The organism is Rhodocista pekingensis (assembly GCF_042665545.1).
Taxonomy (GTDB): Bacteria; Pseudomonadota; Alphaproteobacteria; order Azospirillales; family Azospirillaceae; genus Rhodocista; species Rhodocista pekingensis.
The window spans coordinates 55,558-109,752 of record NZ_JBHTCM010000009.1 but is presented as its reverse complement, the minus strand read 5'-3'; the positions used below and the strand labels follow the sequence as shown (position 1 = coordinate 109,752).

Here is a 54,195-nt window from a genome sequence, read left to right as displayed (position 1 = left end):
CACTGCATCCCAGATCGAGACATTCTCCACCACCGTCTTGACGCACGGTCCGTCGCGGCCAAACAGCTTGATGCCACTGGCCCCGCCGACGATGCGCAGATTGCGGATGGCCGCATAACCATCCACCACCTCGACCGCGTTCCAGCCGGTCTGGCTGTAGACCGGGGCCGCCCCGTCGAATGGATCGGGACGGGCCTGGAGGACGGAGCCTTCCCCCACCCCCATCAAGGTCTGGCCGTAGCCCAGCACAACCGGGCGGGACACGCGATAGATCCCCGGCACCAACAGCACCGTGGGCGCGGCGGCCAGTGCGGTGTCGATGGCGTCGGAGCAGTCGGAAACACCATCGGGGATGCCGCCGTAGCTCTGCGGCACGGCGATCTCCCGGCCGCGCAGATAGTCGCGCAGGCGCTGCTTGTCCACCGGCTGGCCGGGGATCAGCACGTCGTCGATGGCGGCGGGCATGGTCAGAGTTCCGCGCTGGCGAGCAGCCGCCCGCCGAGGCTGGTCAGCACCACCGGCGTGCCGCTGGTGAGGCCGGCGAAGGTGCCAAGATCGAAGCGTCCCCCGTCGGCGGTCCGCTCGTGGATGGTGCCGATCCCACCGGAGGCTTGCGTGAAGTTGGCGGTGACCATGTCGGTGATGGTGAGGGGGGTCGTTGCCTGATATTCGGGCGTCGCCCGCAGCCCCGGATGGCTCACCGAGAGCTGGATGTTGTTACCGGAATTGGCCCGGCCGACGGCGGTGGCGATCGGCCGAAGCTGGCGGTGGACCAGGGCCGTTTCCAGGGCGATGGGGCGCAGGTCGAAATCCGTCGCCGCACTGCCCGCCTCCAACTGGACGGCACCCAGGTAGAACCATCGGCCGGACACCGCCCCGCAGGCGGCGGTGATGGTGATTTGCAGCCCTGTTTCACAGGCTCCCATGTCGGGCACGGCCAGCACGAGGTTCGTGTTGCTGTCATGGGGGACGCTGATGGTGGTGTTGGCGATGGTGCTGACGCTGGTGAAGCTATCCGGGCTGCCGGCACGGGACAGTGTCAGGGTCCAGACGATGGTCTGCCCGCAATCATGATAGGCGCGCGCCGACAGCACCGCCGGGCTGTGACGTAACCACAAGGCATCCGCCGCCTCCAGACGCAGGCGCCAATGGATGGCGCCACCGCTGCCGAGGGTAGCGCCCTGGACCAGGCAGGCGGCACCGGATGGCGACAGGCTGAACACGCCGGTGGCGCGCTTCACCGTGCCGGCACTGGGGCTGCCATCGGCACGGACCTGCCAGAGGTCAACCTCCCCCGGTTGCCAGGTGGCCGCCAACGCCGCTGCCGGGCGATGGGAAACGCGGGCACAGCCATTGACCACCAGATTGCGCTGGGCGGCCAATGCGCCAGCCCCACTGCCCGCCGACAGCCGGGGATCGTCGGCGCGCACCAGCTTTGTGGGATTGCTCTCCCCTGGATCGGCCACTGGCAGGTCGGCCAGGGCGTGGGTGTGGGTGGTCGGTGCCTTGCCGTCCAGCGCCGTGGACAGTCCCGTCACATCGTCAAGACTGTGGCTGTGGTCAGCCGGCGCCTTGCCGTCCAGGGCGGCGCGAACGCCGGGCAGGATGAAGCGGGCATCGCGCATGGGGCTACATGGGTTTCAGCCAGGAGGGATCGTGGGCGTAAACGTCGGCGGCATCCTCGGCCAGCGCCAGATCGACGCCCATCTCTTCGGTCAGCCGCCAGGTCTCCACCCGGAACGGCGTACCGGCGAGCCCGAGACGCCCCAAGGACACCGCCACCGGATAGCCTGCCGCCAGCCGCAGGCCGGCCAGATTGGCGGGCCAGTCCAAGCTCTTCTGGCGGCGGTTCTGGCGCAGCGCGATGCGGGCGATGCGCTGCGCCATGGTGTGCGAGGTGGTGAAGGGCAGATCGAGGGCCAGCGCCGCCTCGCCATCATCGGCGGTGATGGAGGCGGCGTCCGCCACCGGCGGATAGTCAGTCGGCTGCCAGTTTTGCGCCGGGCTGGTGAAGGCCCCGCGCACGATATTGACCAGATCGCGCCGTGAGCGCCAGGGCCGATAGGATACCGGCGCCCGCAGCTCGTTCTCCCCCAGGATGACGGTCGGCGGCTGCCACGCCCCCACCGCCAGCCGCCACTTCCCACCGGTGAAGCTCAACCGCCCGGCACAACTGGTCAGCAGGGATTCCAGATTGTCCAGCGGTCGCCCGGCCAGATCGAGCACGCCGTTGCAGGTGTATCGTGGTTCACTGCCGGTCAGGGTGGCGACCTGTTCGTCGCAGATATTGGCCTGGGCGATCCAGCCGGTGACCTCGATCTCGTCCGGGCCGGCGGCCAGCCCCCAGGGCGCCATCAGATAATCGAGGATGCATAGCGCGGCGTTAGCCGACCAGCGAGTGGCACCGTCGCGCGGATCCCAGAGTTTCCGGCCCCGCACCAGCCGGCTGAGATTGGGAATGCCGCTGGCAAACGCCTCCTGGTCGTAACGCAGACGCAGATGGGTATAGGCACGCCCGCGCAGCCGATGGTTATGGGTCCAGCGCCCGCCCGCTTCCGCCACCAGCACCCCATCGGCCCCCTGATCCGGATGGCCAGCATGGCTCCAGACATGGACCTTGCCGGCCAAGGGAGCGGCAGTGGCCGCCCCATTACCGTCCAGTGCAATGGCGGTGTCACCGAACCAGACCGTACCCAGGTTCTCCACCTCGTGCGCCGCATGGACGACGACCAGATGCAGAATGTCGAGCTTACTGCCGCCATCAGTGCGGGTGTGGGCAAAGACCAGCGGGCCACCCGTGCGGACCTCGCCATAGACGATGCGATGGCTGGTCACCGGCTGCACCAGCATCTGGGTGCGGCCAGCAGCATCCAGCATGGTCTGGCTGGGTTTCGGGGTGCCGATGACGCGGTTGCCGAGATAGGAGACGCCAACCGTGACCGTGGCCCCGACCAGGGCCCCGATCAGCCCGCCGCCCACAGCGGCAGCCGCCGCCGAACCGGCCACCGCGGCACCGACCGCAATGATGGCCGGGGGCATCAGCCGATCCTCCACCCGGACAGCGCATGGGTGCGGTCCCGGGCGGCCAGACCGCGCTGCGCCGGCAGCACCAGGGCAGCACCCAGGCAGACGGCGAGTGCGTGGCGGTCCTCCTCCAGCCGTACCAGGGCGACGTCCCCCCTGCCGAGGAATGCCGGGGGAACTCCGGGCCAGCCGTGACGGCGGGCGATGTCGGCAGCCATTGCTTCCAGACCTCCCCTCCGCGCCAACAGGCGGGTGGCTGTTCGGGCGTCAGCGTAGGCGCCGCGCCATGATGCAGCGGGGTCGATGCCGGTGACGGCGGACACGGCATCGGCAGCGAACAGGCAGCAGTCGAACAGCCCCCAGGTGAAGGTGTTGTGCCGCGCGTCCTCCACCAGCCGGTCAAGCCGTTCCGGCCAGTCGCGCAAGCGGGTCATGTCGCGGGTGCCCCCCAGCGGATTTCCAGTTCCTGAAGCTCGGGCACGAAGTCGAAGCCCAAATCGCCTGGATAGTCTGACTGCTGGTCCTGGCTGGTGTAGCGGCGCAGCCGGGGGCGTTCCAGATCACGCAGGCGGTTTTCCGCGGCCAGGGCAATGGTGGCGATGCGGCCACCATCGGTGACCTCCACCATGTCCATCCGCCCATCGAACAACAGCACCGGTGCCTCGATGAAGCCACCCCAATCTTCCGCCATGAAAGCCAGCCACAGCCGGGCCCGGCGGCCCTGGACGCTGACGCCAACCACCTCGTTCAGCAGACCGGAGGGCACGCCGGACAGTTGGAAGCGCGCACCCGTCGCCCGCACCTCCGTGGTTTCCTCAATCGGCCCGACCGCGCCGAAGCTGCCAACACCAACCCAGCTCTGCCCCTCCCAGACCAGATCGCCCACACCTGACCAGGCGCGCACGGCACCGCCGGCAAAGTCGAACAGGGCCAGAAGCACCGGCCGGACCACCGGCTGCGCCGTCTCCGCCGCCAAGGCGGCGCTGAGGCGTTGGGTCACGCCAGATCCTCCACAAGGTTCAAATTCCAACGGGTCCGGGCCGGCGGGCGGGTGCGTCCCCGGCCCGCCTCGTCGTCCGCCAGCCGCATCTGCAAGGTCAGCCCATCGGTCGCCAGGGGCGCGCGGCCGATGGGGCTGCGCAGAGGGGGACGGATGGTGACGATCATCCGGCCGTCAATGTCGGTGCGCCCGGTCTGGACCAGCAGATGCACAGTGCCGGGTGGGACGGAGACGGCATCGCCCGGTCTCAACACCCCTTCTGTCCATGGCGCGAAACCGGCCACGGCCAGCCGTGCCGCGACGCCGCCGGTGATGTGGGGTTGGCCGGTTCCCTCGATGAAGCCGGCACCATCGTCGAAGTCGGTGCCATCACTGAAGCGGGTGATACCGATGGCGGCGGCATACTCGTCCATCGACCGCAGCGAACCGGTGGCCCCGTCATGCAGCCAGAGCGGCACACGGAACGAGGCGACGGGGCCGCGACAGGCGGCCAGCCACGCCCCGAAACGGGCGGCATCAGCGCCAAACAGATCCACCGTCACCTCCGCCACCCAGCGGGAACCTTCCCGCTCCAGAACCAGGGTCTGGCGGGTCAGTGGTGAGGCGCTCTGCACCGTCACCGGCTGGAACCAGAAGGCCACAGCAACGGGATGAATGTCGGCTGGCCAGTCCGGCATCATGCCAGCACCTCGAACAGTTCCAGCGACCATTCGCTACGCCGCGGCGGGCGGGTCGGGTTGCGCCCGGCATCGTCAGAGGACAGGCGCATCCGCACCCGGCAGGCCGTGGTGACTAGCGGACCGATCGCCACCGGTTCGCGCAGACGCGGTTCCACCGGCACCAGGGCGTTGCCATCCAGGCCAGCAGTGACGGTGCCGGTGACCAGATGGGCGCGACCGGGTGAGGTCTGGATCAGGTCGCCGGGCAGCAGCACGCCAGTTGCCCCGGGGGCAAAGCCGGTCACGGTCAGGCTGCGTCCGCTGCCGCCCGCCAATTGCGGCGTTCCTGTCAGGGTCCCACGCGCAGCCAGGGTCCGCCAGTCGGGCACCAGCACGGTGCCGGCGGGACCGCGCAGAGATGCGATCAGGGCATCGACCTGCCGAGCCACCGGATCGCCACGCTGGAAGGTCAGGCGACTGACCCAACGGGCACCATCACGCTCCAGCACCTGGTTCTGCCCGGTATAGGGGCTGGCCCAAACGGTGCTGAGCGTCTGGATGTAGAATTCCTGGCTGGCTGGCCGCAGATCCAGGGGCCAGACAAGATCGCTCACCCCAGACGCCCTCCGCGGCGGCTCCATTCATCGGCCACCTGCGACCGGGCAACGCTGGCGGCCGCCTTGACCACGCCCGGCAGGCGGACGGCCAGTGCCTGATCCAATGCCGCCTCAACCCGCGCTGTCACTGTTTCGGGATCATCGGCACCCCGGGCATCGACCTGGATCATATAGACCGGCCCGCCAGTCCCGGCTTCGCTGCGGGTGCCGCCCGCCACCATGGCGGCGGACTGCGCCCGGTTCAGCACGATTTCGCCGCGTTGCAGGATGGCGGGGATTTCGTCCGCTGCCAGCCAGGGCATGGTGCCGCTATGCAGACGTGGGGCTGCCAGGAACGCCGCCGGCGACACCACCCGCGCCGGTGCGGCACCACCCGCCATGCCGCCACCATGGAAGATCCCGGCCAGGGCGCTGGATGCCGCCTGGGCCAGAGGGGCGGTGATGGACATGCGGATCATCATCCGGGCGAAATCGGCCGCGATCGCATTCAGCAGGTCGGCAATGCTCAGCTTCTGGCGTGTGACCAGATCAACCAGGGCGTCTTCCAGCCGGCCAAAGGCGCTGCTGATCACATCTTCAACCTGGGCGGCGGCATTGCTGGCCGCATCGGCGTAGTCTTCTAGGCCCCGGATGGCACCGTCCTGCCAGCGACGGCTGGCGGCCAGCAGCCGGTCGGCAGCCTGCTCCTCGGCCAGCGCCCGTGTTTCGGAGGTGATAGCGCCGGCAGCCTGCAACTCGTTCAATTTGGCGATGGCGGCGGCATATTCCTGCGTCGGAGACAGCAGCCGTTCGGTCAGCCACGCCCCCTGTTCAAGCAGGCGGTTACGCTTCTGCGTCTCTGGATCGGCCTGTGCCGCCCGTTCCAGAGCTTTGCTGTACGTCTCCCAGGTGATGGCGCCCGCCTCCAGCAGGGCCTGGAGCCGCGCCAGTTCCGCCTGATAGCGTTCGGTCGGGTCGAGCAGGCTGTCGGTCAGCCGCGCTCCTTCCTCCATCAGCCGGTTACGCTCCGCCGTCGCGGCGGCAGCATCGTAATTGGCGCCGACTTCCGCACGGATCGCCTCCCGCTGCGCGTCGGTCAAGGCGATACCGCCGCGCCGTGCGGTTTCTTCGGCGTGCAGCAATTCGGTCTGGATGGCCCGCTCACGCGCCGACAGGGCGACCGCATCCCGTTCCCGCGCCAGGGCGGCAATCTGGCCGTCGATGGCATCCATCGCCGCCTGCCGCCGCTTGGTTTCCGCGTCCTGCTCACGGGCCGCCCGGTCGCGCTCGGGCTGTTCGATCTGGGTGATGCGCCGCCGCGCCAGTTCCTCGGCCTTGGCCAGGGCGCTGTTGACAGCATCGGCATTGCTGCCGTCGGGGCTGCGCAGGGCTTCCAGAGCCTGCCGGGTGCGGTCGAGTTCAGCATTGACGCGGGCGAGGCGCTCGGCCGGATCATTGGCCAGTTGGCCCAGCCCGTCGTCGAGCTTGCGACGCCACTCGGCAATGATCTCAGCCCGGCGTTCAGCCTCGGCGCGGGCGCGGCCTTCGTCGGCCTGTCGCTGGTCGGCATCGGCTTTGTCGGCCTGCTGGCGGGCCTCGGTGATCAGCGAGTCCAGTTCTGCTTCCAGGCGGGCGACATCGGCGCGGGCGTCGGCCAACCGGCGCTGGCCGAACCGGCCGTTGGAGGCATCGACGATAGCCTGAATCTCCGCCGCCCGATCCTGCGCTTCCACCAACTGGCGGTTCAGGGCGACGATGCGCTGGTCGATGGGCCTGCCCTGGAGGATGTTGGCCCAACCATTGGCGGCCCTGGCCAGCAGGTCCAGCACCGCCTCGGCTGGCCCGGCAACGGCTGGGGTCTTGCCGACCTCCTCCAGCATCTTGCCCCAGGCATCGGACAGGCGATTGGCGGCCCCGGTGACACCACCGGCCTCGGCCTTGGCTGCACCACCCACCTGTTGTTCCAGCGCATCCAGGATGATCCGTTGCGCACCGGCCACCTGACCGGTCTCCACAAGGCTGCGGATCACCTCCGCCTGACTGCCGGTGAAGCTGACGCCGACCCGCCGCAACGCACTCAACCCTTCCACAGGGTCTTCCAGCGCCTTGCCAAGCTGCATGGCCGCCGACGACAGGTCGCCGCCGAACACCGCCGCCATGTCGCCGGCCAGGGTCAAGGCGCGGGTGAAGCTTTCGCCGGCCACGGAACGGAAGGTGGCCAGCACGGATGCCGCATCCTGCACCGCCTCCGCGCTGGCAAGCGTGGCTTCCTCCTGCCCATCGGCAAACGCGGCGATCTGTTCGCCCGTCAGGCCGGCGGAATAGCCGGTGGCTTTCAGCACCGCCTCCAGACGGCGCAGCGACTGTTCGGCCTCGCCCGCAGCCTTCAGCCCCTCGGTGATGCCGATGGAGAGCACGCCCATGGCCGCCGCTGCCGCCAGCCCCACCGGCCCCAGGGCGGCCAGCGCCGCACCGGCCGGTCCCAGCCGCCCGGCCATGGCTTCCGCCTCACCCCGAACTTCACCGGCGGCGGCATCGACCGCCTGAAGCGCCCGCGACGCCGGCTGGGATGCCTGCTCAATACGCTGAAGGGCACGTTCGCCGGTGGTGCCAACCTCGCGCAGCTCCGCCCGCACCCGGTCGCCGCCGATGGCGGCAAGGCGCACGGCTATGGTACGGTCGGTCATGGTTGGACAGAGGCAGAATTGATCTTGTCGGGTACGGATTCATTCCGTACATATGGGGTCAGCATGGGGGGCCGCATCATGGCACGGACAATCTCTGAAACAGGGCGGATCGAGTTGCGGGTGGACCCGGCGGAAAAGGCGATGCTGGCGCGCGCCGCTGCCCTTGAGCATACCGACGTGACCGGTTTCATCCTGCGCAGCGCCCTTCCGGCCGCCCGTGAGGCGATTGACCGTGCCGAGCGGTTGCGGTTGAGCGAGCGCGACAGCCTGCGGGTTCTTGACCTGTTGGACAATCCGCCGCCGCCCAACGCCCGTCTGCTCGAGGCAGCGCGGGCACTGGCGCGCAACGACAAGTGACGGTTTTACCAATTTGGCATGAGGAGGCGATCGCCCGGCATCATGACCGGGCCGGCTTCGATTGCGGCACCCCGGTGCTGAACGACTATCTGCGCCGCTTCGCCCGCCAGAACCATGAAAGCGGCGGGGCCAAGTGCTTTGTCGCCGTCAGCGCCGATGCACCCTCCCGCATCCTTGGATTCTACACGGTGAGCCCGGCTTCGATCGAGTTCGCCCGTGTCACGGACGATGTACGCCGGGGACTTGGGCGTTATGACATCGGTGTCTTCCGCCTCGGTCGTTTGGCTGTTGACCGCGACCTCGCCGGACGTGGTCTGGGCAGACAGTTGCTGTTGGCGGCGGGCCGGCGATGCCTCGCCGTCTCCCAGCAGGTCGGCGGTGTGGCCCTGCTCATCGATGCCAAGGATGAGCGCGCCGCCGCATGGTATGAAACTTTCGGGGCGTTGCGGCTGCTCGACACACCGCTGTCCCTGGTCTTGTCGCTCGCCACCATTCAGGCCGTGTTGAAAGATCAGCTTCCGTCCTGACCCGTTTCGGGGACGGTCCTGACATGGAAGGTGCCTGGAGACGTGGGCTGGCCTTGATCGGGTGGCGATCATTGGCATATTATGCCAATAGTGTGTTCATTCCGGAGGCGGACCATGCCGACCCGCAATGTGGTTCTCACCGACCATCAGGCCGAATTGATCGAACGGCTCGTATTGTCCGGTCGCTACCAGAACGCCAGCGAAGTCCTCCGCGAGGGACTGCGGCTGGTCGAAGACCGGGAAGCGGAGGATCGCGCCCGGCTGGACGCCCTGCGTGAAGCGGCCCGCTTGGGGATTGCCGACATCGAGGAGGGCCGGTTCCGGTCCTTCACCTCGGCCGACGCCCTGGGGAGGCATCTGACCGGATTGGCCGAAAGCGTACTCGGCGATGAGGCGGGTGTTCGGGACCGGTCATGACGTCCGACAGCACGATCTGGACGGTTCGCCTGTCGGCAGCGGCAGAGCGGGATTTTCAGAAGATCCTGCGCTGGACGGCAGACAGGTTCGGCCGCCCGCAGGCGAGTACCTACGCAAGAGTCCTGAGTGCGGCTCTCGAAGCATTGGTTACGGGTCCAACGATCATCGGGGTCAGACGTCGGGATGAGATTGGGCCGGGCCTCCTGACGCTGCATGTGGCGCGGAAGGGCAACAAGGGACGGCACTTCATCCTGTTCCGCATCACGCCGAACACAGATGAACGGACCATCGACGTCCTGCGCCTGCTGCACGAATCGATGGATATCAGCCGACATCTTCCCGCGACCGAAGATCAGATGGGTGAGCCGTAACGCTTGTCAGGCGTCCTGCTTCCGTTCGGCGTTCGCCGCGTCCACCAGGGCTGCCTCCATCGCCGGCAACAGGATGGCCACGGCTGCAACTGGCATCTCGAGCGCTGTCGCGATCTCCAGCACGGCGGCATGATCGAAGCCGAGCACCACCCCGCTCGGTGCGATCCGAAGCTGCCCGGCGCAGGCCAGCGCGAGATCCCAGACCTGCCAACCCTCGACCGTCTGCGGGGCGTGCTCATCATAGGGGCAACGCTGCCCATGTGGCCCCGGCCGCCCCTCGGCACAGGGCAGGTCGGCAGCCGCACAGTTCGCGCAGTATTGTGGCCCGCCGCCGAAGTGCCACCCGGCGCGGGCCTTCAGACGTTTTTTTCCTGTTCCAGCAGCGCCACCGGCCCCAGATAGCGCAGGCTGAAGGCGTCGGCCACCGGGTGTAGGTCGAGCAGGGCGTCGATGCCGGTCGGGGTCGGCTCGACCGGGGTTCCGTCGGCATCGCCCACCCCTTCCCAGCCAAGGATGGCCAGCCGCCCCATCGCCTTCAGGAAGGTGGCGGTGCGCCTCCCCTGTACGAGGTCCGGCGGATCGTCGGTCATGTCCGCATCACGCACGGCCTGGCGGGCGGCCAGCACCAACGCCGTAGTGCAGGGACGCAGGTGCAGACGCACTCCTATCCCGAGGTCGAGCCAGAACGGCTCACGGGCCAAGTCGAGGCGGATCATGGTGGGCACTCCGGTCAGTAGCTGGCAATGTCGTTCTTCAGGGTGACGGTGACGAAAGCCCCATTGTCGGGCTTGGCAGCCTGCCAGTCGAAGCGGGCCTCGATGCCGGCGGGGCCGGAAATCGGGATGCGCGGCTTGGGCAGGTAGACCGATGGCAGGGAGATGGTCAGGGACCGGTCGGCATCGATCACCCAGGCGAACTCCAGCGCCATGGCGGTGCCGTCGGTGGCGGCGTCCAACAGCACCATGTCGGCGAAGCGCGCGGCGAGGTTGCCGGTGCAGGCGGCGACGCCCAGGTCGGCGCCTTCGATCTTGCCGTCGTCGCGGATGACGCGGACCGGGTCGAGATTGTTGGCATAGGTGAGTTCCGCGGCGGTGATGTTGCCGAGCGCCGCCCCGTCTTTGCGGATGCGCCCCTGGAACTGGTGGAACCGCTGCAAACCCTGTGTGGTGGGCGTGCCGCCGGACGAGGTGGCGGCATCCGTCTCCCCCTGTGCGATCAGGGCCAGGGTGGCATTGGCCTTGCCCGATGGCGCCCAACCCAGGTTCAGGCTGTTGACCAGACAACCAAGGTTCAGGAAATAGCGCGGTACCTGCGGGTGGCCGACTTCCAGCGCTAGGCTGGGCAGCGTATCGGCCCCGGATGTGTAGACATGGCTGTAAGGGCCGGTGCCGGTGGTGACCGGCGGCCCGAACAGCCCCTTCAACCAGAAACCGATGCTGCGCAGGTCCACCGGGACGGTGATCTGGCCCTCCGCGGTGATGACATCACGCGATGGCGGGGCCGGGTCACGCCCCAACCCCAGCACGTCGGAGGCCTCCAGCGGCTGCTGGCTGCCGATGTCGCAACTGACAAAGGGCAGCATGTGGAAATTGCCGCCGGGCGCGGTGCCATAGGCGGCTTCGAACGCACCCAGCAACTGCGCGTGGGCACCGGTGGCACGGGCCATGGTCGGGTTCTCCGGGATCAGGTCAGCGGATCGGGCGTGGTGTAGGTGAGCGTCACCGGCACGCGCGCGACCTTGATGGCGGCCCCGCCGGCAACAGCAATGTCCTCGGTTTCCGGTGCGCCCCAGGTTAGCCATTCGACCGAGCCGCCCAGCGTGCGGTCGGCCGCCAGTGACGCCGCCAGCACCCGCAACAGATCGTCCAGGGCGCGGGCCCGTCCGGGGCCGGAGCGGCCCAGCGGCGGGTCGGCAGCCTGGACCAATACCTCGATCTCGGCGGTGTGGTCATAATGGTGGAGCAGCGGTGACAGGGTTATGTCCGGCACGCCCGGCTCACCATCGCGCAGGATCAGCAGGCCGCCGGGTGGGATGCGCTCGGGCACCGCAATCTCCCGCCCCGCCACGGCGTCCGGTACGGCGACAAGCCGCGCCAGCAGGGCGGACAAGGCCGCTTCCCGGATGCTTGGCATGGGTCAGAGTTCCTTCCAATGACGCAGGATCAGACTGGGCAACCGGCCCTGCCAGGCTCGGGCAGCCCCAGCCACGTCCAGACGCTTTTTCACACGCACCTGCGGCACCAGGATGAAGACCGGCACCGTGGTGCGCCCGGCCAGCCGGGTGAAACCGGCATCACCCCGCCGCCCCCGGTTGGCTGTCGCCAGCCCGCGTTTGCTGATGCGGGCATTGTCTGCCACCAGCAAGGACGGGCCGCGGCGGCGATAGATCAGCCGCAGGATCAGGCCGGTGCGCCGTTCCCAGCCGCCCGGCGTGATCTTCTGGCCGCCATCGCCATAGCGACCGGCGGCCTGGGTTGGGATGGCCAGGAACAGGCCATGGCGGGAGCGGATCACCGCGCCCTCCTCGTAAAGCCCGACAATGTCGGGGGCTTTGCTCCAGACCAAACCGGCGGCGCGGATGCTGCGACCGCCCTTGGGATAGATTTCACTGCGCCAGGTTCTGGCCAGCCGCTGGCCGAGACCGGCCCCGGTGATCTGGCCGCGCAGTTCGGTCTTCAACCCGCCGCTGGCCTCCCGCAACCCGGCGGTGACGGCGCGCTCCGCCGCTGCGAGGTCGGCCGCCAGCATCTCAGCAAGACGGCCTTCGATCGCAGCGGCAAGGCGCATGGACGGTTACGCCAGCTTCACCGGCCGTTCCAGGCTGATTTCCAGCCGCGTCGGCGTCAGTGCCCGACCGATATAGACGACATTGCCGGTGGTGGGCGGCGTGGCGGTCAGCACGCCGGCGGTGCCGCTCAGATAATAGGTGGTGCCCGGCGTCAGGGTGGCGCTGCCGGCGGCATCGGTCCAGTCGGTCACCTCGATGACGCCATCGGTCAGCACAGTGACATAGGCGTCGAGCGCGGCGCTGGTCAGGGCCAGACCGATCACCTCGGCCTTCGTATCATCGTCGGCATCGGCCAACATGCATTGGAAGCCGGCATTGCTGTAGACGGCCATGCCGGCAGCGGTGATGGCCTCCTTGGCCTGGAGTTCGATGGCATCGACCTCCTGCACCCTGGCATCCAGCGTGCCGTTGAGCGGCAGTTGCTGGATGCGGCCATTGATCAGGACGAGCGGGCGGTAGGACGGCATGGGGCGTGATCCTCAAAGCTGGATGGGGGTGCCGGGCTGGACATGCAGCACCGTCGGCGCCACGGCAAAGCCGACGGGAACCACCCACCATCCGGGCGCGGATGGCGGCATATCGGTCAGGCCGCCCGCGATCCGGGCGGAGAGGAAATAGTCGGTGCCGGGCACCAGGGCGGGCGCCCCGCTCTCCAGCAGGGCAGACCAGTCGGCGCGCTCCACCGGCCGTTCGGTGGCCCAACGGGCAGGCTCCCCCGCTGGTGCGCCGATCAGCACCACCCCCGCAGGATCGGCGGTGGCAGCGGCATCGGCGCAGCAGGGCACCAGCCGACCGGCAGCGTTGACATGGACGATCTGCCCCACCGCCAGCGCCACCTGGGCGGCGGTCACATAGGTGCCGGTCCACACGCCGGGCGGGGCGTTGGGGCCGAGCACCGTTTCCACCGCCCCGCCGGATATTGTCGGCGGATCGAATTGCGGGTAGCTGGTCGGTGCCGGGATCTGCACCGTCTCCAGGGTCCAGACCATCCGCGCGGGGTCGCGGCGCACCGGGGCGCCCTGGACTTCGAACAGGTCGTCCCCGACCAGCAGCCGGTCGCCAGCCCAGGGGCGGATACCGGCGGCGGTCAGGTCCGCGGCGCGCAGCTCGAACACGGCCCCATCGGAGACCAGATCGCCACCACCAAAGCCGGTGACAAGATCATTGCGGCGGGCAATGACGCGCAGCAGAACCGTGGAACCGCCGATCCCGATATAGGTGGCCGGCGTGCCCAGGATGGCAAAGACCGGAGCAAGTGCGGCCTGGAACGGATCAGCCATGACCGGCTGATATCAAACGGCAGTGCCATTCAGCCGGACCCGGCCAACGGTCTCACCGGCCCCGTTGCCGACGGTGGCGATGGCGGCGCCGATCAGGCTGTTGCCGGTGGCGGTCTCGGTGACCTCCCGTGCTGCATTGTCCCAATAAAGCTTGTCACCGACGCTCCAGGCCTGCGACGGCGTCTTTTTCAGGTCGAAGATTCCGACAAGCACCGCTTCGACCGGTTCGCCCATGGCCGCACTGGTGATGGCAATGCCGAACAAGCTGCCAACCAGCATCCCCTCTCCCGAGATCACGGCATAGGGGGCGGTCAGGGTGATTGTGTTGCCGGGTTGAACGTAGTTCTTCATGGATGATCTTCCTTGCGGATGCGCGATCAGCGGCGGGGCCGGTCCGGCATGAGGGCGAGGATCAGGCCGGCGGCAGCGGCACCGGCGGTGGCGATGTGATCCAGACAGCCTGGATCGATGCTGGCCCCCAGCGCCGTCAGCAGCGTGGTGAGACCAAGCCAGGTGCTGCGCTCACGCAGGCGTTCGATCAGATAGCGCATGGGATGTTCCTTCAGGTCGACGGGCAAGCGGACCGGAAGCCGCCCTCATCCAGGCCAAGGACGGCGCGATAGTCGAAATTGGGGCAGAGCTTGGCGGCAACCTCGCGGTGCCCACGCCAGCGCAGGCGTTTTCCCTGGCTGGCATAGGCTGTGTCCATCGCGTCGGCCAGCCGCCGCAGGGCATCGAACTGCGCCGGTGCAAAGGTCTTGAAGCCGTGCAGGCAGATGGCGATGGAGCCGCTATTATGGCCTTCCTGGGCAGCCGGGATTTGCTCCAGCGGGCGGCCGCGCTGGATCGTGCCATCGCCGCGGATGAAGAAGTGATAGCCGATGCCGCGCCAGCCACGCTGGCGGTGCCATTGGTCGATCACCGCCGCATCATCATGAACAGCATGGTCGCTGGCACTGCAATGGATGAAGACCACATGCACCGGCCGCTTTGGCGCGGTGAAGGGCACCGCTGCGCCAGGACGGCTGAGGATGGGAAAAGGGTCCGTCATGGCTCAGGCCCCGGCATTCTTGTAGAGGCCGCGCCAGTCGATGGCCTTGGCCCCGAAATCCAGCCGGCACTTGATCTCCACCCCGTCCACATCGAAGCCGTTGCGGGTTTCGATATAGGCGCCCTGCTGCCCCTCCAGATAGGCGTATTCCAGCGTGTCGATCTGGGCCGGGTTGGCCGCCAGATACCAGGCGGTGGCGCTGGCGGCATCCAGCCGGGGCTCGGCGATGGGCGTCAGGGTGCGGATGGAGGCGGGAACGATGTCGCTGGTCTTGGCCGGCGTCAGGTTCTGCGCCACCAGTTGCTCGGCGGTCAGTTCCAGCGCCGCCGGCACGATCAGGAAGGATGGCCGGATGTTCAGCACGGTCTTCTTGTCCAGCCCGGTCTGCTTGGCCATCGCCGCGCGGGCGTCGCCGATGGCGGTGACAGTCGGGGATGCCGCCGTGCCGGCAAGGTTCTTGTGGTCGGCATGGAACAGCGCCTTGCCATCGGCCATGGCGGCGTTGGCGGTCAGGATGCCCCAGACCACGTCGCTTTCCAGGGTGGCGATGGCGGTGCCGTACATGGCCGGAATACGGGTGAAGGCGTCGAGATCGTCATTGATCAGCACCTGCCGGGTGATCGCCACCACGCGGCCATAGGTCTCGATGCGGTAGCTTTCCTTGCTCTCACCAATGGTGCCGCGCTGGAACTCGCCACCCTCATTGACCTTCAGCAATTGCGGCGCCTCACCGATCTGGACCCGGTGCATGGCCTTGAAATCGGTGGCCAGCACCTGCCGGCAGAAGGGCGTGAAGGTGCGTGGATAGACCTCGTAGGCTTGGCGCAGGGTCTTGGCGGTGACGGCGGACAGCACCTCGGGGAAGTCGGAGGTGGAATGCAGGGCGCGGGTGGCGATCTCGTCGCGCGACAGGCCGCGCACGGCCACCCCGGCCTGGGTCAGGAACTCGCGGGCCAGTTCCAGCAGGCTAAGGCCGCGATACTCGCGGGCATGGTCGGTCAGCGGGAACAGGGTCGGGCTGTAGCGATGCAGCAGGGCCGCACTTACCGCCTCGCGCCGCAACAGCCGTTCGTCCTTGCCACCCAGCGGGACGGTCACCTGCGGGAAAATGCGGGTGCGGTCCGACGCCTCCGCCACCTTGTCCAGGATCAGCCGGCGCGCCTCGTCCAGGCCGGTGCCGCGCTGGACCAGATCGTCAGCAAAGCCGCATTCCAGCCCCAACCGCCCGGCAAGCGCGTGGATGGTGCCCACCCGCTCGCGTTCTGCTGCCTGCGCACGGGCCACCAAGGCATCGGTATCGGGGGCCGGCGGTGGCGTGGCATCCGTCCCCGCCGGCGGGGTCTGCGTTTCATCCATGGCAATCCTCGTTGGAGAAGAAGCGGCGTCGCGGCGAACCAGGACGCAGGGCGACAGGGGTTCGGCGCTGCGAAAGCCGGCAGCGGGGTCGGCCCCCACCGGCACGGCGGAAATCTCGAACGGCGTCCAGTCCACCGCCCGCCACAGTTCAGGTCCTGCTGCCGGGCGCGAGACCTCGAAACGGTGGACCTGATAGCCGATGGAGACGGCACGCAGATGGCCGGCGCGGATATCGGCCAGGATCGGCTCCACCTCCGCCCGGTCGCTGAAGCGCACGCGGGCGACGCCGCGGCCGTTCTCGATGCGGGCGCTACCCGGCACCACTGAGCCGATCACCGCATCAAGCGTGCCCATGTCATGGACCTTCAGCAGCGGTGCCCCGCCATTCAGCCGTTCCAGCCGGACATGGGCGGGGTCGAGGCTCAGTTCCTCGTCGAAGGGCTCCCCGAACAGCGGCTGGCGGCGCACCCGCGCGCCGGTGGACCAGACCAGTTCCACCGAACGGTCGGCCTCGTCGAAGCTGGCCAGCACAAGGTCAGCCGCGCGGCGCAGGGCCGGCAGGTCAAGGGTGCCGTGCATGATGGGTCAGTCCTGGTTGGAAACAGTCTCACCGGCCTGGATGGTGCCGGTCTTGGTCACCCGTCGCGGGTCGCTGTCCAGCACAAGGCCGAGCGCGTCCAGGCGGGCGTTCATGGCGGCAATCTCGGTCAGCACCGCTTCGGGATTATGGCCCTGGCGGGAGATTGCCTGGGCCAGCGTCATGGTGCCGGAGCGCATGGCCAGCAGGTCGGCCATGGCGTCCTTCAACGGGTCCACCGCCTCAAAGCGCGGCGGCGACCATTCAACCGGAATGTCCGGGCGCGGCAGCCGGCCTGCCGCCCAGGCCTGGGTGGTGAACCAGTCCCAGACCGGCTGGCACAGCATGGGGATCACCAGTTGCCATTGCGCCGCCTCGATCAGGCGGCGGAATTCCACCAGCCCGGCGCGGATGCTGGAATAGTTCACCTGGGACAGGTCGCCGGTCAGCAGCTCGTAGGGCATGCGGAAGCCGGCGGCGACGATGTGCAACTGCGCCCGCAGCCATTCCGCCACGCCCGCCGTGGTGGCGGGCTGGTTGAAGCGGATATCCTTGCCGCCGCGGGCATAGGCGATCAGGCCGGGCTCGAACTGCTCCACCCGGTGTCCGTCGGCGTCGACCACCGAGGGGGCGATGCCCTGTTCGGCCTCGTCGGCCCCCAGCACGATGCCAACCACGCAGGCCTCGGTCTTCTTGCGCACCAGTTCGGCCTGGGTCCAGTCGTCCAGATCGCGCAGCGCCCGCATCACCGGGGTGCCCCAGGGCACGCCGCGTACCTGGGCGCGCTGCTTCTCGTAGATATGCGCCACCTCGGCGGCGGGCACGGCGGCGCTGTCCAGCCGGCGGCGCAGGCTGACCATGGCGTCGCCCGGATGCAGGGCGTAGAGCCAATAGGCCCGCCGCCTTCCCAGCGGGTCGAACTCAATGCCCTGAACGATCCGGCCGCCATCGGCAAGGTCACCATTGCGCCCGGCATCCAGCAGGTCGGCCTCGACCAGTTGGATCTGGAGCGGTACCGGCAACCCGTCAGCCGCGCGTCGGGGCCGGCGGCGCAGCAGCACCTCACCCGCCTCCACCATCTGGCGGCAGGCCAGGGTTTGCAGCCCATAGAAATCCAACTGCCCGTCGGCATCGCACCGTTCTGACCACTCCTGCCACAGGGCGTCGGTCGCCTTATCCAACCTGTCGTCGCCCGAGGCGGCGCGCGGCATGATGCCGGACCCGACGATGTTGTTGACCAGCACCGACACCGCCTTGGCGGCGTGCGGGTTGTTGCGCACCAGATCGCGCATCCGGTCGCGCAGCAGCGCCCCGGCCACCGCGATCTCGGCATCGGCCGAACTGCCCGGGGCGCGCCAGCCATCGGTGCGGCGGCCCTTGGCGGCGCCGTCATAGCCGCGGGTCAGCCGGTCGAGGCTCTGCCGGGCCAGCACCCGGCGCAGGGCCGCCTGCGGCGCCACCAGCCCCAGGGCGCGGTCGAGCCAGAGCCCGGCCATCAGCGGTCCCCACGGCGGAAGCCGGCAAGGCCCGCCACCGGCGGCTGGGCCGGCGTGGCGGCCGCCATCTCCCGTTCGATGGTGCGGATGCGCGAAAGCAGGTCGGCGGCGGAGCCGTAATCGACGCTGCGGCCGTCATAGCTGACGCGCAGCGTGCCGGCGGCGTAGGCGCGGCGCAGCGCGTCCAGTTCCCCCTGGGTCCAGTTCATCCCAACCATCCCTGATTGCGTCCACCCAACCAGCCGCCCCGGCGTTTCTCCCCCGGTGTGGTGGGGCGTTGAAGGTGACCGGCGGTCGGCCAACCGGCGTCCGGCATGATCGGGGTCGCGGTTGCACTGGCGTCGGGTGCCGGACCGACCTGATCCTCCAGATCCCGCCACTTCGTCTCGGCCCAGCGGTCGATGCCGGCGATCCAGGCGGCGGCGCGGGCATAGACCCGGCAGTCCAGCGCCTCATTGCGTTCGCGCAGCTTCTGCCAGTCCAGCTTGGTGAATCCGCGCTTGGTCTTCACCGTGACCAGCTGCTCGGCCACCAGCTGCTTGACCCATTCGGCCTCCACCCCCTGCGGCAGGTGGAGGCTGCCGGCGGGCACGGTGATGCCGGCGGCGAAATCCTCGTCCGTCGGCCGGGCCAGCCGCAGGAAACGGTAGGTCTCGCTCTTGAAGGTGGCCACCGCCACCGTCCACAGCCGCGCCCCGCGCCGCACCTTGCGGCCATTCTCTGTGGCGTCGACATAGGACGGGCCGACCACCGGTGCCGCGCGGTTGAAGCCCTCCACGCCCTTGACCGGCGCCACCTGCGCGAAGCCGACCGAGCGTGCCCAGGCATAGACCGCCGGGGCCTCATAGCCGGTGTCGATGGCCAGCCGCGCCAGCCCCAGCCGGCTGCCATGGGCGTGCTGCCATGTCCGGCCCAGCAGCAGCGTCAACGCCGCCCAGGCTTCCGCCCGCTCGGGCCCACCTTCAATGACGATGTGGTCCACCAGCCAGCTGGTCAGTCCGCGGCCCCAGGCCCAGACCGACACCTCAATGCGGTCCTTCTGCACATCGGCCCCGGCGGTCAGGAACAGGCCACCGGTGGGCACAGTGCCGAAGCGGTAGCCGCCGCGCCGTTCATAGAGAAGCTGCCAGTCCGGGGCTTCACCGCTTTCCTGCCAGGTCTCCCCCAGCGAGGTGTTGACGAAGGTCTTCATCGCCTCATCGCCGGCGGCCTTGGCCGACAGGAAAGTCCGCACCATGTCGGCCAGCCGAACCCAGGTGGAATAGATCTCATTCAGGTGAAAGCCGGCAATGCCGGCGAACGGCGTCTCTGCCCGCCACTCGCCTTTCGCAATCGCCTGCCAGCGCCGGGCATCGCCCCAGACGGAAGCGCAGTGGATGCAGACATAGCGGGCGCTATCCGGCCGGGGTTCCGGGTCGCTGTCCCAGCGCACTTGCCCCCAGGTCAGCACCTGATGCTGGCCGCAATCCGGGCACGGCACCCAGAAGCGGCGACGGTCGCTTTCCTCGAACGCCGTTTCGATCCGGCTCGCCCCCTTCAGGGTCGGGGTGGAGACCAGCACGATCTTGCGGTTCCAGAACGTCACCGTGCGTTTGCGCGCCAGCTTGACCGGATCGCCTTCCGCCCCGGCGCTGACCGGATAGCGGTCGACCTCGTCGCAGAGCAGGATGCGGATCGGCCGGCTGGCCAGCCCGGAGGGCGCGTTGGCGCCGACGATGGTCAGGTGGCCGCCGGCGAAGCGCTTGTGCAGGATCTTGTTGGAGCCGTCGCGCGACTTGGGATCGGCGATCCGTCCGGCGAGGCACGGCGTGTCGCGGGCCATCGGCGCGAAGCGGTCCTTCGACCAGGTCTCGGCATCGCGCTCGGTGGGCATCACCACCATGATCGGCGCCGGGTCCTGGTCGATGTGGTAGCCGACCGTGTTGTTCAGCACCTCCGTCTTGCCGACCTGGGCCGAGGACATCACCACCACGGTTTCGATATCCGGGTCGGAGACGGCATCCATGATGCCGCGCTGGTATTCGGCCCGCGCGGTGGACCAGCGGCCCGGTTCGGCGCTGGCCTCAGAACTCAGCCGGCGGTTGGCGTCCGCCCATTGGCTCACCGTCAGGTCCGGCGGCGGCGTCAGCATCTGCAACGCCGTAGTCACCAGCTTCGCCAGCCCCGGATGCCCGGTCAGGCGCAGCGGCGACGGCGACCGGCGTCGCCGCGAGTTCGGCGAGCGCGTCGACGATCGCCGACCGGAGAAGGACGCGGACGGCGGCGGGGTTTGCGGCATCATGGACCAGGGGGGCCAGCTTGTCCGGCAGGGTGATCAGGCGGGCGCGCAACCGGGCCGTCACCGCCGCCCAGGCCAGTGCCGTCTCTGCCACTGGCACCAGATCGCCGCGCCGTTGCTGCGCGTCCAGTTCGGCAAGGTCGGCCTTGGCCTTGACCAGTCGGGTACGTTCGGTGGGCAGGTCGGCGACGCCGCCCTGTGCCTTCTGCGCCAGATCACGCAGGTAGCGGACATAGCCGCGCACGGCACCCACGAGATCATAGGCACCCCGCTCGGCCTTGGGGATCACGCCTTCGCGGCTGAGCTGCTGGACCCGGCGTTCCGACAGATCGAGCAGCTTGGCGATCACCGCCAGCGGCTGCCCGTTGCCGGCCATGGGCATCGTCCTTCGTTGGCTGAAACAGCAATCAAATCAGAGCGGTAATCGCTTGGCTCGGGTGCCGGACAGCGCGATGACTGGTGTCACCACGATGGAGGACGCGATGCCCAAGCCCCGCGACTGAAGGCAAGCCCGCCCCCCCAGCCCCGACCGGGTTCGCCCGGCGGGGCTCCGGCTGGTGGAAGCGCCCGGATCGGCCGGGCGAGCCCGCCACCCGACGGAGATCACCATGACGGCCCTGTCCGACCTGACCATTGCCGAACTCGCCGCAGCCTATGGCGTCATTGCCGGCATCCCGATGTTGCCTCGCAGCTTCAACACCAAGACCAAGGCAATCAACCGCCTCGACTCTCTGCTCTCCCAGCGCGGCCTGACCATTGCTGATGCTCTACAGGCCGCCGGCCGCGAACCGGTGGAGGCTCCGACGCGGACAGCAGACCTTGAAGCCGCCGTCACCGCCATCGAACAGACCCTGGCCGCCGAACCACCCCGAGCGGTTAAAAGCCGCGCCGACAGCAAACAGGCCCAGGTGATCGCGATGCTCCGTCGGCCGCAAGGGGCCACCATCACGGAGATCGCGGCGGCCACCGGCTGGCAGGCCCATACGGTGCGGGGGGTCCTTGCCGGGGCGCTGAAGAAGAAGCTCGGCCTCACCGTCACGTCAGAGAAGGTCGAAGGGCGCGGGCGGACCTATCGGATCGCCACTTGAAGGAGACATCTCATGACGACCAGCGTTGATGTTCTCCGCGACGCCCTTGAACAGTTGCTCGCCGATGTCGAGGCGATCGCCGGCACGCCGAACGCCTATGGAATGCCGCTCGAGGATCCGGACCATCCCTTCCACAGCAGTGCCATGGCCGCGCGGACGGCCCTGTCTATGACGGCAACGCCCAAATCTGAGTGAGTCATCTCCCGGAGCCGCCGCCCCGTCCGGCGGCGATCTGGTCGAAACTGCCTTGACCGCCGTCCAGCACCGCCGCCTGTCCGGTTTGATTCTGCCAGCGGCCGACGATCACGTCGCAATAGGCCGGATCCAGTTCCAGGGCGTAGCAGACCCGCCCCACCGTCTCGGCGGCGACCAGGGTGGTGCCGGAACCGCAGAACGGTTCATAGACGACATCGCCCTGCGCGCTGTTGTTGACGATGGGGCGGCGCATGACCTCCACCGGCTTCTGGGTGCCGTGGGGCGTGGCGGCATCCTCGCCGCCGGCCGGGGCGATCGACCACAGGGTCGACTGGTCGCGTGCGCCCTGCCAGTGGCTCTTTGCGCCCTTGCGCACGCCGTACCAGCACGGCTCGTGCTGCCAGTGGTAATCTCCGCGCCCCAGGGCGAAGCGGCTCTTCGACCAGACGATCTGGGCCCGGATGTCGAAACCACAGGCCGTCAGGCTTTCGGCCACGGTGGTGGCGTGGATGGCGGCGTGCCAGACATAGGCAACATCGCCGGGAAACAGTGCCCAGGCCTCGCGCCAGTCGGCGCGGTCGTCGTTTGCGACCTTGCCGGTGCGCTTCGTCTTCGCCACGCCCGCCTGGTTTCGCCAGGACGGATCATATTCCACGCCATAGGGCGGATCGGTCACCATCAGGTGCGGGCGCGCACCGGCCAGCAGCCGCTCGACATCGCCGGCCAGGGTGGCGTCGCCGCACAACAGGCGGTGCGGGCCGAGAAGCCAGAGATCCCCCGGTCGGGTCACGGGCTCGGCAGGTGGTTCCGGCGTGGCGTCCTCGTCCACCAGCCCCGGTGCCGGATCGTCCAGGTTCAGCAGCCGGTTCAGTTCCCCGGCATCAAAGCCGAGCCCGTCCAGCGCGGTGCCTTCCTCGACCAGCCGCGCCAGTTCGGCCGACAGCAGCGCATCATCCCAGCCACCGTTCAGGGCGATCCGGTTATCGGCCAGGCGGAAGGCACGGGCCTGTGTCTCGGTCAGGTGGCCAAGCCGGATCACCGGCACTTCCGCCAGCCCCAGTCGCCGCGCCGCCAGCAGCCGTCCGTGACCGGCGATTAGCACGCCGCGATCATCAACCAGCACCGGGTTGTTGAAGCCGAACTCGCGGATGGAGCCCGCGATCTCCGCCACCTGCGCCTCGGAATGGGTGCGTGCGTTGGCGGCATAGGGCAGCAGCCGGTCCAGCGGCCAGCGTTCGATCTGGATATCGGTCAGCATCGGATCAGGCGGCGATGGCCAGGGTCACGCCCCGCGCGGCGGCGGTTTCGGCGAAGGTGCCCCCGCCCTCCAGCCTAGCCGGGGTGGCGGGGAATTGCTCATTCCAGCGGCGCACCGCAACATCGACATAGGCCGGTGCCAACTCGATGGCGCAGACCCGCCGGCCGGTGCGCTCGCCGGCGATCAAGGTGGTGCCGGAACCGGAGAACGGCTCATAGACGACATTGCCCGGATCGGCATAGGCGTTCAGGACCAGTTCGGGCAGCGCCACCGGGAACACCGCCGGGTGCTCCACCTCGATGCCGCGCGCCTTGTGGCGGCCGATGCGGATCACGCTGTCGGGGATGCGATGGGTCTGGGTCGGCTGCCCCGCATGGGTCCAGGCCCCAACGGTGCCGTCGGCCTTGCGCATGGCGGTGGAATGGCCGTCCGCCCGCAGATGGGTGTCAAGGCCGGCATATTTGCAGGGCACGATCTTGTTGGGCTTGCGGCCCTGCCGGTTGAAGTGGAAGACGAACTCGAAGCTGGGTGCCAGCCGCCCGCCCCAGTCGCCGGGCAGCCCCGGTCCCTGGTCCCAGACATACAGGTCGAAGCGGCGCCAGCCCTGGGTCCGCATCCAATCCAGCCAGTCCGACCAGTAGGGCAGCCATTCGCCGTCGCGGTGGATCAGGCCGAGGTTGACCAGCACCTGCCCGTCAGGGGCCATCGGCAAATGGGCGAAGACGCCCTGCATCAGCCCGTCCCAACGGGCGATACCGCCGGTGGTATAGTCGCGCTGCTGCCCATAGGGCGGGCTGGTGAAGCACAGCGCGGCGCAGTCCCCGCCCATCACCCGCGCCACCGCCGCCGGATCGGTGCTGTCGGCGCAGAGCAGGCGGTGCTCCCCCAGCAGCCACAGGTCGCCGGGCCGTGTCACCGGATCGGATGGCGGCTCCGGCGCCGCGTCGGGATCGGCACCGTCGGCGGCGTCCGGATCCTGGTCCGCTTCGTCGTCGAGCGCGACCAGGATCTGCTCGATCTCGCCGGCGTCGAAGCCGGTCAGCGTCAGGTCCACCGCGTCGATGCGCAGGTCTTTCAGTTCCAGCGCCAGCAACTCGTCGTTCCAGCGCGCCTCCTGGTGGCTGCGGTTGTCCATCAGCCGGTAGGCCCGGGCCTGCGCCGGCGTCAGGTCGGTGGCCACATGCACGGGGACCGTGGCCAGCCCCAGCCGTCGTGCTGCTTCCAGCCTTGTATGGCCGGCGACCACCACCATATCCCGGTCCACCACGATGGGCTGGCGCCAGCCATATTCGGCGATGGACGCCGCCACCTTGGCCACCGCCTCGGCATTGTGCCGCGGGTTGCGGGCATAGGGGATCACCCGCTCGATCGGCAGGTTGATGATCTCCACGATCTCTCCTGAAAGCGAAACGGGCGGCACACCGACGATGGCGGAAAACGAAACGGCCCGGCATCCGGCGTTTCGCCAATCGGCGGGGGCCGGATGCCATAAGCCCTTGGCTTTGCGGGCCCGGCCCGGCCGGCGAAACGAAATGCCCTGATTTTTCCGCGTCACTGGCGGAATGCCGAACCTCTGCCGCCAGCATAGGTTGTGGGCCAGGAAGGACCCAGAGGTCGCAACCTTATTGCTCACTGGCAAGAAGATCGGCAATGAAACAATCCACTGCCGGCGACCTGCGAGGCCCGCGTCCTGCGCGCGCCTCGCCTGAGCATGATGGAAATCTACCCCGGAACCGCCGTTCCCGTCTCAGCGAAAAGTGTCTGCCCGGTCGATTGCGCTACCCTACGCTGCCGCACGCCGCACGGACCATCGCGATCACCTGCTGGCGCGACCGCTTGCCCGGAACCCGCCGCCCGTTAAGCCGCCAGGCAATGACGCAGAGCGCATAGAGCCAGTGCTGGTGGGCGGTGGCGCGGGCCAGACCGACCTTCCAGCACACCTCCTTCCAGCGTTCGCCGCCGGCCCGCAGCCAGACGATCCGGGCATCCACCGGATCGAGCCCGATGGTCCAGCCAAGGCTTTCCTCCATGCGGCTGATAGCGGCGGCGGTGGGCAGCGGCGGGCGAAGCCGGGGCGGCTCGCGCCCGACCAGATCGCAGAACTCCGGCACGATCTGCGGCCAGGTGTTGAAGTAGCCGCCGATCCGCCGCTCGGGCAGGCGCTTCAGCACGTCGGCCGCCTCGGTCAGCCGTTCCTCGACCAGCAACGGGGTCCAGACGGGATCAGCCATGGCGGGCCTCCTTGACGGGGCGGTCGCCGTAGAGCTTGCGCCCGAGTTGCCGGACCAGTTCCCGCTCGGGCCAGGACAGGCGGGCATCATCGGCGCTGATCACCAGGATGCCCTGAGCCCGCCAGCCGTCGCGCTTGATGGTTTCCGGCGGCGTGCGGTCGCCACCAAACCCTTTGGGCAGGAAGCTCACGACACCCCTCCCGCCCGGTGCTGGATGGCCCAGAGCAGCAGCGCCAGGGCGTCGGCCTCGTTGTCATCCGCCGGATTGAACCCGCGCGCCCGGATGGCGGCGATCACCGCCGCCTTGCCGGCATTGCCCTTGCCGGTGACGAAGCGCTTGATCGTGCCCACCGGCACCGCCTCATAGGCGACATTCCGGTCCTCGCACCAGGCGGTCAGCGTGGCGAGGAAGCCGCCATAGACATGGGCAGCATCGGTGCCGGCATGGCGGCGGACCTCCTCGTAGACGACGAGACCGAGGCCGCCGGTCATGGTGGCGACCTCCCGCAGCCAACGGCGGAAGCGCAGATAGCGCATGCCGCCGCCGGACCAGCGGTCCTGGCGGAACGCCTCGGTGCCCGAGACGATGGTGCTGTCGCTGGCGCGCAAGGCCCAGCCCAAGACCGTGCCCAGGTCAAGGGCCAGGATGGACTGCGGTGGGCGGCTTGGCGCGCTGGGGGCTGGCCTGGGGTCCGGCGCTGCCGGAACGGGGAGCAGGAGGGACATGGTGAAGGCTCACGCATTGGTGGGCCTTCGGCTTCGGTCAGGGGGATGGAATCACAGGCCGGCGGACGGTGCAAGAGGGTCGTTTTCTTGCTGCGCTCATCCCTCGACGGTCCCAACCGTCCCATGTCCCAACGGGGGGTGCAAACATTCTATAGCAGAAATAATTTTAGCCATATTATGTGTATAAGTGGTAACTAACCACATCCCATGGGTGATTTTTCTCTCTCCATATTGCCTTTGCCAGAGGTTGGGACCGTTGGGACGGATGGGACAAAGCCAGGATTTCAGCGGCTTTCAGCGTGTCCCAACCTCCTGATGAGGTTGGGACGGTTGGGACATGTCGGGCGGGGTGAACTGGGAATGGGGCTCGGGCTTTGTCCCAACCTTGGCAGACGGCGCGGGGGTGTTTCAGAGGGGTTGGGACAGCAATCAGCAGACGGCGAGTGGGACAGAGCTGGCCATGTTTCCGGTCGCCAAACGTCCGTTTGACAGATGCCAGACGGTAGGTGGGAGTCTATGATCCCTTTGTACGGCTGCTTAGCGCTCCATTGTGGTCGTTCCGTAGCTCAACGGTGATCCCGTATAGCAGACCTAGAGAGTGTGGCGCCCCATCCAGTCTAATAGGCTGGCATATTTCATTGCGCGAAGCGATAATTCTTTTGGCGCAACCGAGTTGAACATCTATGACAACGTCTTTTCTGATCTCGCCCGATCTGTTGCCTCTCACCGGTCATACACCGGCTTTTTCTAAGGCGGGGGTCGGAGGTATTCTCGGGCCCAGCCTGGGCGCTTCTCTGCTTTCTGACCAATATGGCTTTCCGTTTGTTAAGCGTGGCCGGGCACTTCTTCTCGCCGCCGATTTCGGCGGTCATCATCAGAAACAGCATTTTGATACCTACACCTTTTTGATACTGGACTTAGCCAAGAACCAGGAATGGCTTTCGTGGCAGCATCACTATTTCCGCGATACAGTTTTACCGAATAGCCGCCGTATGTCGTTCAAGGCGCTCAATGACGGCATGCGACGGCGTGCGCTTGTTCCTTTTATGCAAGCTGCCGCAGGTATCGAAGGATGCTTGGTACAGTTTGCTATTTCGAAAGTGGGTGGATCACTTTTTACAGACCAAATTAATGATGAAATCGGCGCAGAATTGCTGAAAAAATGGAAGGTAACTGTTCAGGAGCGCCTGTTGCGAGTTCTGCATCTAAGCGCTTTTTTGCTTTCTGGCCTATCGACCCCGGGTCAAGATATTCTCTGGATTATCGATGAGGACGATATCGCTGCTAATGTCCCGCTGTTAACTAGCTTGACCGAATTGTTCGGTCGAGTTTTGTCGTCTTACAGTTCTCATACTCTGCGTCACATCCGCTGCGGCACAACCAGTACTTTCGAAGATGGCAATCTAATTTTTGAAGATATTGCGGCGATCGCTGATTTGACGACAGGTGCACTGGGTGAGCTTTGCACAGGATTTGTCAACGATGCTGTATTCCCGCGCAGAGGTCTCATCACACCCCTCCCTAATAATCTTACCTGGAAGACAAAGCTGATTGCCTCGTGGATGGCCGCGCCCGGATTTCGTATCCGACGTCATACAACAATCTTGGAAATGGAGCCTGGTTCAACAAAAAGTCGGATTACTACTCTAGGATGGAGAATGTACGAGGGTAGCGTGATTACCCTTCCATAGGGGTTGGTCCGCAGAAACTTCAAGATCAAGAAAGTGTTCGCCTTGGGTCAGATCCTGTCGAAGCAATGGAAGAGTAGGCGTTAACTACTCGGCGACGAACAGCCGCCCGTCCGCTTCCGGCCCCGTAGCCGATCCTATGCGCCTTCATACTTTTCATCGCCAAGCGTCGACGGCGTGTTTCCGGACAAGGTCGCCAACAAATCAATCGACCACCCACGCCGGCCGCCGATACCGCCACTCCCGTCGTCCACCCGCTCCTGCCTTGTACCGCTCCCATTGCCGGGCCTTCAGGTAAGCCGATACGCGCATCTGGTCGCCGCGTGACCACTTCCCTGTTTCGATGCCGAGCGCCCCCTCCAGGATTTCACCCACGGCTACGTCACAGACCGGCTGGTCGCGTTCGACCTCCTCGTCGTGCCAGTCGTCATAGCCGAGGGCACCCCGGTTGACGCGGCGGCGTTCGTGGGTCAGCCAGCGGTCGATGCGGGCGTCCCAGGCGTCGCCCTGGTAGCGGGCTTCCTGCTCCAGCTTGGCGGCGGCGATCAGGTCGGGATCGTCCAGCCACCAGATGGCGCCGTCGCGGTAACGGGCAACCGCCTCGGCCCAAAGCTGGTCGCGGTCCTGGCGCAGGCCGTCAAGGTCGATGCGGCCGCAGCGCAGTGGCCAGAAGCGGCGGTTGCCGGTCTCGTCGCGCAGATAGGTGTCGGGGTTGACCGACCCGGCGAAGACGCATTGCCGGGGCACGTCGATGACGTAGCGTTCATAGGGCGGGCGGTAGCGGTCGGTGGTGCGGGTCAGGAAGGCCTTGATGCGCTCCACCTCGGCCCGGCCAATGGCGTCCAACTCGGCGATCTCGATGATCCAGACGCCGCGCATCTGCTGGGCGCAGTCCTTGCTGCCGATCTCCGCCAACTCGTCGGTGAACCAGTCCTCGCCAGCCAGGATCTTCAGGGCGGTGGATTTGCCGGTGCCCTGTGGCCCTTCCAGGATCAGCATATGGTCCACCTTGGCACCGGGGTGCCGGATGCGGGCGACGGCGGAGATCAGCCAGCGGGCCCCGAAGGCACGGTTGAGCGGTGTGTCCTTGGCACCGAGATAACGGATGGCCCAGGTCTCCAGCCGTGGCGTGCCATCCCAACGCAGATGGTCGAGATAGTCGCGGACGGGATGGACGCGGATGTCGTTGGCGACCGCACCGACGCTGCGGCTGACCACCAGGGGCGTGACATTGATCTCACGGCGCTGGAGCCATTCGGCGCAGCGCACATCGTCGGTGGCGTTCCAGGGACGCGGGGCCTGGAACGGGGTGCTTTCCCAGGGCAGCGGGCGGGCCGCCAGAATCTCCTGCCGGAATTCGTCAAAGACCAGGGCACCGGCGAAGGCCGGATCGTTGGACAGGGCGGTGATGACATTGGCCTCGTTGCGCTCCGGCGTGCCGTCGTCGCCAATGCGCAGCATGGCGGCCCAGGGCGGGCGGATCGCCGGCGCATCGCCCCCGCCACCATTCAGCCGGCGGCGCAGGTCGCGGAGCTGCTTCTCCAGCACCGAAACCGGGATGCGGGTGGTCGCCTTGATGGTGGTCAACAGGTGCCGGATGGGCACCGGGTCGAGCCGCGCGGTGGCAATGGCACCGAGCAGCCGGGCGAGGTCCGTCATGTCGGGCGGGTGGGTCAGCGCGAACGCGGCGGCTTCCATCTCCGCCAGGGTGTGGAGCGTCGGGGCGGGTTGCCCGGCAGGCTTCAGGCCATAGTCAGCGGCGGTCGCCCCTTGCCGGAGATCGTCGTTGAAATCATCGCCATGCAGCGGAAGGACGATATTGTTGGGGATGTCCGCCCGGTTCAGCCGGTCGGCCAGCGCGGCGGCGGCCTGGCGGCCGGCGTCGCCAACATCGGCAAAGATGGTGACGTGGCGGGTGCCCTCCGGCCATTGGAACCGGCGCACGCCGTCGGCGGACAGCCCAGCCCAGGTGGGAATGCCGAAGATCGCCGTTGCCGCCAGCGCCGTCTCGATGCCTTCGGCCACGCCCAGGCGTCCGTCCGCTCCGATCACCCCCAGCCGGACATGCCCATCCGCAATCGGCCCCAGCATCTTCTTGCCCGGCGGGGCCTTGCCCGAACCGTCCTCCAGCAGGAACGTGCGATGGATGCCGCCGGTGGGTTGGCCGGCACTGTCGCGCACCAGGGCCACCATGCCGGGCCAGCCGCGCGCGCTGTCATAGTCGGTCAGGTCGTCATGGAAGAGCAGGTCCGGCGATCCGGGGTCTGACAAGCCCCGGCTGCGCAGATAGGTTTCCGCCACCGTGCCGGCCAGCGGGCGGCAGCCATCAAGGATGCGGGCAATTTCCAGGCTGTGGTCCGGTTTGGCAGCCGCGGGTCGGGCCACCGGCAGCGGTATATCCAGGCGCGCCAGCCGGGCCGCCTCCTCGAACAGCGGCGCGTCCTCCAGGCCGGTGGCGTAATGGATCAGGTCGATGGGGCCGGCGCTTTCGCCCGTGGCGAAGTCGAAGCCCCAGCCGGCATGGCTGCCGGCCAGATGGATGACGCAGGAGCCTTCGTTGCGCGGTGGCCGACCGGAAAGATCGGCACAGCGCAGGGTGCGGCGGTCAGCGGACAGGCGCCCCCTGGGGAACAAGGCCGGCAGCCAGTCGGGTGCCGATGCCGCCAGCCGGTCACGGACCTGGCGCAGATCGAACCGGGGCGGCGGCTGCCAGACATCGTTGAGGTCGATCATGCCAGGATCACCAGCCCCTTCTCGGCCCGGGTGATGGCGGTGTAGAGCCAGCGGGCGCGGTCCTCCGCCGTGCGGCCCAGACCGTCGTCCCAGACGATGACGTTCTCCCACTGGCTGCCCTGGGCCTTATGGCCGGTGATGGCCCAGCCGTAGGTCGCTTCGACCAGATGCCGCTTCTCCTTCCAGTCGCGGTCGTGGCGGTCCTTGTCCAGGGCGTGGTGATCTTCGAAATGCCCCTTGTAGAGGCGCAACCGCTCCCGCTTTCCCTCCGGGCCGACGGGGCCGATGGCGTTGCCGTCCTCGTCGGCCACCGTGGCGGAGAAATACAGGCTGCCCTCATCCACGATGTCGTCCAGGGTCAGGAACATGCCGTTGATCAGGCCAAGGTCGTTGCGGTTCTTCAGGCAGACGATTTTCTCGGCAGGTCCTGTCGGCAACCAGCCGCCATTGAGGCCGGCGGCACGGCGCAGGGCGTTGTTCAGGTGCAGCCGGGTGGCGTTCAGGCCGCAGATCACCTGACCGCCGCGCAGGCACTGCTCCGGCGTCACTGCCGTCTTGGCCAGCTTCCAGACGTGATCATCATGCCGGCCCATGGGGATCGGCCGGCCCTCGCGTGCCCAGGTGGCCAGCCGGATGACGGCGCTCTCCGCCGCCTGCCGGTGGATCTCGGTCAGCATGATGTCGGGATCCTGTTGCGTGAAGGCGCCTTCGCCCTTGATCGGTGGCAACTGGCCGGGATCACCCAGCACCAGGATCGGCTTGCCGAAGGACAGCAGATCGCGAGCCATGTCGGTGCCCACCATCGACACCTCGTCCAGCACGATCAGCCGGCAATGGGCGGCATCGCTGTCGGGGTTGAGGTCGAAGCGCGGCTTGCGCATATCCTTCAGCCCCTGGCGCATGGCCTCAACCGCTGCATCGGCGGTAACACGCTCAAAGCCGGACAGGGTGCGGGCCTGCTGCTCAGCCTCGGCGATCTTCTGCCGTGCCGCCTCGATCGCCTCCTCGGTCGCCTCGATCACCCGGTAGATCAGGCTGTGGATGGTGCGCGCCGGCGTGCCCTTGCGTCGCAGCACCAGGGCCGCCTTGCCGGTGAAGGTGGCCGTGACCACGCCCGGCACCATAGTACCGCCCTCCTTGCCGGAGCGGTGCGGGGCAAGGCCGAGATCGTCCAGCGCGAATTTCAGCACGGTGCTCTTGCCGGTGCCGGCATAGCCGAACAGCCGGAACACCGGCTGTTCGCGGGTGCGGTTCTCGAACCAGTCGCGGATGGCGGCGATGGCGCGGGTCTGGGTGCCGGACGGGGTGATGCCGGTCATGGCGCAGGCCCCCAGCAACGGTCCTGCCAGGCGCAGGGCGCGTGCCATTCGCCGCCGGTCCAGCCGCCGCGACACAGGGCCGAGGTGCGGTGGGCGGCGGCACGGGGGAGCAGTTCCTGCGCCGCGGATGCCTGCACCACCTCCACCGCCCGGTCGCTCATCCGCTGCGCCAGCGGCGCGTCATAGGGCACCAGTTCGGCGTGCAGTTCCCAGCTATCGCGGTTCAGCGCCGTGAACAGGACCGGTTCGGTCAAGTCCATATAGGCCTGATACAGCGCGATCTGTGCTGCGTAGACAGGCCGGGCCAGGGTTACGCCCCGCTTGACCACCTCCTTCCAGGAAGCCGCACCCAGGCACTTGTTCTCCCACAGCGCCGGATAGGCGATGGCGGCGGGACCGGAGACGACGCAGCCATCGATATGGCCACGGAACCGCCCATCCAGCGCCGAGAAGCCGAACTGACGGCCGTCCCGGCGGTGGGTGCGCAGATCGAAGCCGGCGGCGCGCAGCCAGTCGGCGACGACGTCCTCGCCGCGATGGCCGGCCTCGAAGATGCGCAGGGTGGCGCCCGTGAAGTCAGCCCCTGCATCCTTTGGCAGGGCGAGATAGTCGTACTGGATCTGGCGCAGGCATTCGCGACCGATGCCCGAGGTGCTGACATAGTGTCGGGGCGGCTGTGCCCGGTTGCGGGTGGCCAGGGCAGCATCGATGGCAGCGTTGATGGCGGCAGCAATGCCGGGGTCGCGGGTCGGTCGCTCATACTGGCAGCCGGAACCGTGGTTAAGGTCGATCATGGCGGCGGCCCGATTTCAGAACGGCAATGGGTCGTCCAGCGCGGTGCCGGTCCGCTCCTGCACGCCCGCTTGGCGCTGCATACTCTCGACATAGCCGGTGACGGCGGCCTCGATCAGGCGGTCGATCTCGGCGGCGGTGCGATGGAAAAAGGGTTCCATCAGGCCAAGGTCGGTCAGCGCCTCGGCAAAGGGGCGGCGGGCGTCCTTCAGCGCCCGCACTTCCCGTGCGGTCTTGTCGATCATCCCGTTATTCTCCTTTGCCAGACGGGATCCTGCATCAAGGCAGCCCATGGAGCAGAAGCGATGGAATAGCAGCGGATTGTGCCTGTGCAGGTAGAGGAAGCCGCGTCCCTCCCGGTGGCACAGTTCACAAGGGCCTATCCGAGCAAGAGCCGGGTCAGAGCCTGCCCCGGACCTGATCCGGGGTCCTGGCTGTCGTTTGGCTGGTCGCGGATCCGTTGGGCGGCCAGCACCACGAACCGGGCGACGGCGTTTGCCGCCATCGCTTCCAGCTCTGCCAGCGTCAGCACCGAAATGGGCTGATGCAACCGACCACGTCCTTCCAGCCATTGTCCGATCGCCCTCGCCGCTTCGCGCGTTGCCAGCGCCTGCCATTCATCGTCGGTCATGCCGGTGGTGCCGGCCCGGTCAGCCGTTCAGCCATGCCGGCCCAGCCGGAGCGGCGGGCGGCGATGGGGGCGGCGTGGTCTGGCCCGCCCAGGCGGGGGCCGCATTCCAGGCGGTGCCGTTGTTGGCGGTGGCCGGTGGGTTGGCAGCCCAGGCGGGGCCACCTTGCGCCACGGGTTCCGTCGCCTTGCGCGGCTTGGCGTTCACCGGTTCCGGCGGCACCGTCTCCCCGCGCAGCACCATTGCGTGCTGCGGCTCATCGGGCGTCACCACATGGGCCAGCTTGTTGGCATCCTTGTATTGCGGGTTGCTCGCCGGCTCGACCATGATGCGGGCGACAAAGGTGATGCCGTCCAGATCCTTCAATCCGCGCAGGGTGCGTTTGGCCTTGGCGGCATCGCCCATATCCTTGGGGTCCAACCCCAGGGCACTGTCCACCATGGCGCGGAAGGCGGCCTTGGCGATGTTCCAGCCCTTGGACACGCCCTTGTCATCCAGTTTGCCGCCAGCCACGGTGAAGTTCTGCCAGAATTTCCGCCGGGCAAACGGCCCCTCGACGACGGTGAATTCGCAATCCAGCATCTTGGCGTCGGAAGATTTCGAGGCGGTCAGCAACCCGGCATCCAGCGGGCTGGAGCCGTTCACGCCACCCGGGCGGATGGTCATGCGCACGCGGGCGAAGGAGCCGTCCGGGATCAGGTCGCCAGCCGGGGCCATTTGCGGCTGGGCATCGTTCAGATCATACATGGTGCTCTCCTTCAGGCGGTCGCGGCGGCAGTGCCGGGCGCGTTGATCTTGGTGAAAAGGGCGGTGAGGTCAGGCGGCTCGGTCGGGTCGAGGCGGCCGCTGCGGTCCTTGGCCGGCAGGCCCCAGGGATTGCCCGCTCGACAGACCAGCCGCCGGTGTTCGCCCTTCTCGTTGAAGGCAAATCCGCCGTCGCTGGTGCTGTCGAAGAAATGCATCGTCATGACCTGGTCGACGATGCCCGGCAGTTCGCGGCCGATCTTGGCGCCCTCCATCTGGGGCTGCCAGGTGACGGCGTTGAACTCATCGGTGATCCGTTCCAGCACGCCGACGAAGATCACCGTCTTGCCGGGCGCGTGCTGGAGCAGCTTCAAAGCGTGGATCACCTCACGCCCGAGCAGGCCATACGCCCCCCGCACATCGGGCTTGCCGGTGCGCTCGGAAAAGGCTTCGGGCTGCTGGCGGGCAAAGGTCATCACCTGCCGGGACAGGTCGGTGATGCTGTCGACGAAGAGGATGGGCTTGGAGGCCAGGAACGCTTCCAGCCCGCTATCGGCATGGCTGGCCCGGACATGCTGGTAATGCGCCTCGCCATAGGTGGCGGTCGGGTGGACGGCCGGATCGGGGCCGCTGATCAGAACGACGAGGTCGCGGAAATCCAGGTAGCTGCGGATCGGGATGCTGGCGCCCCGCCAGTCCTGGACGGATTTCAGCCCCGCCTCCAGGTCGAGGCACAAGGTACGGTCCGGCGGCAGGGTCTTCAGCAGCGAGGTCTTGCCGACCCCGGGTGGCCCGAAAACGGCGAAGCTGGTCTTGTTGCTGGCGGCCGACAGGCGCTCGTCGGCGGTGATGATGCGGATGGCCATGATCTATGGCTCCTTGAAAAGGCAGGTCGAAGGGGTGCGGCGGGGTGTTGACCAGGCGCCGAAGGGAAGCCCGCCCGTCCTTGCGGAGAGGGCCACCCCGCCGCGTCCGGGCAGGGTCAGTGCGGCGTCGGGCGCTCGATGCGGAAGCTCGGCTTGCCGAGCCGGACGGTGCGCGCCGGCTCGAACAGCCGGCGGATTTCCGGGGGCCAGGCGCCGTACTTCGTCTCGCTGACCTTGATCTCGGTGGTCACGTAGTCGTCGGGGTTGGAGCCCCAGGACCGGAGGGTGCCGACCGCCGCGCGGAGCTTCTCCTGGTCGTACTCGGGCCTCTTCGGCACGTCGCAGATGGCGACGAAGCCGTCGGCCTCCTCGATCCGGACGATGCCGGTGAGCTTGCCCTGATCGCGGCGCAGGGCCTGCGCGCGCTCGCCGTAGCGCAGGGCCAGCGCGCCGTTCAGCCAGTCGTCCAGCCGCTTCAGCCGGGCTTTCATCTCGGCCAGATCGTCGAGCAGCAGGGCCAGCTGGTCGACCGGTAGGCCAGCGATCTCGCCGACCGGCATCACCGTCAGGGCGTCCAGGGTGACCCGGTTGGTCGGCGTCGGGGTGGCGGTCATGGAAACCTCCTGCCGACCTTTCGGCCGGACATCTTGATGACGAGATAGGCCATCTGCCCGTCGGCCCGGCGGCGCTGTGCCGCCGTCAGCGTGTCGTCGGTGACCAGCGTCAGAACGCGGTCAGCCAGCCGGCACAGCGCCTCCCGCTGCGGGTCGGTGAGGCCGGTGGTGCCGCGCACACGGTCGGCGGCGAGGTGGCCGATGTGGTAGACGAATCGGTCACCCGGCTGCGCGGTCCGGAGCCAGTCCAGGAGTGCAGTTTCGTCGGCGACCAGGGTGCGGGTGGGATCGGGGGTCTGCATCCCCAGTGAAGTACAGAATGCGGTTCCCTGGACAAATTCGCGTGTTTTCGCCCGGTTTCGCCCGCGAACCGGGGAGAAAACAAAGTGACCGCTGCGGGATTCTGCGCAGGTGCCTGCTGTCAACGCCTGGATCATACGACCGCCTCCCGCTGCTTTTCTGCTTCGTAGGCTTCGATATCTGCCAAGCGATAGACGACGCGGCCGCCGATCTTCAGGTATTTCGGCCCCTGTCCCAGCCAGCGCCACCGCTCCAGGGTGCGCGGGCTGATCCGCCAGCGCCGGGCCAGATCGGTTTGGGTTAAATGGCTGATGTGCATGGACAACTCCGCTGCTGCATCTCGTCTTTTCATCCAGTCACGTTGGAGTGCTTGGATATGCGAGTATTTTCAGCGGATTACGGTTCTGCCGATATGGTCAGACCTGAATTTTCTTGTGACGTCCGGACACGAAAAAGCCCCCCATTTCCGAGGGGCTGGTACGGAGTGTGTGACGTGCGGGTTTCAGCTTGTGACGTAGCGATTTCAGGCCTTTGACAACAGCGCGGATTCGCTTCGGATGTCGGCCATCGAAACTTCCCGCAGCGCCGGGTTCAAGCGATAACCCGAACGCTCTTTGGTCTGGATGAAAGTATCCTGGTCGAGAGGGATTCCGAGACTGACGACAAGAGGCTCAAGCGCCTCCCGGAGCCGGCGTAATTGCTGCCGCATGGACTGATCGTTCAGCCCAAGCCGATCCGCCAGATCGACTGAAGCCATAAACGGGATCTCCTCATCGACAGCTTTTGCCCTCCGGAAATTCTCGATCAATGCCTCGACCATCCGAAAATTTGCCCCATCAAGACTGTGCTCCCCGCGAAACAGCACCCGCTTCCCCCGTCCATCGACGGCGAATTCAAGGATGGGGGCGCTGAGCCTGTCGATGAAGGCCTTGGTTCGGGTATCGTAATCTGGGGCCGGAGCGACTTCGACATGTCCCCGGCTGAAGCAGACGGCCAAGAGAGAACCGGATGGCAGCTCATTGCGGAATAGGGATCGGGAATGCTTGGTCACTGCATTGGCAATGACGTCCTCCACAGCTTTTGCGTGCCGTTGGAACAGACTGTAGAGCCTTGTGCCGGCTTCTTCGGCTGACAAGCCGGGAAACCGGTCCAATGCTGGTACGATTTCAGGATGATCGATCAGAAAGCGTTCTTTCGAGGTGCTTCCCAGCCGCTGGAAAAAGGATACATAACTGAGGGCCATGCGCAGATCGTCATCGGAGCTCCGGTCCGCCAGGAGCAGGTCCCGCATATAGCTGTCCGCGGGCTCGTGATCACCCATTCCGGCAGCCAACACCGCAAAACGGCGGTCGATGCATTGCGAGCAGACACCGCAATGCTTTTGCGTTCCAGTCCATTTTCGTGGTCGTGTGCAACTGACCGTCATCGCCAGCCTGTCTGAGAAGCCCGCGTCCCTGATTCTGAGGACGACCTCCTTTTTGGTCAGCCATTGCAGTGGCGTGCGGATTTGGATGTCGCGCTCCAGCAGGGCCGAGAACAGCCCCTCCAACCCCCGCAGGACCTTTGGATGCGTGGTGCGGGTCGCACGCCCGCCGATCACGTCACCTGCCAAGGGCAGGTTGATGCTGACCACACCATTCTCGTAGAAGCTGAAACTGTCCTTTCCGGACATGCGCGCGACAACCAACCCGAGACAGGCGAAAAGAAATGAACGGGTTCGCTGGGTGTATTCACGCGCGCGCTCACTTTCATTGCTGACCCATACAGGAATGTACGAGATCTTTCGCTCAAAGCCGCGCTGCTTTAGGCCGCTGATAAGAAGTTCCTGAACATTACGAACCTTCGTTGATGAAGAATGACCGACGAGGGTGACTGACTTATCGTTGATAGCGACATCGTCCACCGCGCCCGCGAACGAATCAATGCCGCCTGAGAACAGAGCAACCTCGTCATTCTCCATTGAGCCGTCGATCAGATTTGCAAAGTAAAGTGACTGCGGCTGCGCCGGTGCCTGCGCTTGCCGGAATTCAAACTCGTAGCTGTCGTCGGAAAGGAAACCAAGTGTCTGGATCAGAAGGTCGTTGATCTCTGGATCCTGCCATACGTCCAACTGCCGGACTGGGATAGAAAAATGCAGACTACGTCGCCAGTCTTCTCCGAAATTCGGCAGCTTTTCCGATCCGCGCCCGATCCGCTGATCAGCGCAGTAGACATAGGCCGCCAATTCCAGAAGATCAATCAGCAGGTCCGGAACATTTCCCAGCATCGTTCGGGTGATGTAGTCGATGCGAAGCTTGACGTTCCGGCCAGGGCCTTGCACATCCATCATGATGGAATCAGGGGTGGAAGACTGCGCAACGCCACATTCGATCCGGTGGTGTCTCACGATAAATCCTTCCTCTGGCCCTTTCTCTGCTCCAGTTCACGCCCAATTTTCTCCACGGCAAAGGCAGAAAAACTACCCATGTCTTGTCTGGTTACTGTCCGACCATCCCGGTAGTGGTTCTTCCCCATCCAGTCGCGTGCAAAATTACGCATGATCAGTGCGGCTTCGTTACAGTGCCGTTTGATGGCATCATCAAATGTCCGGAGATCTGAAACAGATCGACTAAGCCTATCGACGCCGACCATTTTGTGAAGATTTCGATCCACGTAGTAGCGAATAACCCGCCCCACGAAGTTCGCATAAAAGCTGTGCGCCATCACAGCAAACGACTCCGTGCCCTTCAATGTCGAAAGGGTTGTCCTGAGATCATCTGCGGTCGGCTGCCATAGACTGGGCAGCCGGCTTTGAATGGCCTCACCCAAAGCGGATGCACCAGCACGACGCGCGATTTCGCCGAGATCCGTCACATGCGCGTGCTGTCGCCGTTGAAACCGTTCAAGTGCGCTGTCGTAGACGACCAGCATTTCCGACAATGTCGTCGGTAACGTGTCGGGCAACCCAATTTCCTGGCAGGCACCGGCCACATCAGGAGAACCAACCGCCTGAGGAAGTCGCGCCAACAACCATAGTGCTTCGACAAATAAGGGATCTTGCTGGCCGCGTTTTAGAGCATCCTGGCCAATTCTAGTCACCTGATCGACCAGATCGTCTGTTGGCGTTCCTCCAGCAACGAGATAACGGACAATCTCCGGCAGGGAACGAAGGGCAGGCAGCTTTCCAAGACGCTGGTGGCCCATAATCTTGCCCCTACCAACAGTCGTTGGCCTGGTTATGGGCGGCAACCATGCCCGCAATCGGGGAACAGAACCGATAGACAGATGCCATTGCGCGAAAGCCTATGCATTGATGTCGCATTTCGGAGATGTTGGTAGAAGTATCTCAAAAAAAAGTCTCAAGCGCCAATATTTTTGCAACCTACCCAAAGATGCGTTCGTGAACGGGGGAGAGCCATTGGTTGATGGGGTGGCGAACTGATGCCGAAGGTCATGGTAGATGCGACCGGTATGGGAATGCAGGGTACGCATTCCCATACCGGCAATTCCTTCTTCTTCGCTCCACCGCGATAAGCATCTGACTTTACTTCTATTTTTTGTTCCAGACGCCTACGGTCCGCTCCATCGATATCCGTTGCGGACAATCTCATGGCTAAGACGCTCAGCGGCCCCAATGCTCTCACTCCAGACCGCATGACAGCAGAAGACCGGTTGGCCGAGGTCGGCCGGTTGCTTGCTGCCGGACTGGCTCGGCTGCTCAGCAGAGACATTCGCCTGGACTTCCCGGTCGAACAGCGCGGTCGTGTCCACGAACCCCGCTCCTGGAGTGACCAGCGATGATGAAGGCCCGGACGCGCAGACAAGGCGGGATACCGATCGGCACGGATGCGAGCACCACTGCGGAAAAGGACGCAACCGTCCTGGCCCGATTGGCCGCTTTAAAGGAAATGAGCGTCGTCGACCTGAAACTGGAATGGCGCCGCCTCTTCGGCGTCCCTGCCCCCAACAACAGCCGTCCGTTCCTGGAACTGCGGCTGGCGTGGCGGATCCAGGAACTCGTCTATGGCGGCCCTTCGCGGGAAACGTTGCGCCTGCTGGACGCCCTCATCGACGAGATGCATGGCAATCCCATCCGCAAGACCATGATCACCGATCCGCGCAAGCCGGTGGCCGGCACCCGGCTGGTGCGGGAATGGAATAGCGTGGAGCACACCGTCACCGTCCTGCGCGACGGGTTCGAGTTCGAAGGACGGACATACAAGTCACTGTCGGCCATTGCCCGTGCCATCACCGGCGTGCGCTGGAACGGCTGGCGGTTCTTTGGCCTGCGCGAAATCACAAGGGACAAGGCATGACGCGATCCCCCTCCCCCGCGCCCCAGCGCCGCCTGCGCTGCGCCATCTACACGCGCAAATCGACCGAAGAAGGGCTGGAGATGGAATTCAACAGCCTGGACGCCCAGCGCGCCGCCTGTGAAGCCTATATCGCCAGCCAGAAGGGCGAAGGCTGGGTGGCGCTGCGGGACCGCTACGATGATGGCGGCTATTCCGGCGGCACCCTGGAACGGCCGGCCCTGCAACAATTGCTGGCCGATATCGATGATGGGCTGGTGGATGTGGTCGTCGTCTACAAGATCGACCGCCTTTCCCGCGCCCTGATGGATTTTTCCCGGCTGGTCGAGGTGTTCGACCGCAACGGCGTCACCTTCGTTTCCGTGACCCAGAGTTTCAACACCACCACTTCCATGGGTCGGCTGACGCTGAACATCCTGCTCAGCTTTGCCCAGTTCGAGCGCGAGGTAATCGGGGAGCGGATCAGGGACAAGTTCGCCGCTTCTCGAGCCCGCGGCATGTGGATGGGCGGCTATGTGCCGATGGGATACGACCTCAAAGACCGCAAGCTGGTGGTGAATAAGGCCGAGGCAGACACGGTCCGCATGATCTTTACCCGATTCGTCGAACTGGGATCCGCGACGGTGCTGGTGGGCCAATTGGCCGCCGACGGGGTCCGCAGCAAACGCGGCAAGCTTATCGACAAGGGCTTCCTCTACAAGATGCTGCGCAACCGCCTTTATCTCGGCGAGGCGGTGCACAAGGGAACGCCCTACCCCGGCGAACATGCGGCCATCATCAGCCAGGATCTCTGGGACCGGGTACATCACATCCTGCAGGTAAGCCCGCGATCCCGCGCCGCGGCCACACGAGCCCAGACGCCCGCCCTGCTGAAGGGGCTGATCTTCGGGCCGGCCGGGACCGCGATGACGCCCACAGCTACAAAAAAGGGCAGCCGGCTCTACCGCTACTATACCTCCATGGATGTCATCCGCAGCCGGCCGAGGGACAGCACGGCGCCCCAGCGGCTGCCGGCAGAGATGGTGGAGACGGCCGTGGTCCGGGAGGTGCGCCGGCTGGTGCGCTCGCCGGAAATTGTCGCACAGACTGTGGCCGCAGCCCGTCAGGAACAACAGCCCCTGACTGAAGGCGATGTGACGACCGCCCTCAACCGGTTTGACAATGTCTGGTCGGCCCTGTTCCCGGCCGAGCAGGCCCGCCTTGTCCGGCTGCTGGTCGATCGGGTCACCGTGAGTGCCGAGGGCATTGCCATCGACCTGCGCACGGCCGGACTGGGGGCCGTAGTGCGTGACATGCTTACGCCACCCGCCCCGGAGGCCGCGCCATGACCAGCGCACCCGATACCATGCGTGTGTTTGTGCCCCTCACCATCAAACGTCAGAATGGGCGGCCACGGATCCTGCCGCCGTCAGACCTCGACAGGGCCGATCGTGATCCCACGGCTGCCGACCGGCGCCTGCTGCGCGCCCTCGCCCGCGCCTGGGACTGGCGTCGCCAGCTGGAACGCGGCCAAGCCGCAACCCTGACCGACATCGCCGAGGCCGAAGGCGTGACCGTGGCCTTTATCAGCCGGTTCCTGCGGCTAGCCTATCTGTCACCCCTGGTGCTGGAGCACCTGCTGGTCCGCCGCCGCCCTTGCGCCCTGTCCCTGGAGCAACTCACCCTGGTGGCTCTGGCGCCCTGGTCCGAACAGACGGCCAGGATTTTCGAGGAGTGATCTGGATATAAGGCGTTCGTATTTGGGGAATTCCGACACCAAGCCTCCTCGCGTTCAGCGGAAGTTGCGGCCGTCGGGGAAGATGCGGGCTAGGGTTTCCACGGCGTGGCGGCGGGCGATGGCCTCGCTGCGGGCGTCAGGCTGGGGGCGGTTGACCTCGTCGGCGCGGGCCAGGCCGCCGTCCATCTGCCGCGGCTGGAAGCGCTCCGGCGTTTCCGAGAGCTGGCGCAGCAGGGCGGTGTGGTCCTCCAGATGCTCGACGCGCAGATGGATCACCGGCGTGGCCCCCGGCTGGGGGGCCACCACCTTCTCCAGCCGGCCCAGCGCCAGCAGCAGCCGGCTGCCCAGCACCGGACGGCGGTAGCGCTCGAAGATGTCGGGCATCAGCACCAGATTGGCGACGCCGGTCTCGTCCTCCACGGTGATGAAGACGACGCCGCTGGCGCTGCCGGGACGCTGGCGCACCAGCACCAGCCCGGCCACGGCGAAGCGGCGCTTGTCCGGCCAGTCGGACTGGCGGTCGGCCGGCAGCAGGGGCCAGCGCCGGGCCTTGGGCGCATGCAGCGCCGCCAGCCGGTCGCGCAGCAGACGCAGCGGATGGGTGTTCAGGGTCAGGGACAGGCTGGAATAATCCTCCACCACCTGCTCTCCCGCCGGCATGGGCGGCAGGTCCACCGCCGGACCGTCGCCCGGGTCCCCGCCGCCGGCGAACAGGAGGAGAGGCGTCGCACCCAGCGCCTCCACCGCCCAATGGGCCTGGCGCCGGTCCAGGCCGAGGGAGCGGAAGGCATCGGCCGCCGCCAGCCGCTCCAGCGTGGCCGTGGGCAGGCCGGTGCGGTGCCAGAGGTCGCGCGGGCCGGCATAGGGGCCGCCGGTCTCCCGCGCTGCCACCAGCCGTTCCATCTCCGCCGGCTTCAGCCCCTTGATCTGGCGCAGACCCAGGCGCAGGGCGTGGGTCGCCGTTCCCGCGGCCGGCGGCGCCAGCGGCTCCAGCGTACAGTCCCAGCCGCTGGCGTTGATGTCGGGCGGACGCACCTCCACCCCATGCTCGCGGGCGTCGCGCACGATCTGGGCCGGGGCGTAGAAGCCCATGGGCTGGCTGTTCAGCAGGGCACAGGCGAAGACGTCGGGATGGACGCATTTGATCCAGGCCGAGACATAGACCAGCAAGGCGAAGCTGGCGGCATGGCTTTCCGGGAAGCCGTAGGTGCCGAACCCCTCGATCTGGTGGAAGCAGCGTTCGGCGAAGGCGGGCTCGTAGCCGCGAGCCAGCATGCCGCCGATGAATTTCTCGCGGAAGCGGGCGACATCGCCGTTCTTCTTGAAGGTGGCCATGGCCCGGCGCAGCTGGTCGGCCTCTTCCGGCGAAAAGCCGGCGGCGACGATGGCAATCTTCATGGCCTGTTCCTGGAACAGCGGCACGCCCAGGGTCTTGGACAGCACGGCTGCCAGTTCCGGCGAGGGATAGTTCACGGGCTCCAGCCCCTGGCGCCGGCGCAGATAGGGATGCACCATGTCGCCCTGGATCGGGCCGGGGCGGACGATGGCCACCTCCACCACCAGATCATAGAAGCTGCGCGGGCGCAGACGCGGCAGCATGGTCATCTGCGCCCGGCTTTCCACCTGGAATACGCCCAGGCTGTCGGCCCGGCACAGCATGTCATAGACGGCGGGCTCCTCTGCCGGCACGGTGGCCAGGCTGTAGCGGCGGCCGTAATGGGCGGCGATGAGGGCGAAGGCCCGGCGCACGCAGCTCAGCATGCCCAGCGCCAGCACATCGACCTTGAGGATGTGCAATTCCTCGATGTCGTCCTTGTCCCATTCGATGGTGGAGCGTTCGGCCATGCTGGCGTTCATCACCGGGCAGAGATCGGGCAGCGGCCCGCGGGTGATGACGAAACCGCCGACATGCTGGCTGAGATGGCGGGGAAAGCCGATCAGCTCCCGCGCCAGCTCCAGCGTGCGCAGCACCAGCGGCGCGTCGGGGTCGATGCCGGCCTGACGGATGCGCTCCGCCTCCACCCCCTCCCGGCCCCAGCCCCAGACGGTGCCGCTCAGCCGGGCCACCATGTCCAGCGACAGGCCCATGGCCTTGCCCACCTCGCGCAGGGCACCGCGGGCGCGGTAGCAGATCACGGTGGCGGCCAGACCGGCGCGGTCGCGGCCGTACTTCCCGTAGATGTACTGGATCACCTCCTCCCGCCGCTCATGCTCGAAATCCACGTCGATGTCCGGCGGTTCGTCGCGGGCGGCGGAGATGAAGCGCTCGAACAGCAGGTTGCCCTGCACCGGATCGACCGAGGTGATGCCCAGGCAGAAGCAGACGGCGGAGTTGGCGGCGGAGCCGCGGCCCTGGCAGAGGATCTCCCGCGACCTTGCATAGGTGACGATGTCATGCACGGTCAGGAAATAGGGCGCATAGCGCAGCTGTCCGATCAGGGCCAGCTCATGCGCCAGCTGCGCCCGCACCGGGTCCGGAATCCCGCCGGGATAGCGCCAGGCCGCGCCCTCCCAGGTCAGGCGCACCAGCTCGGCCTGCGGATCGCCGCCGGGGGCGACCTCGTCGGGATACTGGAATTGCAGCTCGGCCAGGGAGAAGCGGCAGGCATCGGCCACCGCCACGGTGCGGGCCACGGCCTCCGGCCAGGCGCGGAACAGGCGCGCCATCTCCCGCGGCGGCTTCAGGTGGCGCTCGGCATTGGCCAGCAGGCGCCAGCCCGCGGTCTGGATGCTGGTGCCGGTGCGGATGCAGGTCAGCACATCCTGCAGCGGCCGCCGCGCGGGATGATGGTACAGCACATCGTTGCCGGCCAGGGTCGGCACGCCGTGGCGGGCGGCCAGCCCGCTCAGCCAGGCCAGGCGGCGGGCGTCGTTGCCCTGGTAGCGGTGGACCAGCATCAGATGCAGCCGCGTCCCGAAGCGCTGGCGATAGTCGCGCAGATCGGCCTCGAACCCGGCATCCGCCCCCGCATCCGGTGGCGGGTCGGGGGGGATGAGGGCCAGGATCTGCCCCTCGGCGAAGTCCTGCACATCGGCGCGGGACAGGAAACAGTCGCCCTTGGGCGCCCGCATCTTGCCGCGGGTCAGCAGGTGGGATAACCGGGCATAGGCGGCCTTGTCGGTGGGCCAGCACAGCAGGCTGGGGCCGTCGGTCAGGTCCAGCCGGCAGCCGATGACCAGCCGCAGCCCCAGCGCCCGCGCCGCGATATGGGCCCGCACCACCCCGGCCAGGCTGTTGCGGTCGGTGATGCCGATGGCCTGATAGCCCAGGGCGGCGGCCGTCCGCACCAGTTCCTCGGCGTGGCTGGCACCTTCCAGGAAGCTGAAATTGCTGGTCACCTGCAGCTCGGCATAGGGGATGCTCATGCCGTCACCCCAGGAAGCCGTGCAGGAACCAGCGCGCCGGCTCGTCCGGCCGGAACAGTCCCAGCCGGTAGAGCCAGAAACGCTGCCCGTCCCCGGTCTCCACCCGGTAATAGTCGCGTAACGGCTCCTCCGGCTGGTCGGGGGCCTGCCACCATTCGGCAGCGATGCGCTCCGGCCCCTCGGCATGGCGGACGCGGTAGAGCCGGTCGCGCCAGCGGAACTGCAGCGGCGGATCGTCGGGCACGGGGGCGACCACCTCCACCGGCTCCGGCCGGGGCAGCAGCCGCACCGGGCGCGGCCGGTCGGCGGGCCACAGGGGCGGTTCCGGGCCGCTGGCGGGCGCATCGGCCGGGCACAGCGCCACTGCCCGCTCGGGCCACCAGCTTTCCCGCGGGCGGGGGCGCAGGATGCGGGCCAGACCCAGCCGGGCCCCCAGCTGGTCCACCAGCTCCGGCACCGGCGGCCCCTGATAGCAGCGAGGGGACCTCGGTTCCCGTGCCTTGGCCGGGGCGGGCCGCGGCGGGGTACCGCCCTGGATGACGGAGAAGGCGGGGCGGTGGCGGAGGGTATTGTCCGCCTCCGCATCGGCCGGTTGCTCCGCGTCCCGTCCTCCCGCGACCAGATCCAGATCCGACCGGCCGGCGGGGGGTGGGATGCGGGCCTGCGGCGGCGGCACGGCCAGGACCGTCTGCTCCTGCGCGGAGGGTTCAGCCGCAGGCACGGCCAGGGCCATGACCTCGAAGCCGGGGCCGGGTTCCAGCCGGTCCAGGCTGGGCTGGAACAGGCGCAGCAGATGGGCGGGGTCGCGGTTGGGGCGGCTGGTGCCCACGGCCAGGGTCTGGGGCGGCGCCTCCGGCCCGGCATCGCTGCGCCAGGCCAGCAGCTCCAGCCGCCGCGCCCCCTGTCCCGCCGCCGCCAGCCCGCGGCAGACCTGTCCCAGCAGATGCACCAGGACCCGCCGCAGATCCTCCGGTGTGCTCACCGGCTCGGCGAAGGCCTGACGCGCCTGATGGGCGGGCTGCGGCCGGCCGGGGGACAGCGGCTCCTCCACCCGGCCCAGGGCCTGGTCCAGGCGCAGGCCGGGCAGCGGCCCGTAGCGGGGCACCAGGGCGGCCCGCGGCTTGTCCAGCAGAGCGGCAATGCTGCGCAGGCCCACCCGGCGCAGGGCGGTGATCATGGGGGGCGGCAGGCGCAGGGCCGGCAGCGGCAGCGGCGCCAGATGCTCCGCCTCCGTTCCCGGCGGCACGATCAGGGGCCAGGGCAACGGGCCGCCGAAACGGGCCATGGCCCAGGCGGCCCCGGTGGTGCCGGCGACGGCGGCGCGCGCCTCCAGCCCGGCCCGCCGCAGCCGCTCCACCAGATCCTCGATCAGCCCGGCCTCGCCGCCGAACAGATGGGCGCAGCCGGTGATGTCCAGCCAGAGGCCGCCGGCTCCCGACAGCACCTGGGGGCCGGTATCCACCGCCGTCCACGGGGTCCAGCGCCGGGCCCAGTCGGCCAGCCGCTCCAGCAGCGTCGCATCCGCGGCCGGGTCGGCATCCCGGGTCAGCACGCCCGGTTCCAGGGCGCGGGCATCGGCCAGCGGCTGGCCGGGGCTGATGCCAGCGGCCTGGGCCTGCCGGCAGGCGGCGGCCACTGTCAGCCGCCCCCGCTCCGCCGCCACCGCCACCAGCGGGCGCCCGGCCTCCGCCGCAGGCAGGCGGCGGCGCAGGCGGTCGGTGGCCAGACAGGGCAGCCAGAGCGACAGGATGCGGCGGGAGGACGGCATGGGGGGACTCGTTCCGGAACAGGCCCTGGACCAACAGGCCAGAGAACGGAACAAGAACATAACGCAAAGGGGGCAGAGTCAAGCCGGTCATGTCAAGCCGGTCGATGCCGGGGTGGTCCGGTCCGCAAGGGGAACCTCGGACAGGCGGGAGCTATGCCGGGGCGGCGTGGCCGAGGTCCCCGGCCCCTTGCCCGTCCGGGGTGGAGGCTGCGCCGTAAAGCCGGCCCCCATGGCCATGCCAGACCAGATCCCAGCACCCCGGGCGGCCGCCGCGGCAACGCTGCAGTTCGGCCCGCCAGGCCGCGGCGGCGAAGGCGGAGCCGGCCGCGGGCGCCAGCGCGGACCGGGCCCCGTCGCCCGGCAGGGCGGTCACATGCCAGCGCGTCACCGCGGCGCTGGCCTCCAGCCTCTGTGGCCCCAACTGCAGCAGCAGGCCCGGCACCCCGCCCGTCTCCGCCGCCAGCTGCAGGCGCCGGCTCATGGTCAGATCCAGCTTTCCCGCCTCGGCCAGCACGGCACCCACCTGCGGGCAGCGCAGCGCCTCCTCCATGGCCCAGAGGATGTCGGTTTCCCCCGCCCGGTCCGGCCGGGCCTGCACCAGCACCAGATCCTGCGGGCGCAGCCCGTACCCGGCCAGGCCGGGGGCATAGAGGTCACGGGCCCGGGTCAGCCACAGCACCGGCCCGCGTCCCGCCGCCAGCCGGGCCAGCAGGACGGCGGCAAAGGCGGTGGCGCTACCGGCATCCAGGGCCGCCCCCGCCACCTCATGCACCGCGCCCAGCGGCAGCCCGCCGCCGGGCAGGCCGGCATCCAGGTCCGGGATGCCCAGCGGCACCACGGCCCGCCCGTCGGCACCCCCCACCCCCTCGATCCGGCGCACCCGCTCCCGCAATTCGGCCAGCAGCCCGGCCCTGTCCGTGGCGGGTATTGTGACGGCGGGAGAGGAAGGCCTGGAGCCGATCATAGATATTCACCGACGCAGGATGTTCTTGTTATGTTCTGTATCGTTTGTCCTGGCTATGTCAAGCGCCTGCCATGGCACGGGCAGTCCATGGAGCACCTGCTGGTCCGCCGCCACCCTTGCGCCCTGTCCCTGGAGCAACTCACCCTGGTGGCTCTGGCGCCCTGGTCCGAACAGCCGGCCAGGGTTTTCGAGGAGTGATGCCGTCGGGCGTTCCGCCACGGCCATCCGAAAGCCACCTTCGAACAAATACGCAAAGACCAGGCCGGATTATCTGAAATTATCAGCAATCACATAATTTATATCGCATTCGATATTTCAACGCATACCAGCGCCAAATCAACAAAAACACCAGAACATAATGCCGCCTAAAGCCGCACTTATTCTGGATATTTCTTAACCTATACTGACTTGATGCAGTTAAGATGGATGGAGACAGAGACACCCGCTGGGGCCGTTCAGGCCCAGGGGAGCGGTTCTCCGCGGTGAAGCCACCCCGGCCAAAGGCTTTTGAAATCGCAATAAAAAAGGCCGCTTGCGCGGCCCATGGTCTGGTCGGTACCGGGGTAGTGGCGGAGGGGATGGGATTCGAACCCACGATACGAGTTTCCCCGTATGACGGTTTAGCAAACCGTTGCCTTCAGCCGCTCGGCCACCCCTCCTGCCGGCGCGCCGGAGAAGCCTCCGGGCGTGGCGAGACCCGGTTTCTAAGCGGCGCCGACGGCCTTGTCAACGCTGCTGGCGCGCCCCATCCTAGAGAAAGGTCCGGAACCGGTGTCCGGACCGGCCGGACGGGGTGGCCGGCTGCACAGGAGCGGGCCCGGAATCGCACGGTGCGGGTGGAGCACGGTGCGGGATGCAGCGGGTCCGCAGGAATGGGGCGGTTTCACAGGTCCCGAGGAGGTCCGCCATGCACCCACATCTTTCTTCTTCCTGCCGGTCCGCATCACACAGGTCAGAATCACACAGGTCACCGGCACACCGCTCCCCCTCACGCCGGTCCGCCGGCGACCGGGGTGCGGCTTTCCGCGCCACCGGATTCCGGGCCGTGGCCGTCCGGTTCGCCGCCGTGCTCCTGGTCGCGCTGGCGGTGGCGGCACCCGCCGTCGCCAAGGTGGCCAGCCAGAATGTCCGTGGCGCCCCGCCGGTGCCCGAGTTGCCGCTCCAGGGTCTGGAACAGCGCCCGCTGAGCGGCATGGACACCTTCTCCGTGCGCCCCGGCACGGACCTGTCGCGCTACGACCGGGTCCTGATCGACCCCGTCGAGCTGTCCGTCACCCGCCGGCACGATGATCTGGCCCTGACGGAGCGCGACGCCGAGCATGCCCGCAGCTATTTCCGGGAGAAGCTGGAGCAGGAATTCGGCACCGGGGCGCTTGCCGCGCAGCCGGGGCCGGGCGTGTTGCGCCTGCGCGTCCTGATCACGGAATTCGTGCCGAACAGCCCCGTCTTCCCGGAGCGGCAGGACGGGCGCGGCGGCATCATCCACCGCACCTACGGCGTGGGTCAGGCGGCCTTCCAGGCGGTGCTGACGGATGCCGTGACCGGCGCGGTGCTTGCCGTCTTCGCCGACTCGGATACCGGCCAGCCGCTCGGCCAGAACCTCCATGCGACGACGCAGTACGGCGATGCCGACCGTTTCATCCGGCGCTGGGCGGCGCAGATCGCCTCTGCCGTGACGGGCGGCGGCAGCGGCCAGGGCTGATCCCGCCGGAAACGGATCCCCGGAACAACGGTTCCCCGCAACGAAGAACCCCGCCCGGCACAGGCCGGGCGGGGTTTCCAATGTGCGGCTCCGGATGTGTGCGGCTCCGGATGGACGGGGCGGCGTCTTCCGCCGCCCGCGCCCCGTCAGCCCTTGAGCTTGGTGGCCAGGATCTCGTTCACCAGCGCGGGGTTCGCCTTGCCCTGGGTGGCGCGCATCACCTGCCCGACGAAGAAGCCGAACAGCTTCTCCTTGCCCGAGCGGAACTCCGCCACCTTGTCGGCGTTCGCGGCCATCACCTCGTCGATGGCCTTGTCGATGGCCCCGGTGTCAGTGACCTGTCGCAGCCCCTTCTTCTCGACGATGACGGACGGCGTCTCCCCCGTCTCCAGCATCTCCGCGAAGACGTCCTTGGCGATGCGGCCGGAGATGGTGCCGTCGGTCACCAGATCGATCAGCCCGCCGAGATCGCCCGCCGAGATCGGCGATTCGGTGATGTCGCGGCCGGTCTTGTTGAGTGCACCCAGCAGGTCGCCGATCACATAGTTGGCGGCCAGCTTCGGATCGCGGCCCTTCGCCACCGTCTCGTAGAAATCGGCACGGGCGCGCTCGGCGACCAGGATGCCGGCATCATAAGCGGACAGGCCGTAATCCGCCATGAAGCGGGCCTTCTTATCGTCCGGCAGTTCCGGCAGGGTCTCCTTGATCCGGTCCACCCAGGACTGCTCGATCTCCAGCGGCAGCAGGTCGGGATCGGGGAAGTAGCGGTAGTCGTGCGCCTCCTCCTTGGAGCGCATGGAGCGGGTTTCACCCTTGTTCGGGTCCCACAGCCGCGTCTCCTGCACTACCGTGCCGCCGCCCTCGATCACCTCGACCTGGCGCTGCGCCTCGTACTCGATGGCCTGCTGCACATAGCGGATGGAGTTGACGTTCTTCGTCTCCGTCCGGGTGCCGTAGGGCTGGCCCACCTTGCGCACCGAGACATTGACGTCGCAGCGCATGGAGCCCTCCTCCATGTTGCCGTCGCAGGTGCCCAGATAGCGCAGGATCGTGCGCAGCTTGCGCAGATAGGCGGCCGCCTCCTCCGGGCTGCGCATGTCGGGCTTGGAGACGATCTCCATCAGCGCCACGCCGGCCCGGTTCAGATCGACATAGGTCTTGGACGGGTGCTGGTCGTGCAGCGACTTGCCCGCGTCGATCTCCAGATGCAGACGCTCGATGCCGACCTCGCGGGTCGCGCCGTCGGCCAGATCCAGCACGATGGTGCCGTTGCCGACGACCGGCTGCTGGTACTGGCTGATCTGGTAGCCGGCAGGCAGGTCCGCGTAGAAGTAGTTCTTGCGGTCGAAGACCGAGCGCAGGTTGATCTGAGCCTTCAGGCCGAGGCCCGTCTTCACCGCCTGCTCGATGCAGACCTCGTTGATGACCGGGAGCATGCCCGGAAAGGCCGCATCGACGAAGCTGACCTGGCTGTTGGGCGCGGCACCGAAGGCCGTCGCGGCCCCGCTGAACAGCTTCGCGTTGGAGATGACCTGGGCATGGACCTCCAGCCCGATCACGACCTCCCACTCGCCCGTCTCGCCCTGAATCAGGTAAGCCATCTTGCCGACACTCTTCGCTGCCGAAAACCACTCTGCCGGTTTTGGCCGGAATCGGCTGCGAGGGCAAGCGGAACCACGGCGTCATCGCGGCGTCCCCCTCTGCCGGAGCCATGCGGCGGCCGCTCCGGCGAGCGGTGGCGGCGGCCCTACTGCGGGTCGATGCGGACCAGCCGGCCGCCGGGGGCTCCCTCGTCCACCAGGGCGTAGAGCGCGCCGTCCGGCCCCTGCGCCACATGGCGGGTGCGTCCCAGCTCCTCCTCCAGCAGGCGCTCGGCGGCGACCACGCGGTCGCCTTCCACGTCCAGCCGGACGATGCCACCGCCCAGCAGGGCGATGATGAGATCGCCCTTCCAGGCCGGCAGCGCGTCGCCCGTGTAGAAGGTCATGCCCGCGAGCGCCAGCGACGGCACGAAGTAAAGCTCGGGCTGCGTCATCCCCGTCTTCTCCGTGCCCTCCCCGATCGGCAGGCCGAGACCGTAGGTCTTGCCATAGGTGATGACGGGCCAGCCGTAGTTCGCGCCGGCGCGGATGATGTTGATCTCGTCCCCGCCCTGGGGGCCGTGCTCCGATTCCCAGATCAGGCCGGTGCCCGGCTGCACCGCCAGCCCCTGCGGATTGCGGTTGCCCATGCTGTACAGCTCGGGCAGATGGCCGGGCCTGCCGACGAAGGGATTGTCCCCGGGAACGCTGCCGTCATCGTTCAGGCGCAGGATGCTGCCGGAGCTGTCGGCCGGGTCCTGCGCCCGCTTGTCCGTGCCGCGGTCGCCGATGCTGAAATAGAGCTTGCCGTCCGTGCCGAAGACGATCCGGCTGCCGAAATGGTGGCGCGTGCGGTCGCTGGTGCCGCGGTACAGCACCTGGAAGTCTTCGGCCGTGCCGTTGCCGTCGCGGAAGCGGGCGATGGCGGTCCGGTGGCCCCGCCCCGACGGGTCGGGCTCGGCATAGGAGAGGTAGACGAGGCGGTTGCGCGCATGGTCGGGGTGCAGCGCCACCTCCAGCAGGCCGCCCTGCCCCACCTCCTCGATGGGCGGCAGGCCGGCCACCGGCTCGGGCAGCAGGCGGCCTTCCTGCACGGTGCGCAGCCGGCCGGTGCGCTCGGTGACCAGCAGGCGGCCGTCGGGCAGGAAGGCGACGCTCCAGGGGTGGTCCAGCCCGTCCACGACGGGGGTGACCTTGACCGCCTGCCGCGCGGCGGGAGCGGGCCAGGTGTTGAACTCCCGCGGGGCCGCCACGGCGCCGGCGGACGCCGGGATGCCGACGGCCGGGCCGACCGCGGCCAGCCCCGCCACCGCCAGACAGGCCCGCACCAAGGCGGCACGCCCCAGGCCGGCCCGCATCAGTCCCGCCCGCATCAGTCCTGCTGCCCGACGCCGCATCCCGTCCTCCCTTGATCTTCTCTGTGCGGCAGAAATGGGGGTGAACGGTGCCACGGCAAGCTCGGCTCCGGTGTCCGCGGAAGGCGTTCCCGCCCCGCGTCTCCCGGCTGCAACATGATCGTACTCTTCTCTCGGCATAATATTTCCGCAATGGAACCGTATGCGGCCTGAAAAATCCCTGTGCTACCGCCCCTCGCGGATCACCACGGCTGCCCGGAAGGGCACGGATCGAGAGGGGGAGGTCATATGCATCGTCATCGTTTCCTGGGGCGCGTCCTGGCCGGCACGGCCCTGTCCAGCCTGGGCATCGTCCTGCCGGCCCAGGCCCAGACCCAGGTGGCGGAAACGCCGGCGCTGGAAGAGATCGTGATCTACGGCCGCGGCGAGACCCGTCAGGTGCAGTCGGTCACCGCGGCCACGTTGCAGCTCACCGCCCCCGGCACCAGCCCGCTGAAGGCCATCGAGAAGCTGCCCGGCGTCAGCTTCCAGTCCGCCGATCCGTTCGGCGCCTACGAATGGTCGGCGCGCATCAGCATCCGCGGCTTCAACCAGAACCAGCTCGGCTTCACGCTGGACGAGGTGCCGCTGGGCGACATGAGCTACGGCGCCCATAACGGCCTGCATGTCAGCCGCGCCGTGATCTCGGAGAATCTGGACCGCGTGGTCGTGGCGCAGGGTGCCGGTGCCCTGGGCACCGCCTCCACCAGCAATCTGGGCGGCACGTTGCAGTTCGTCTCGCGCGATCCGTCGGAGGAGGCCGGGATCTCCACCGCCCTGACCGGCGGCGAGAACGCCACCCGCCGCGCCTATGTCCGGCTGGAGACGGGGGCGCTGGCGACCGGCACCCGGGCCTATGCCAGCTATGCCGGCCAGTGGTCCGACAAGTGGAAGGGCGACGGCATCCAGAAGCAGCAGCAGATGAACGCCAAGGTCGTGCAGCCGGTCGGCGAGGGCACGATCACCGGCTGGATCAACTGGTCCGACCGGCGCGAGAACGACTACCAGGACCTGTCGCGCTCGATGATCGGTCGTCTGGGCTACGACTGGGACAATTTCGCCAAGAACTGGAATCTGGCCCTTCAGGTGGCCGACATCGGCAACAACCGCGGCGACAGCGGCGCCCCGGTGAGCAATCCGGCCGCCGGCACCGTCTATCCGGCGCCGGTCCAGACCCTGGACGATGCCTATTACGACGCCGCCGGCCTGCGTAAGGACACGCTCGGCGCCGTCACGCTGGACTATCCGCTGGGCAGCATCCTGTCCGTCTCGGCCACCGGCTACGGCCACAGGAACGAGGGCCAGGGTGTGTGGTTCACGCCCTACGTGCCGACGCCGGGCGGCGGCCCCATCTCCATCCGCACCACCGAGTACGACATCGAGCGCTATGGCGTGATCGGTCGCCTCACGGCCGATCTGGGCGACCATCGGATCGAGGCCGGTGGCTGGTACGAGGACAACGACTTCTCCCAGGCCCGGCGCTTCTACGGGCTGGACCGGGCGGCCCCGCAGCGCAGCTCGACCCAGTTCCAGAGTTCGCCCTTCTATACGCAGTGGGACTACGACTTCACCACCACGACGCGGCAGCTCTACATCGCCGATACCTGGGCGGTCACCGACATGCTGACCCTGAACGGCGGGTTCAAGGCCGTGAAGGTCGAGAACGAGGCCGACACGGTCACCGGCCCGGAGCGCAGCGGCACGATCGAGGCGAAGGACAGCTTCCTGCCGCAGGTCAGCGCCAGGCTCGCGCTCACCGAGGATC

At 67.6% G+C, this 54,195-nt stretch carries 58 protein-coding genes and 1 tRNA gene (2 of these 59 cut by a window edge); 13 read left to right on the top strand and 46 right to left on the bottom strand.

Translation table 11 applies throughout. From position 1 onward, the window contains the following. The 8 genes in view from ACFQPS_RS07985 to ACFQPS_RS07950 are tightly spaced (at most 4 nt apart) and all read right to left on the bottom strand, a layout consistent with a single transcriptional unit that may run on beyond the window. Positions 1 to 465: the 5' end (the start) of a pectate lyase family protein gene (locus ACFQPS_RS07985; RefSeq protein WP_377357958.1), read on the bottom strand. 963 nt of this gene lie to the left of the window's left edge; 465 of the gene's 1,428 nt are visible here — the first part of the coding sequence; the start codon lies at positions 463 to 465; the stop codon falls past the left edge of the window. 2 nt (positions 466 to 467) lie between these two features. Beyond that, positions 468 to 1,625: a phage tail fiber repeat family protein gene (locus ACFQPS_RS07980; RefSeq protein ID WP_377357956.1), complete on the bottom strand. Its 1,158-nt coding sequence runs from the start codon at positions 1,623 to 1,625 to the stop codon at positions 468 to 470. A 4-nt stretch (positions 1,626 to 1,629) separates the two neighbouring features. Then, the gene (locus ACFQPS_RS07975; RefSeq protein WP_377357955.1) at positions 1,630 to 3,039 is read right to left on the bottom strand and encodes a phage tail protein; all 1,410 of its coding nucleotides are present in this window, start codon (positions 3,037 to 3,039) and stop codon (positions 1,630 to 1,632) included. Continuing rightward, on the bottom strand, positions 3,039 to 3,458 hold the full coding sequence (locus tag ACFQPS_RS07970; protein WP_377357953.1) for a DUF6950 family protein: 420 nt from the start codon (positions 3,456 to 3,458) through the stop codon (positions 3,039 to 3,041). The genes ACFQPS_RS07975 and ACFQPS_RS07970 overlap by 1 nt, the downstream gene beginning before the upstream one ends. Then, entirely contained in the window at positions 3,455 to 4,024 is a 570-nt protein-coding gene (locus ACFQPS_RS07965) for a hypothetical protein (protein WP_377357952.1), read from the bottom strand. Before ACFQPS_RS07965 ends, ACFQPS_RS07970 begins: the two co-directional genes overlap by 4 nt. Beyond that, positions 4,021 to 4,701 (bottom strand): cupin domain-containing protein, encoded by a 681-nt coding sequence (locus ACFQPS_RS07960; RefSeq protein WP_377357951.1) that lies wholly within the window; start codon positions 4,699 to 4,701, stop codon positions 4,021 to 4,023. The genes ACFQPS_RS07965 and ACFQPS_RS07960 overlap by 4 nt, the downstream gene beginning before the upstream one ends. After that, positions 4,701 to 5,297, bottom strand: a complete 597-nt coding sequence (locus tag ACFQPS_RS07955) for a hypothetical protein (protein WP_377357949.1) — start codon at positions 5,295 to 5,297, stop codon at positions 4,701 to 4,703. Before ACFQPS_RS07955 ends, ACFQPS_RS07960 begins: the two co-directional genes overlap by 1 nt. Beyond that, on the bottom strand, positions 5,294 to 7,966 hold the full coding sequence (locus ACFQPS_RS07950; protein WP_377357947.1) for a phage tail tape measure C-terminal domain-containing protein: 2,673 nt from the start codon (positions 7,964 to 7,966) through the stop codon (positions 5,294 to 5,296). The genes ACFQPS_RS07955 and ACFQPS_RS07950 overlap by 4 nt, the downstream gene beginning before the upstream one ends. Before the next feature lie 78 nt (positions 7,967 to 8,044). Here ACFQPS_RS07950 and ACFQPS_RS07945 point away from each other — a divergent pair, with 78 nt between their 5' ends. The 4 genes from ACFQPS_RS07945 (at position 8,045) to ACFQPS_RS07930 (ending at position 9,638) form a co-directional block, all read left to right on the top strand. After that, the gene (locus tag ACFQPS_RS07945; protein ID WP_153206696.1) at positions 8,045 to 8,323 is read left to right on the top strand and encodes a type II toxin-antitoxin system TacA family antitoxin; all 279 of its coding nucleotides are present in this window, start codon (positions 8,045 to 8,047) and stop codon (positions 8,321 to 8,323) included. After that, positions 8,320 to 8,850 carry a GNAT family N-acetyltransferase gene (locus tag ACFQPS_RS07940; protein WP_377357945.1) on the top strand — a complete coding sequence of 177 codons (531 nt, stop codon included), beginning with the start codon at positions 8,320 to 8,322 and terminating at the stop codon, positions 8,848 to 8,850. Before ACFQPS_RS07945 ends, ACFQPS_RS07940 begins: the two co-directional genes overlap by 4 nt. 114 nt (positions 8,851 to 8,964) lie before the next feature. Continuing rightward, entirely contained in the window at positions 8,965 to 9,267 is a 303-nt protein-coding gene (locus ACFQPS_RS07935) for a type II toxin-antitoxin system ParD family antitoxin (RefSeq protein ID WP_153206695.1), read from the top strand. Further along, positions 9,264 to 9,638 carry a type II toxin-antitoxin system RelE/ParE family toxin gene (locus tag ACFQPS_RS07930; protein ID WP_377357942.1) on the top strand — a complete coding sequence of 125 codons (375 nt, stop codon included), beginning with the start codon at positions 9,264 to 9,266 and terminating at the stop codon, positions 9,636 to 9,638. The genes ACFQPS_RS07935 and ACFQPS_RS07930 overlap by 4 nt, the downstream gene beginning before the upstream one ends. Positions 9,639 to 9,644: 6 nt before the next feature. Here the strand turns inward: ACFQPS_RS07930 and ACFQPS_RS07925 are convergent, their stop codons facing one another. The 15 genes from ACFQPS_RS07925 to ACFQPS_RS07855 all read right to left on the bottom strand — a co-directional run bounded on the left by ACFQPS_RS07925 (position 9,645) and on the right by ACFQPS_RS07855 (position 20,840). Continuing rightward, positions 9,645 to 9,788: a DUF7697 family protein gene (locus tag ACFQPS_RS07925; protein WP_465269615.1), complete on the bottom strand. Its 144-nt coding sequence runs from the start codon at positions 9,786 to 9,788 to the stop codon at positions 9,645 to 9,647. 206 nt (positions 9,789 to 9,994) lie between these two features. Continuing rightward, positions 9,995 to 10,354 carry a hypothetical protein gene (locus ACFQPS_RS07920; RefSeq protein WP_377357939.1) on the bottom strand — a complete coding sequence of 120 codons (360 nt, stop codon included), beginning with the start codon at positions 10,352 to 10,354 and terminating at the stop codon, positions 9,995 to 9,997. 14 nt (positions 10,355 to 10,368) lie between these two features. Further along, positions 10,369 to 11,304 (bottom strand): phage tail tube protein, encoded by a 936-nt coding sequence (locus tag ACFQPS_RS07915; RefSeq protein WP_377357937.1) that lies wholly within the window; start codon positions 11,302 to 11,304, stop codon positions 10,369 to 10,371. A 17-nt stretch (positions 11,305 to 11,321) separates the two neighbouring features. After that, positions 11,322 to 11,771: an acyl-CoA transferase gene (locus tag ACFQPS_RS07910; protein ID WP_377357935.1), complete on the bottom strand. Its 450-nt coding sequence runs from the start codon at positions 11,769 to 11,771 to the stop codon at positions 11,322 to 11,324. Between the two features lie 3 nt (positions 11,772 to 11,774). Beyond that, complete coding sequence (locus ACFQPS_RS07905; protein WP_377357933.1) at positions 11,775 to 12,425, bottom strand: DUF6441 family protein; 651 nt, start codon at positions 12,423 to 12,425, stop codon at positions 11,775 to 11,777. A gap of 6 nt (positions 12,426 to 12,431) precedes the next feature. Then, entirely contained in the window at positions 12,432 to 12,893 is a 462-nt protein-coding gene (locus tag ACFQPS_RS07900; protein ID WP_377357931.1) for a capsid cement protein, read from the bottom strand. A 12-nt stretch (positions 12,894 to 12,905) separates the two neighbouring features. After that, positions 12,906 to 13,706 (bottom strand): head-tail joining protein, encoded by an 801-nt coding sequence (locus tag ACFQPS_RS07895; protein ID WP_377357930.1) that lies wholly within the window; start codon positions 13,704 to 13,706, stop codon positions 12,906 to 12,908. A 12-nt stretch (positions 13,707 to 13,718) separates the two neighbouring features. Continuing rightward, a complete protein-coding gene (locus tag ACFQPS_RS07890; RefSeq protein ID WP_377357928.1) occupies positions 13,719 to 14,057 on the bottom strand; it encodes a DUF2190 family protein in 339 nt (112 codons plus the stop codon). A 26-nt stretch (positions 14,058 to 14,083) separates the two neighbouring features. Then, complete coding sequence (locus ACFQPS_RS07885; RefSeq protein ID WP_173012807.1) at positions 14,084 to 14,257, bottom strand: hypothetical protein; 174 nt, start codon at positions 14,255 to 14,257, stop codon at positions 14,084 to 14,086. Between the two features lie 11 nt (positions 14,258 to 14,268). Further along, positions 14,269 to 14,757, bottom strand: a complete 489-nt coding sequence (locus ACFQPS_RS07880) for an N-acetylmuramoyl-L-alanine amidase (protein WP_377357927.1) — start codon at positions 14,755 to 14,757, stop codon at positions 14,269 to 14,271. Positions 14,758 to 14,760: 3 nt separating this feature from the next. Then, a complete protein-coding gene (locus ACFQPS_RS07875; RefSeq protein WP_377357925.1) occupies positions 14,761 to 16,692 on the bottom strand; it encodes a prohead protease/major capsid protein fusion protein in 1,932 nt (643 codons plus the stop codon). A gap of 6 nt (positions 16,693 to 16,698) precedes the next feature. After that, on the bottom strand, positions 16,699 to 18,186 hold the full coding sequence (locus ACFQPS_RS07870) for a phage portal protein (protein WP_377357923.1): 1,488 nt from the start codon (positions 18,184 to 18,186) through the stop codon (positions 16,699 to 16,701). Next, positions 18,186 to 18,395, bottom strand: coding sequence for a phage head-tail joining protein (locus ACFQPS_RS07865; protein WP_377357922.1), 210 nt, complete (start codon positions 18,393 to 18,395; stop codon positions 18,186 to 18,188). Before ACFQPS_RS07865 ends, ACFQPS_RS07870 begins: the two co-directional genes overlap by 1 nt. Continuing rightward, positions 18,392 to 20,335, bottom strand: a complete 1,944-nt coding sequence (locus ACFQPS_RS07860; protein WP_377357920.1) for a phage terminase large subunit family protein — start codon at positions 20,333 to 20,335, stop codon at positions 18,392 to 18,394. Before ACFQPS_RS07860 ends, ACFQPS_RS07865 begins: the two co-directional genes overlap by 4 nt. Beyond that, positions 20,250 to 20,840, bottom strand: a complete 591-nt coding sequence (locus ACFQPS_RS07855; RefSeq protein WP_377357919.1) for a terminase small subunit, Nu1 — start codon at positions 20,838 to 20,840, stop codon at positions 20,250 to 20,252. Before ACFQPS_RS07855 ends, ACFQPS_RS07860 begins: the two co-directional genes overlap by 86 nt. 232 nt (positions 20,841 to 21,072) lie before the next feature. Between ACFQPS_RS07855 and ACFQPS_RS07850 the strand changes: the two genes are divergently transcribed. Together ACFQPS_RS07850 and ACFQPS_RS07845 are read left to right on the top strand one after the other, a co-directional pair. After that, a complete protein-coding gene (locus tag ACFQPS_RS07850) occupies positions 21,073 to 21,552 on the top strand; it encodes a DUF3489 domain-containing protein (RefSeq protein WP_377357917.1) in 480 nt (159 codons plus the stop codon). 12 nt (positions 21,553 to 21,564) lie between these two features. Then, complete coding sequence (locus tag ACFQPS_RS07845; protein ID WP_114393528.1) at positions 21,565 to 21,747, top strand: hypothetical protein; 183 nt, start codon at positions 21,565 to 21,567, stop codon at positions 21,745 to 21,747. 1 nt (position 21,748) lies between these two features. Here ACFQPS_RS07845 and ACFQPS_RS07840 read toward each other — a convergent pair whose 3' ends face one another. From ACFQPS_RS07840 to ACFQPS_RS07820, 5 genes are all read right to left on the bottom strand, one after another. Beyond that, positions 21,749 to 23,005, bottom strand: coding sequence for a site-specific DNA-methyltransferase (locus ACFQPS_RS07840; protein ID WP_377357915.1), 1,257 nt, complete (start codon positions 23,003 to 23,005; stop codon positions 21,749 to 21,751). A 4-nt stretch (positions 23,006 to 23,009) separates the two neighbouring features. After that, positions 23,010 to 24,395, bottom strand: coding sequence for a DNA modification methylase (locus ACFQPS_RS07835; protein WP_377357914.1), 1,386 nt, complete (start codon positions 24,393 to 24,395; stop codon positions 23,010 to 23,012). A gap of 388 nt (positions 24,396 to 24,783) precedes the next feature. After that, positions 24,784 to 25,236: a DUF6362 family protein gene (locus ACFQPS_RS07830; RefSeq protein WP_377357912.1), complete on the bottom strand. Its 453-nt coding sequence runs from the start codon at positions 25,234 to 25,236 to the stop codon at positions 24,784 to 24,786. Beyond that, the gene (locus tag ACFQPS_RS07825; RefSeq protein WP_377357910.1) at positions 25,229 to 25,426 is read right to left on the bottom strand and encodes a hypothetical protein; all 198 of its coding nucleotides are present in this window, start codon (positions 25,424 to 25,426) and stop codon (positions 25,229 to 25,231) included. The genes ACFQPS_RS07830 and ACFQPS_RS07825 overlap by 8 nt, the downstream gene beginning before the upstream one ends. Beyond that, complete coding sequence (locus ACFQPS_RS07820; RefSeq protein WP_377357907.1) at positions 25,423 to 25,962, bottom strand: hypothetical protein; 540 nt, start codon at positions 25,960 to 25,962, stop codon at positions 25,423 to 25,425. Before ACFQPS_RS07820 ends, ACFQPS_RS07825 begins: the two co-directional genes overlap by 4 nt. A 683-nt stretch (positions 25,963 to 26,645) precedes the next feature. Here ACFQPS_RS07820 and ACFQPS_RS07815 point away from each other — a divergent pair. After that, on the top strand, positions 26,646 to 27,653 hold the full coding sequence (locus ACFQPS_RS07815) for a hypothetical protein (RefSeq protein WP_377357905.1): 1,008 nt from the start codon (positions 26,646 to 26,648) through the stop codon (positions 27,651 to 27,653). 201 nt (positions 27,654 to 27,854) lie between these two features. On the opposite strand, the gene ACFQPS_RS07810 is transcribed toward ACFQPS_RS07815, so the two are convergent. The 12 genes from ACFQPS_RS07810 to ACFQPS_RS07755 form a co-directional block, all read right to left on the bottom strand. Further along, a complete protein-coding gene (locus ACFQPS_RS07810) occupies positions 27,855 to 30,383 on the bottom strand; it encodes a VapE domain-containing protein (protein WP_377357903.1) in 2,529 nt (842 codons plus the stop codon). Beyond that, a complete protein-coding gene (locus ACFQPS_RS07805) occupies positions 30,380 to 31,750 on the bottom strand; it encodes an ATP-dependent DNA helicase (protein WP_377357902.1) in 1,371 nt (456 codons plus the stop codon). Before ACFQPS_RS07805 ends, ACFQPS_RS07810 begins: the two co-directional genes overlap by 4 nt. After that, on the bottom strand, positions 31,699 to 32,496 hold the full coding sequence (locus tag ACFQPS_RS07800; protein ID WP_377357901.1) for a hypothetical protein: 798 nt from the start codon (positions 32,494 to 32,496) through the stop codon (positions 31,699 to 31,701). Before ACFQPS_RS07800 ends, ACFQPS_RS07805 begins: the two co-directional genes overlap by 52 nt. A gap of 15 nt (positions 32,497 to 32,511) precedes the next feature. Beyond that, positions 32,512 to 32,739, bottom strand: a complete 228-nt coding sequence (locus tag ACFQPS_RS07795; RefSeq protein ID WP_247878842.1) for a DUF6511 domain-containing protein — start codon at positions 32,737 to 32,739, stop codon at positions 32,512 to 32,514. Positions 32,740 to 32,873: 134 nt separating this feature from the next. Continuing rightward, positions 32,874 to 33,125, bottom strand: a complete 252-nt coding sequence (locus ACFQPS_RS07790) for a hypothetical protein (protein WP_377357899.1) — start codon at positions 33,123 to 33,125, stop codon at positions 32,874 to 32,876. Positions 33,126 to 33,144: 19 nt separating this feature from the next. Then, complete coding sequence (locus ACFQPS_RS07785) at positions 33,145 to 33,870, bottom strand: hypothetical protein (RefSeq protein WP_377357898.1); 726 nt, start codon at positions 33,868 to 33,870, stop codon at positions 33,145 to 33,147. Positions 33,871 to 33,881: 11 nt separating this feature from the next. Then, positions 33,882 to 34,733, bottom strand: coding sequence for an ATP-binding protein (locus ACFQPS_RS07780; RefSeq protein ID WP_377357897.1), 852 nt, complete (start codon positions 34,731 to 34,733; stop codon positions 33,882 to 33,884). A gap of 116 nt (positions 34,734 to 34,849) precedes the next feature. Next, on the bottom strand, positions 34,850 to 35,347 hold the full coding sequence (locus tag ACFQPS_RS07775; RefSeq protein ID WP_377357895.1) for a hypothetical protein: 498 nt from the start codon (positions 35,345 to 35,347) through the stop codon (positions 34,850 to 34,852). Continuing rightward, on the bottom strand, positions 35,344 to 35,649 hold the full coding sequence (locus tag ACFQPS_RS07770; protein ID WP_377357894.1) for a hypothetical protein: 306 nt from the start codon (positions 35,647 to 35,649) through the stop codon (positions 35,344 to 35,346). The genes ACFQPS_RS07775 and ACFQPS_RS07770 overlap by 4 nt, the downstream gene beginning before the upstream one ends. 131 nt (positions 35,650 to 35,780) lie before the next feature. Then, the gene (locus tag ACFQPS_RS07765; RefSeq protein WP_377357892.1) at positions 35,781 to 35,966 is read right to left on the bottom strand and encodes a helix-turn-helix transcriptional regulator; all 186 of its coding nucleotides are present in this window, start codon (positions 35,964 to 35,966) and stop codon (positions 35,781 to 35,783) included. A 204-nt stretch (positions 35,967 to 36,170) separates the two neighbouring features. Beyond that, complete coding sequence (locus tag ACFQPS_RS07760; protein WP_377357890.1) at positions 36,171 to 38,033, bottom strand: 7-cyano-7-deazaguanine synthase; 1,863 nt, start codon at positions 38,031 to 38,033, stop codon at positions 36,171 to 36,173. Then, positions 38,030 to 38,830 carry a hypothetical protein gene (locus ACFQPS_RS07755; protein ID WP_377357888.1) on the bottom strand — a complete coding sequence of 267 codons (801 nt, stop codon included), beginning with the start codon at positions 38,828 to 38,830 and terminating at the stop codon, positions 38,030 to 38,032. Before ACFQPS_RS07755 ends, ACFQPS_RS07760 begins: the two co-directional genes overlap by 4 nt. Positions 38,831 to 39,423: 593 nt before the next feature. Here ACFQPS_RS07755 and ACFQPS_RS07750 point away from each other — a divergent pair. The 3 genes from ACFQPS_RS07750 to ACFQPS_RS07740 are packed head-to-tail and all read left to right on the top strand — an operon-like array spanning position 39,424 to position 41,656. Beyond that, positions 39,424 to 39,942 carry a DUF2924 domain-containing protein gene (locus ACFQPS_RS07750; protein WP_240002408.1) on the top strand — a complete coding sequence of 173 codons (519 nt, stop codon included), beginning with the start codon at positions 39,424 to 39,426 and terminating at the stop codon, positions 39,940 to 39,942. Next, a complete protein-coding gene (locus tag ACFQPS_RS07745; protein ID WP_377357885.1) occupies positions 39,939 to 41,267 on the top strand; it encodes a recombinase family protein in 1,329 nt (442 codons plus the stop codon). The genes ACFQPS_RS07750 and ACFQPS_RS07745 overlap by 4 nt, the downstream gene beginning before the upstream one ends. Beyond that, positions 41,264 to 41,656: a hypothetical protein gene (locus tag ACFQPS_RS07740; RefSeq protein WP_377357882.1), complete on the top strand. Its 393-nt coding sequence runs from the start codon at positions 41,264 to 41,266 to the stop codon at positions 41,654 to 41,656. Before ACFQPS_RS07745 ends, ACFQPS_RS07740 begins: the two co-directional genes overlap by 4 nt. Positions 41,657 to 41,710: 54 nt before the next feature. On the opposite strand, the gene ACFQPS_RS07735 is transcribed toward ACFQPS_RS07740, so the two are convergent. The 3 genes from ACFQPS_RS07735 to ACFQPS_RS07725 form a co-directional block, all read right to left on the bottom strand. Continuing rightward, positions 41,711 to 45,022, bottom strand: a complete 3,312-nt coding sequence (locus ACFQPS_RS07735) for an error-prone DNA polymerase (protein ID WP_377357880.1) — start codon at positions 45,020 to 45,022, stop codon at positions 41,711 to 41,713. Between the two features lie 4 nt (positions 45,023 to 45,026). After that, complete coding sequence (locus ACFQPS_RS07730; protein ID WP_377357877.1) at positions 45,027 to 46,790, bottom strand: DUF6504 family protein; 1,764 nt, start codon at positions 46,788 to 46,790, stop codon at positions 45,027 to 45,029. Positions 46,791 to 46,941: 151 nt separating this feature from the next. Beyond that, positions 46,942 to 47,754 (bottom strand): ImuA family protein, encoded by an 813-nt coding sequence (locus ACFQPS_RS07725; RefSeq protein ID WP_377357875.1) that lies wholly within the window; start codon positions 47,752 to 47,754, stop codon positions 46,942 to 46,944. A gap of 30 nt (positions 47,755 to 47,784) precedes the next feature. On the opposite strand from ACFQPS_RS07725, the gene ACFQPS_RS07720 reads away from it, so the two are divergent. After that, positions 47,785 to 47,952, top strand: coding sequence for a hypothetical protein (locus ACFQPS_RS07720; RefSeq protein WP_377357873.1), 168 nt, complete (start codon positions 47,785 to 47,787; stop codon positions 47,950 to 47,952). Positions 47,953 to 48,321: 369 nt separating this feature from the next. Here the strand turns inward: ACFQPS_RS07720 and ACFQPS_RS07715 are convergent. Then, positions 48,322 to 48,413, bottom strand: a tRNA-Ser gene (locus ACFQPS_RS07715). Between the two features lie 386 nt (positions 48,414 to 48,799). On the opposite strand from ACFQPS_RS07715, the gene ACFQPS_RS07710 reads away from it, so the two are divergent. Continuing rightward, positions 48,800 to 49,456 (top strand): DUF3313 family protein, encoded by a 657-nt coding sequence (locus ACFQPS_RS07710; RefSeq protein ID WP_377357871.1) that lies wholly within the window; start codon positions 48,800 to 48,802, stop codon positions 49,454 to 49,456. A gap of 146 nt (positions 49,457 to 49,602) precedes the next feature. Here the strand turns inward: ACFQPS_RS07710 and gatB are convergent, their stop codons facing one another. Continuing rightward, complete coding sequence (gene gatB, locus ACFQPS_RS07705; RefSeq protein ID WP_377357870.1) at positions 49,603 to 51,057, bottom strand: Asp-tRNA(Asn)/Glu-tRNA(Gln) amidotransferase subunit GatB; 1,455 nt, start codon at positions 51,055 to 51,057, stop codon at positions 49,603 to 49,605. A gap of 146 nt (positions 51,058 to 51,203) precedes the next feature. After that, positions 51,204 to 52,409: a PQQ-dependent sugar dehydrogenase gene (locus ACFQPS_RS07700; RefSeq protein ID WP_377357868.1), complete on the bottom strand. Its 1,206-nt coding sequence runs from the start codon at positions 52,407 to 52,409 to the stop codon at positions 51,204 to 51,206. 270 nt (positions 52,410 to 52,679) lie between these two features. Between ACFQPS_RS07700 and ACFQPS_RS07695 the strand changes: the two genes are divergently transcribed. After that, a protein-coding gene (locus ACFQPS_RS07695; protein ID WP_377357866.1) for a TonB-dependent receptor crosses the window boundary here: on the top strand, positions 52,680 to 54,195 show its 5' portion. It continues 776 nt past the right edge of the window; 1,516 of the gene's 2,292 nt are visible here — the first part of the coding sequence; the start codon lies at positions 52,680 to 52,682; the stop codon falls past the right edge of the window.

Excerpts from the sequence above, each read along its gene's own strand:
- ACFQPS_RS07930 (WP_377357942.1), top strand. The coding sequence starts at position 9,264 with ATGACGTCCGACAGCACGATCTGGACGGTTCGCCTGTCGGCAGCGGCA.
- ACFQPS_RS07745 (WP_377357885.1), top strand. The coding sequence starts at position 39,939 with ATGACGCGATCCCCCTCCCCCGCGCCCCAGCGCCGCCTGCGCTGCGCC.
- ACFQPS_RS07740 (WP_377357882.1), top strand. The coding sequence starts at position 41,264 with ATGACCAGCGCACCCGATACCATGCGTGTGTTTGTGCCCCTCACCATC.
- ACFQPS_RS07830 (WP_377357912.1), bottom strand. The coding sequence starts at position 25,236 with ATGGCTGATCCCGTCTGGACCCCGTTGCTGGTCGAGGAACGGCTGACC.
- ACFQPS_RS07910 (WP_377357935.1), bottom strand. The coding sequence starts at position 11,771 with ATGCCAAGCATCCGGGAAGCGGCCTTGTCCGCCCTGCTGGCGCGGCTT.
- ACFQPS_RS07780 (WP_377357897.1), bottom strand. The coding sequence starts at position 34,733 with ATGGCCATCCGCATCATCACCGCCGACGAGCGCCTGTCGGCCGCCAGC.
- ACFQPS_RS07950 (WP_377357947.1), bottom strand. The coding sequence starts at position 7,966 with ATGACCGACCGTACCATAGCCGTGCGCCTTGCCGCCATCGGCGGCGAC.
- ACFQPS_RS07845 (WP_114393528.1), top strand. The coding sequence starts at position 21,565 with ATGACGACCAGCGTTGATGTTCTCCGCGACGCCCTTGAACAGTTGCTC.
- ACFQPS_RS07805 (WP_377357902.1), bottom strand. The coding sequence starts at position 31,750 with ATGGCACGCGCCCTGCGCCTGGCAGGACCGTTGCTGGGGGCCTGCGCC.
- ACFQPS_RS07795 (WP_247878842.1), bottom strand. The coding sequence starts at position 32,739 with ATGATCGACAAGACCGCACGGGAAGTGCGGGCGCTGAAGGACGCCCGC.
- ACFQPS_RS07970 (WP_377357953.1), bottom strand. The coding sequence starts at position 3,458 with ATGACCCGCTTGCGCGACTGGCCGGAACGGCTTGACCGGCTGGTGGAG.
- ACFQPS_RS07815 (WP_377357905.1), top strand. The coding sequence starts at position 26,646 with ATGACAACGTCTTTTCTGATCTCGCCCGATCTGTTGCCTCTCACCGGT.
- ACFQPS_RS07820 (WP_377357907.1), bottom strand. The coding sequence starts at position 25,962 with ATGTCCCTCCTGCTCCCCGTTCCGGCAGCGCCGGACCCCAGGCCAGCC.
- ACFQPS_RS07855 (WP_377357919.1), bottom strand. The coding sequence starts at position 20,840 with ATGGCCGGCAACGGGCAGCCGCTGGCGGTGATCGCCAAGCTGCTCGAT.
- ACFQPS_RS07875 (WP_377357925.1), bottom strand. The coding sequence starts at position 16,692 with ATGCACGGCACCCTTGACCTGCCGGCCCTGCGCCGCGCGGCTGACCTT.
- ACFQPS_RS07725 (WP_377357875.1), bottom strand. The coding sequence starts at position 47,754 with ATGATCGGCTCCAGGCCTTCCTCTCCCGCCGTCACAATACCCGCCACG.
- ACFQPS_RS07810 (WP_377357903.1), bottom strand. The coding sequence starts at position 30,383 with ATGATCGACCTCAACGATGTCTGGCAGCCGCCGCCCCGGTTCGATCTG.
- ACFQPS_RS07915 (WP_377357937.1), bottom strand. The coding sequence starts at position 11,304 with ATGGCCCGTGCCACCGGTGCCCACGCGCAGTTGCTGGGTGCGTTCGAA.
- ACFQPS_RS07840 (WP_377357915.1), bottom strand. The coding sequence starts at position 23,005 with ATGCTGACCGATATCCAGATCGAACGCTGGCCGCTGGACCGGCTGCTG.
- ACFQPS_RS07935 (WP_153206695.1), top strand. The coding sequence starts at position 8,965 with ATGCCGACCCGCAATGTGGTTCTCACCGACCATCAGGCCGAATTGATC.
- ACFQPS_RS07770 (WP_377357894.1), bottom strand. The coding sequence starts at position 35,649 with ATGCAGACCCCCGATCCCACCCGCACCCTGGTCGCCGACGAAACTGCA.
- ACFQPS_RS07765 (WP_377357892.1), bottom strand. The coding sequence starts at position 35,966 with ATGCACATCAGCCATTTAACCCAAACCGATCTGGCCCGGCGCTGGCGG.
- ACFQPS_RS07750 (WP_240002408.1), top strand. The coding sequence starts at position 39,424 with ATGATGAAGGCCCGGACGCGCAGACAAGGCGGGATACCGATCGGCACG.
- ACFQPS_RS07945 (WP_153206696.1), top strand. The coding sequence starts at position 8,045 with ATGGCACGGACAATCTCTGAAACAGGGCGGATCGAGTTGCGGGTGGAC.
- ACFQPS_RS07735 (WP_377357880.1), bottom strand. The coding sequence starts at position 45,022 with ATGAGCATCCCCTATGCCGAGCTGCAGGTGACCAGCAATTTCAGCTTC.
- ACFQPS_RS07850 (WP_377357917.1), top strand. The coding sequence starts at position 21,073 with ATGACGGCCCTGTCCGACCTGACCATTGCCGAACTCGCCGCAGCCTAT.
- ACFQPS_RS07720 (WP_377357873.1), top strand. The coding sequence starts at position 47,785 with ATGTTCTGTATCGTTTGTCCTGGCTATGTCAAGCGCCTGCCATGGCAC.
- ACFQPS_RS07905 (WP_377357933.1), bottom strand. The coding sequence starts at position 12,425 with ATGCGCCTTGCCGCTGCGATCGAAGGCCGTCTTGCTGAGATGCTGGCG.
- ACFQPS_RS07900 (WP_377357931.1), bottom strand. The coding sequence starts at position 12,893 with ATGCCGTCCTACCGCCCGCTCGTCCTGATCAATGGCCGCATCCAGCAA.
- ACFQPS_RS07975 (WP_377357955.1), bottom strand. The coding sequence starts at position 3,039 with ATGCCCCCGGCCATCATTGCGGTCGGTGCCGCGGTGGCCGGTTCGGCG.
- ACFQPS_RS07870 (WP_377357923.1), bottom strand. The coding sequence starts at position 18,186 with ATGGCCGGGCTCTGGCTCGACCGCGCCCTGGGGCTGGTGGCGCCGCAG.
- ACFQPS_RS07700 (WP_377357868.1), bottom strand. The coding sequence starts at position 52,409 with ATGCGGGCGGGACTGATGCGGGCCGGCCTGGGGCGTGCCGCCTTGGTG.
- ACFQPS_RS07960 (WP_377357951.1), bottom strand. The coding sequence starts at position 4,701 with ATGCCGGACTGGCCAGCCGACATTCATCCCGTTGCTGTGGCCTTCTGG.
- ACFQPS_RS07800 (WP_377357901.1), bottom strand. The coding sequence starts at position 32,496 with ATGATCGACCTTAACCACGGTTCCGGCTGCCAGTATGAGCGACCGACC.
- ACFQPS_RS07785 (WP_377357898.1), bottom strand. The coding sequence starts at position 33,870 with ATGTATGATCTGAACGATGCCCAGCCGCAAATGGCCCCGGCTGGCGAC.
- ACFQPS_RS07775 (WP_377357895.1), bottom strand. The coding sequence starts at position 35,347 with ATGACCGCCACCCCGACGCCGACCAACCGGGTCACCCTGGACGCCCTG.
- ACFQPS_RS07880 (WP_377357927.1), bottom strand. The coding sequence starts at position 14,757 with ATGACGGACCCTTTTCCCATCCTCAGCCGTCCTGGCGCAGCGGTGCCC.
- ACFQPS_RS07895 (WP_377357930.1), bottom strand. The coding sequence starts at position 13,706 with ATGGCTGATCCGTTCCAGGCCGCACTTGCTCCGGTCTTTGCCATCCTG.
- ACFQPS_RS07730 (WP_377357877.1), bottom strand. The coding sequence starts at position 46,790 with ATGCCGTCCTCCCGCCGCATCCTGTCGCTCTGGCTGCCCTGTCTGGCC.
- ACFQPS_RS07865 (WP_377357922.1), bottom strand. The coding sequence starts at position 18,395 with ATGAACTGGACCCAGGGGGAACTGGACGCGCTGCGCCGCGCCTACGCC.
- ACFQPS_RS07755 (WP_377357888.1), bottom strand. The coding sequence starts at position 38,830 with ATGGGCCACCAGCGTCTTGGAAAGCTGCCTGCCCTTCGTTCCCTGCCG.
- ACFQPS_RS07885 (WP_173012807.1), bottom strand. The coding sequence starts at position 14,257 with ATGCGCTATCTGATCGAACGCCTGCGTGAGCGCAGCACCTGGCTTGGT.
- ACFQPS_RS07980 (WP_377357956.1), bottom strand. The coding sequence starts at position 1,625 with ATGCGCGATGCCCGCTTCATCCTGCCCGGCGTTCGCGCCGCCCTGGAC.
- ACFQPS_RS07790 (WP_377357899.1), bottom strand. The coding sequence starts at position 33,125 with ATGACCGACGATGAATGGCAGGCGCTGGCAACGCGCGAAGCGGCGAGG.
- gatB (WP_377357870.1), bottom strand. The coding sequence starts at position 51,057 with ATGGCTTACCTGATTCAGGGCGAGACGGGCGAGTGGGAGGTCGTGATC.
- ACFQPS_RS07890 (WP_377357928.1), bottom strand. The coding sequence starts at position 14,057 with ATGAAGAACTACGTTCAACCCGGCAACACAATCACCCTGACCGCCCCC.
- ACFQPS_RS07920 (WP_377357939.1), bottom strand. The coding sequence starts at position 10,354 with ATGATCCGCCTCGACTTGGCCCGTGAGCCGTTCTGGCTCGACCTCGGG.